We start from the raw sequence: 49369 nt of genomic DNA on the forward strand, positions 1-49369 counted from the left end.
TGCATCTCGCCATAGAGCTTGACGCTGCGGATGACGTTGCCGCGATAGACCTTGAGGCTGCAGCCATAGTCCTTGAGACGCACGCCGGTGACGCGCGCGATCAGCGAGTTGGCGATGCGCGAAGGCAGCCTGCGCATCAAAAGCCCTTCCTGGCGATCCTTGCGCCAGCCGACCACCAGGTCGAGGTCCTCGGTCAGCAGCCGGTAGACCATGCGCGGGATGTCGAAGGGGTCATTCTGCAGGTCGCCGTCGATCGTGGCGATGACGTCGCCGCGCGCCGCGTCCATGCCGGCCTGCATCGCCGCCGTCTGCTTGTAGTTGCGCATCAGCTCGACCGGGTGCACATGCGGGCCGTAATGCGCCGCCAGGCGCCTGATCTCGCTCACCGTCGCGTCGGTGCTGCCGTCGTCGACCAGCACGACCTCCCACGGCCGGTCGTAATGTTCCATCGCCTGGTGTATCCGCGCCAGCAGCGGCTCGACGTTTTCGGCCTCGTTGTACATGGGAACGACGATCGACAGCGTGTGCTCCGGCATGACCGCGCCCTCGGGCAGTCCCGAAGCAGGGATGGGCAATAGGTTCATGGCGATGACTTCCTTGCAGAGCCGACGGCTCCCGGCACGGTCGATTTCGAGGGAAACAGCCAGGCGATCGCGCCCGTCGCGATGGCCGAGCAGAAGATGAACAGATGCAGTGCCAGCGCTGCCTGCAGGCCACTCTTGATGGCAATGCCGGAATAGAGCAGCGCAGCCGCCGCTCCCGCCTCATAGGTGCCGAAACCGGCGACGCCTTGGACTGGCAGAATGGCTGCGGCCTCGGCGCCGACGGCCCCGGGAAAGGCGGTCTGGAGAGACGTGCCCAGCAGCATGGCCAACAGCCAACCCTGCACGGCAAGCTTCAGCGCCCAGTTGGCGACCGTCCACCACCAGCCGTAGCGCGACCGTCCAGTCGCCTCGGTGAAAATGTCGCGCAGCATGCCGAACTTCGCAACGATCCTGCCGCGCGCCGCCCAGTCATGCGGCGCGCGCGCCCATCGCGGCAGATACCAGGCGGCCGCGATCAGCGCCGCGATCCCCGCCGCCCTCAGCGCGGGATAGAGGCCCGGCCACACCAGGCAGGCGAGCACGCCAACGACGAAGGCGTCCTGCAGCCTGAACCACAGCAGCGAGGCGCTGGCGCGCATGAGCGGTATGCCGAAGACCTGCCGCAACAGCAGCGGAAAGGCGGTCTCGCCGCCGCGGAAGGGCACGACATTGATCATCGCATTGTGGATCAGGATGACGCGCAGGCAGGCGCCGAAACGGCCGTTCACCTCGTCGCGGAACTCGTCGCAGACGCGCAGCGCCCGCAGCACATAGGTGACGAACAGCGCCAGCGCGACAGCCGCGAATGCGCCGGGTGTGATACTGGCGAAGGCATCGCCGACCATCTTCCAGCGCGAGTCGCTGGCGAGCCAGGCCAGCAGCGCCAGCGTCACGACAATCGAGACTATTCTTTTCAACCAATTCTCCGCCGCTTGCGCGGGCCTATTGTGCTCGGCGGCGCCGGACCCATTGTTTTGCTGCACCCGTACCCCGCACTGCTCGTTTGTTGAGTGCGCGGGCAGATCCGCGGAAGCAGCCATGAGCCTCGACGTTTTCGGCCGCGTTGAAGTGTGGCGGTCTTATAGATCACCAGACTGCGCGAATCCACCAACTTGGTCGTCGACGGATATGGGTCATGCCGACGGGGCGTCGGCAGTATAGGCATGCACCGCAAATCCTTGATTTTGCAGTCTGTCACGAGAGCTCGCCACATCCGCAACCGGCCTTCCGGAAAGGTTGACATCGTTCTTCGCGCGACGATTAATAGCGTGCAGGTAGTATCGGCAGTGCCTTGCAATCCCCGGGCTCTTCCAGGAAATATTCGGCCAACCCCGCACCATTGAGAAGCGAATACCGAAATGCGATCGCTGGCCATGACAACCAAAAGGGGATCTGGGGCGCAACCTCGTCGCCTTGCCGCATCCCTTGCGCCCCTCCTGGCCATCTGCTGTCAGATTGCGCTTCTCGGAACCGCGAATGCGGCAGCCAAGGACAAAGCGCCTACGGAGGCAGATGCCTCGGCCACTGTTCCGTCCGCCTATGAGCTGCAAGTTCTTTACCAGGACCGCACCTGGATCTGGAAGAACGGCGCGGCCTACTTCGCCAAGGACAACAGGCGTCTTCAGGCCTGGACGTCCGGACAGGACCAGGCTTCCATCGCCGAAGGCAGGTGGCTGGTCACCAAAACCGGCAAGATGTGCATGGAGGTCGCCTGGCGGTCCAAGACTTATACCGCCAAGGTGGGCCGCACCTGCTACAGCCACCGCATCAACGGCGGCAACATCGAGCAACGCAAGGACCCGGATGGGGATTGGTACAGCTTCAAGCACTCTCCGGAAGATGCGGCCGACGAGTACAAGAAATTCGAGTCAGGCGACACCAAGGGCGCGCAGTTCGAAGAGACCCGCAAACTGGTCGATTCCAAGAGCTAGCCCCGGCAGGAACAAGGCATTGGATCAAGCAGGCTCGCTGAGCCTAAAGCCCTCACTCCAGCCCAGCGAGCCCACGCCCCGACAAGCTACAAACAGGGGCGACAACCAGCCTTGCGGGCTGGTATTTCCGACCGGCGCATTTCACGTGCCATGCGGCCCACAAGGCCGTGGCAAGCACCGGGAAAAACCATTGCAGTGACATCATTGGACTGCCTCCAGCCCGAAGAAGGGCGCGGCCGTCCTGACGATCGTGTCGATGTCGGAAAGTTCCGGCACAAAGCCCAGATGTACGCGTGCGTTGACCGGGTCGGCATAGAGCTCGGCCGGATCGCCGGGGCGTCTGGTCCTGTAGACGGCCGGAACCGATTTCGAGGTCATGCGGCTGACCGCCTGCAGGATCTCCTTGATCGACACGCCCCGGCCGGTGCCGAGATTGACCGACAGGTTTTCGCCGCCGGCCTCGAGATGCATCAGCGCCTTGAGATGGGCGCGGGCGAGATCGCTGACATGGATGTAGTCGCGCACGCAGGTGCCGTCCGACGTGTCGTAGTCTGTGCCGAAGACCTCGATCTCGTCGATCATCCCGGATGCGGCCATCAGCACCCTGGGAACGAGATGGGTCTCGGGCGTGTGCCACTCGCCGAGTTCGCCGTCGGGGTCTGCGCCGCAGGCGTTGAAATAGCGCAGGATCGCGTATTTCATCCCGTAGGCCGCCGCGTAATCGCCGATGATCTGCTCGCCCATCAGCTTGGTCCGGCCGTAGGGGCTGATCGGATTTTGCGACGATGTCTCGCGCACCGGCAATGCTTCGGGCACGCCATAGGTTGCGCAGCTGCTCGAGAAGATGACGTCCGCAATGGAGCCCGCGCGCGCCGCATCGAGCACGGCGATGGTGCCGGCCACATTGGTCGAATAATATTCGGCCGGCTCGCGGACCGACTCGCCGACATAGGCGAGCGCCGCGAAGTGGATGATCGCCTTCGGCCGGTAGGTCGCGATCGCCTCGCGCAGTGCCTCCCCGTCGCGGATATCGCCGACGACGAGCGGGCCCCAGGCGACGGATTTCTCATTGCCGCGGCTGAGATCGTCGTAGACAACGGGCAGGTAGCCGGCAGCCGATAGCAGCTTGCAAGTATGGCTGCCGATGAAGCCGGCCCCACCGGTCACCAATATGGGGCGGCGTGTCATGACATTGCGGCCTCTTTGACCGGCCGGCTGCCGTAGAGCAGGGCGTCGAAATACTCCACCGTGTGCGCCAGGCCCTGGCTCAGGCTGACCTGCGGCTCCCAGCCGAGATGCTGCCTGGCGAAGGAAATGTCGGGCTTGCGCTGCCTGGGATCGTCGACCGGCAGTGGCCGGTGCACGATCCTCGAGCGGGAATTCGTGTAGTCGATGACCAGCCTGGCCAGCTCCATGACGGTGAATTCGACCGGATTGCCGAGATTGACCGGATGCGCGGGCGCACTGGGGGCATTCATCAGCCGGATGAAGCCTTCGATCAGATCGTCCGCATAGCAGAACGATCGCGTCTGCAGGCCGCTCCCGTAGACGGTCAGGTCCTCGCCGCGCAATGCCTGGACGATGAAGTTCGACACCACGCGGCCGTCGTCGGGCTGCATGCGGCGGCCATAGGTGTTGAAGATGCGCGCGACGCGCACATCGATGCCGTAGGTTCGCGAATAGTCGAAGAACAGGGTCTCGGCCGAGCGCTTGCCTTCGTCGTAGCAGGATCGCGGGCCGTGCGTGTTGACGTTGCCGAAATAGCCCTCGGGCTGCGGATGCACCAGCGGGTCGCCATAGACCTCGGAGGTGGAAGCCTGGAATATCTTGGCGTTGTGTCGCCGGGCGAGCTCCAGGAGGTTCAGCGAGCCGAGCACGCTCGTCTTGAACGTGTGGATCGGGTCTGCCTGGTAATGGGGCGGCGAAGCCGGGCAGGCGAGGTTGTAGATTTCGTCGACCGGGAGGTCGAGCGGCAGCGTATCGATGATGTCATGCTCGATGCACAGGAAGCCCGGATCGCGCTGCAGCACGTTGAGATTGTATCGCTTGCCGGTGTGGAAATTGTCCACCGCGATGACCTCGTAGCCATCGCGCAGCAGCCGCTCGCACAGATGCGAGCCCAGAAATCCTGCGCCTCCGGCGACCAGGGCGCGGCCGCGATTGAAACTGCCGCCCCGTCGGCCGGTTCCCATACTGGGCTTCAGAACCTTGATTACCTTACTCATGGCATCCCCCTTACGCGCCGCAAACGCTACCCCCGAGGCCGGGACAAAGCTTCGCCCGGCCACGTCCCAAGAACGTGGCGAAAACCTCCGCTCGCGCGGAATCGCCATCAGTGATGTGCGTAAATAGTCTGAGGTTGCGGAGATCGTGCCGTACGGCTTATTGGCTGCCGCTCAGCATTCAATACCCCTGAATCGCGACCACGCGTCTGGTTGCCACCATCGCGGATTGCTCGCCCAAATTGCACACCCAACGCATATAAAAATATACCTGTGGACAAACTAGTCAACTAAATTAGAGATTCATTAACCGTATTCGTTGGTGAGTGGTTAATCATGGGCAGCGCGAGCGTCTCTCCCTCGCTGCAAGCATCGCATGGGCAGGAACCTGGAAGGCGGAAGTGGTTCGTGCCCATTTGCCAGGCTTGCAAAAGAGCGCCCGAAATTCGCAGGGGGAAGTCAAGGTTTGGCGACTCCCGCGCCTGGAAGAGTTTCCAGACACACGCCCGGCGGCCCGCGATCTGCTTGGGTAATGATAAAATTTTAAATATTCTCGGCCGGGGTCTGGCTCTGGACCCTCATGAAGCAATGCGATTGCTGCCCGAAACCGCTCGGGCTGCAAATATGCGCGGCGGCTCCGAGGTAGGGGTTCATGCGCACTTTGCTGATCGGGCGAGCGACGGGTCTGTTTTGAATTTTAGGATATGGCTTCACGCTGACCAGAGCTGCGCTTCCGGTCTGGGATGAGTTGAACGAAAACAATCCGCCCGACATAAAGTATTGGCATCCCGATGTCGCCAGAAGACTGCCCAGAACGAGCGCCCTGTACACAAATCCATTTATGCTATTGAAATTCGACATGCTTTGGCGGCGTTTGTGCTGCCCGTGGACTTTGCGCATCAAATATCCCCTCATCAAAATCGCATGCGGGGCCATACCCGAATCACAGGGCAGGCGCTGATACACCCCATTATGCCGAGGCGCCTTATTTTAGCGATAGCTGTTTAGCCGCAATGCAACGTTTGCGCGACTTTTTTGCGCGACCCGGCCGCCACAAAAACAGGCATGGCCCGCCGTTGGTGGACCATGCCTGACGTCTCCTGGTGACGGCGATCTTCACCGCCAGCGGGGTTCATTCCCCGCCCATTTCCTTCTTGAACGTCTCGAAATCGACCTGCATGCCGTTGAAGACAGTGCTCCAGTGGCGGGTCAGCGCGGCCATGGCCACGGCTTCCTGGATTTCCTCGTCGGTGGCGCCGGCGCGCTTGGCGTCCTGCGTGTCCGACCAGATGCAGTAGCTGCACGGGATCTGCGCTGCCACGGCGAGTGAGATCAGCGACTTGACCTTCGGTGGCAGCGCCGCCTTGTCGCTGAGCTGGATGGCCTTGACCTCCGCCCATGCGCCGGGCAGACCGGCTTTCGGGAACTGCTTCACGAAGCTTGGCACGCCGCCCATGGTCGACTGGATGTCCTTGATGGCAGCGTCATAGTCGTCGGCCTGGGCAGGCACCTGGGCGAGCGCAAGGGCGCACGCTGCAGCGGCGAGCAAGGATGCACGGCGGATGAAGGAATGCGCGGATGAAGGAATGCGATAGGCAGACATGGTTTTCTCCTCTGGTGTTTGTTAGCCTTACGATGTAAGGTAATGCGGAAAATTAACCTTACAGTGTAAGTTGTCAAGCGACGCCATGGACTCTTCGATCAAGAAAAAGCGACCACGCGGGCGGCTGTCCCGCGAGATGATCGAGGATGCGGCTTTCGAGGTGATCGAGAGGGAGGGCCTTGCCGGCTTTTCGATGCGCAAGCTGGCGGCCGAACTCGGCTGCGAGGCGATGAGCATCTATCATCACTTCCCCTCGCAGGCGCATCTGCACGAAGCCCTGGTCGACCGGCTGATCGGCTCGCTCGAAATGCCCGACGCCGGTCTGCCCTGGCGGCAACGGATGCACATCGCCATGCACGACTTCCGCCGCATCGGCAGCGAGCACCCGGCCTTCGCGCCGTTCCTCGTCACCTACCGCATGAATTCGCCGACTTGCCTTGCCTGGCTGAGTGGCATCCTCGGCCTGTTCGAGGCCGGAGGCTTCGGTCCCGAACTGAGCGCTCGGCTGTTCCGCACCATCGGCTATTATCTGATGGGCGCGATCCTCGACGAGACCGCCGGCTATGCCAAGGGCCCGTCGGCGGTCACCACCGTCAGCGACGAGCAGCTTGCGCGGGATTTCCCGAATGTTGCTGCCGCCGGCCACTATTTCGGCGCCGCCGAATTCGACCGGACATTCGATCTCGGTCTCGATATGCTGCTCGACGGGATGGAGCGCGCCCTTGGCGGCGCCAATTCGAGGTAGCCGGGCGCATGCGCTTTCTGTTTGTTCTGATCCTGCTCGCCGGAGCCGCCATCGGCGTCGCCTATCCCTGGGCGATGAGCAACTTCTCCGGTCATGAGATCGGCACCTGGCGGGTCTATGAGAAGGGCCGGTTCAGGCCGGTGACAGTGCCGCTAGTCGTCAGCGACGCGCCGGTCAGGGTGCTGGTCGACCTGACCGCCAAGGCCGAGCGCATCGTCTCGCAGCAGCGCACCGTGCTGACGCTGACGGCAGCAACCGGCGGCCGCACGGCGCTCGCCTCGACTTTGCAGTTCAACCATTCCGACAACCCGCGCCAGCCCAGCCCGCAATCGCCGGACAAGATCTTTCGCGACGAGGCGGGCGTGATCGAGACGGTCAGCCCCGGCGCCTATCTGTTCACCGTCGGCCTTGGCGATGCCGAGAACATTCCGATGCGCGCGGTCGACCTCGTGCTGCGCGCCGGCACCGGCGAGATCGACCAAAGGGCGCGGCCGGTCGGCTTCTCGCTGATGGCGGCCGGCCTGATCGGGTTGATACTGGCGATGGTCTTTGGCCGTGGTGGCGGCCGGCCGGAAAACCCGAACTCGCAGCCACCGCCGCCGCGCTGGGGCAGGGGCTCGAAGTGAACTACCGCCATGCCTATCACGCCGGCAACTTCGCCGATGTCGTCAAGCATGTCGTGCTGACGCGGCTGCTTGAGTATCTCAAGCAGAAGGACAAGGCGTTCCGCGTCATCGACACCCATGCCGGCATCGGCCGCTACGATTTGTCGTCGGCCGAAGCTCAGAAAACCGGCGAATGGCAGGGCGGCATCGGCCGGCTGGTCGACGGTGCACTCGGCGCCCCGGCGGCCGCCCTTCTGGCGCCCTATCTGGAAGTGGTTCGCGCGCTCAACCCCGACGGCGGCTTGAAGAAATATCCGGGCTCGCCGCTGATCGCCAGGCATCTGCTGCGCAAGCAGGACCGGCTGACGGCGATCGAACTGCATCCCGACGATGCGAACCGGCTCAAAGCGGTCTTTGCCGGCGACTTCCAGGCGAGGGTAATCGAACTCGACGGCTGGCTGGCGCTCGGCGCGCAACTGCCGCCGAAGGAAAAGCGCGGCCTGGTGCTGATCGACCCGCCATTCGAAGAGGCGGGCGAATTCGACCGTCTGGTCGACGGGCTGGTCAAGGCCCACAAGCGCTGGCCGGGCGGCATCTATGCGTTGTGGTACCCGATCAAGGAGCGCAAGGCGGTCATCGCCTTCAGGAAGGCGCTCAAGCAGACGGGCATCCCCAAGCTGCTCGACATTGAATTCGAGATCAGGCCGGCCTCGTCGGAGCCCAGTCTCGACGGCAGCGGCATGGTGGTGGTCAACCCACCCTTCACGCTTGAGGGCGAGTTGCGCCTCCTGCTGCCGGCCCTGCACAGATTGCTCGCGGTCGGGCGCCCGGCGGACTGGTCGCTGCGGTGGCTGGCGGGGGAGGCGGGGTAAAGGCGACAGCAGCATCCGCCTTGCGAACCCACCTCCGGCGGATGGCGAGTTCGAAGCTGGAAACCATCATCATCGCAACCGCTTGACCGCTGACCGGCGATTCCGCACAGTGCGCGCAATCGACCTTGAGAGGCTGTCATGACTCGCTTCGCCAAATCCGCCCTTGCCGCACTGATTTCGCTTTGCACGCCGCTCGCCACCTCGCTCGGCTTCACCCAGGCGGTACATGCCGCCGATCTTTCCGTCTATTCCGACGAGGATAGCGGTGTGTGCGGGCAGGCCTGGGTGTTGAACAAGATCACCAGCCGCTTTTCCTACCAGGTGCACCACGTGCCGCATTTGCCGGATGTCGCCATCACCGATTTCCGCCGCATCCACCAGCACCGCTATCTGCCGGCCAGCGAACAATGGCCGATCGGCCGCCGTTATTGCGGCGCCACGGTCGCCCTGTCGGACGGCCGCGACCGCACCATCTGGTACCTGATCGAGGAAGGGCAAGGCTTTGCCTCGATGGGCGACAATGTCGAATTCTGCGTCGCGGGCTTCGACCGCTGGATGGTCTACAACGGCCGCTGCCGCGTCCTGCGCTGAACGCAGCTTTCCGTTCCAGGACATTTTCGCGCCTGCGGCCAGAAATAGGTCGCAGCGCTTCGGTGTTGCATGTTGCCGGCAGCAGCCCTGTCGCGAAGATCCTGATTTTTCCTTCTATCGCCGGCAGGCAAATCGGCTAGTCTGAACGCCCGAGAGCAACAATCACTTTCGGGAATTTTCATGGATCTTGCGACCCTCTCTGCCTTTGTGGCCGCCTTCTTCGTGTTCGCCGCCAGCCCCGGCCCCGACAATATGACGATCGTCGCCCGCACGATCTCCGGCGGCGCTGCATCGGGCATTGCCTATGGCGCCGGAACGGTGGTCGGCATCCTCCTCTTTCTGATGCTCGCCGCCTTCGGCCTGTCGGTCATCGCCGCCAAGATGGCGGTCGTCATGACAGTGCTTCGCTATGGTGGAGCGGCCTATCTGATCTGGATGGGCGTCAGGCTGTGGACTGCGGTCCCCGTGGTGCCGGAACTGCAGCCCGTTTCGGGCGGGCGCGGGTTGTTGACGATCTTTGCCACGGGCATCGCTCTCAACCTCGGCAATCCCAAGATGCCGCTGTTCTACGTTGCGCTGCTGCCCAACGTTGTCGGCGCGTCGCTCACATCCGGTCATCTCGGCATGCTGATGGTGGTGATCCTGGCTGTCGAGGCGGTGGTGATCGGCGCTGGCGTCGCCGTGGTCGCCACGCGCTGAGAGCATGATCCCGAGTTGGGCAACATCTCATGATCTTTGCGGCTGGCAATCCTAGGGCGTGACTTCCCCATCTTACCGCGGCGCGGTTCTGTGCTGTCCGGACAGGTAAGCGCAGATCAGCTCAACGAGCTGCTTCTGCAATTCCGGCGCCTCCAGCATGCCGCGTCGCGCCGCATTGTGGATCACGCCCTCGACCGCGGAGGAAAGCACGCGCGCCACGGTCTCGGTGTCTTTCGTGCGTCTGCGATACTGCGCCACGGCAGCCGCGTAGTGTTCGAGATAGCGCGACTGGAACGCGGCATGCGCGGCCCTTGAGCCGCGATCGCCGGGCGCTTCGTCGAGCAGCACCTGGTGCAGCGTCGGATGGATGCTGTGCGCCGCGATCATGCCGCGCGTGAGTTCGCGCGCGAATTGCCGGAGCGGTTTCTCGTCGGCTGCCGCATCGCTGATAACCGCGAGGACCTGATCGAAGTGCTGGCGCCGGATCGCCTCGACCAGCGAGAGCTTGTCGGGGAAATACTGGTAGAGCGAGCCGATGCTGGCGCCCGCCGTCTCGGCCACTTTGTTGGTGGTGAATCCGGCCCATCCGAGATCGCTCAGAACGCGAGCACCCGCCTCGATGATCGCCTCGACGGTTGCCCTGGAACGCGCCTGGCTCGGCTCCTTGCGCATGCGCGAGCGCGGCTTTGCAATGCGAGTAGACATGCCTGCTCCATCTTCGCCAGAATATAAACAACATACTCACATTTCCAAACAAGGGATACCGACCATGAGCGCCCTGGCCTTGCTTCGCAGCCTCTTCATCTATCAGGCCTGGGCCAATAATGAGTCGCTGGAGAAACTCGCGAGCCTCGACTCACATGCACACGGCAAGGAGCGCCTCGTCGCGATCCGTCTCCTCAATCACAGCCACGTCGTGTCAAAAATATTCGCGGCGCATCTCACCGGCGCACGTCACGGCTACGCCGCCGACAACACCGAGGATACGCCGTCGCTTGATCGGTTGCGCGCCGATGTCGCGGCATCGGATCGCTGGTATCTGGATTATCTGGAAACCGTCTCGCCGGACCATCTGTCCGAGCCCGTGCCGTTCGTCTTCACCGACGGCGACAAGGGATTGATGTCGCGCCAGGAGATGCTGACCCATGTCATCGTCCATGGCGGCTACCATCGCGGTGAAATCGGGCGCATGCTCTCGCAGATTTCCGTCACGCCGCCATGGGATACGTTCGCCGTTCATCTCCACCAGACCGAGCCTTCGCGCCGGCTGCAGGCGTTGCGTGAGTCGCTAAGCGACTGATCTTGCAAGAGTTTGCGGTCTGGCGATGTCGGCACAAACGAGACTCTGACGTCAGCACTATGATCTCCAGAAAAAGCGAGCTAAAAGCTCACTTCCTGTCAAATGCCGCAAGATGATGCGACGGCGCGCCTGTCGTGTTGCTATCGTCTTCACCCTCCTTCGTCGCACGGGACAAGACGAAGCGAGCGATCCGAAAACTCTTCATGATCTTCGCAACGCGCAGTCGATGTCCGCGGTCGAACCCGCGCGAAAAATCCTGAGCGCGTCGACAAGATCGACCAAGATAGAGCGCGAAGAATTTCCGTCACAGAACTTCGTTGCGAGATCAAAGATGCCTGGCGAAATTCTTCGACGATCAGCACGATCGCATTGTGGTCGTAACCGAAATTTAATCTGATAAAATCACTGTAATGCTTCGCTGGCTAGACACGCGCGAGTCAGATAAGCATGACACGCCGGGTCACTAACGGCCATCGGCAACAACGCAAGGGGCATCGCATGGCTAAGCAGTCATCCAAAGCGCCGGCATCCAAGGCACCGGCAAAGAAAGCACCAGTAAAAGCAGCCGCGGCGAAGGCCGCGACTGCAGTGAAGAAAGCAGCACCCGCTGCCAAGCCGAAGGCGGCAGCGCCCAAGGCAAAGGCAGCACCGGCTAAGAAGCCGGCTGCAAAGGCCGCGGCGAAACCCGCAGTGAAGAAGGCAGCACCGGCCAAGGCCAAGGCTGCACCGGCGAAGAAGGCAGCACCTGCCAAGAAGCCGGCTGCAAAGGCTGCGGCGAAACCTGCGGCGAAGAAAGCAGCACCGGCCAAGGCTCCGGTCAAGGCAGCTGCGGCGAAGTCTTCGGCACCGGTGAAGAAGGCCGCGCCTGCCAAGAAGGCGCCTGCGAAGGCCGCGAAGAAGTAATCGCGTTTCTTCGCGCGCCGGGGACAGTACCGGGACATGAGGGCGGGTGCCTTGGATGCGCCGCGCTCTCCGCACCGGTGTTGAGGCGCACTAAAAGAGGGGCGGACGTAGATATCTTTCGCAGCTCCCAGGACTTCGCCACACGGCGAAGTCCGGTGGGGCTTTTTTGTTGCCGTGAAAGATGGGCAAGAAGCCCGGTCTACCTCGCCATGGCGAGAGCCTTTTCAAGCACGGGATCGCGGCCGGCGGCATAGTCGGCAAACGCGAGATCTAGCCCGCGACCTTCACCACTAACACTTCCGTGTGGACGCCCAGGTGCTCTTGCTCGCCGAAGGCAGCGCCGATGCCTGGCGGCAGGATTTCTTCGTCCTGGCTGTTGCGTGGGCGAGGGTGCCCGGTCAACAGTGCCGGTCCGCAAACAGGGAACCGATCATGCCGAAGCTGCTCTACGCGTCCACGTCCCCCTATAGCTCCAAGGTGCGCATGGCGGCACTCTATGCCGACATCGCCGTCGATCTCGTGCCTGTAAAGACCGAGGACAAGCCGGCCGAGCTGATATCAGCCAATCCGCTCGGCAAGATCCCGGTGCTGGTGCTCGACGACGGCCGCTCGATCCATGACAGCCGGGCGATTACCCAGCATCTCAACCGCCTGTCGAAGAACGCGCTGTTCCCGCGCAACCCGGACAAACGGCTCGAGGCCGAGGTGCTGGAGGCCATGGCCGACGGCATCTGCGATTGTGCGCTGTCGATGGTCTATGAGCGGCGCACGCGGCCGGAGGAGATGGTCTACCAGCCCTGGCTCGATCGCCAGTGGGCAAAGATCACCGCGGCGCTCGACCTGCTCAACGCCAACCCGCCAAAACTGCCGAAGAAGATCACAGCCGGCCAGATGGCGCTGCGCGCCTGCCTCGGCTATCTCGCGCTGCGCTTTGCCGGCAAATGGGAAAAGGGCCGCGGCCGGCTGACCCGCTGGGCGGCGCGTTTTGACGAGAAATTCCCGGAACTGAAGCCGGCGGTTCCGGGCTGAGGGCGACGGAAGGCGCCGCTGACGTTGGCAATTGGCGAAAGCAGAAGCGACGGCCAATCTCCCCCACGAGGGGGGATCGGCAGCTCCGCCGCGCTCCACTTCCATATTGAACCGCCGCCGGACTCGTGCTTGGCTGTCGCCCTGCAAATCGCACAGGGGCGGTGAGCATGCCGAAATCAGCCAGCGACAGCACAGTAGACCCCATGCTTGACCGTCTGCGCGCCGCTCTTGCCGGACGCGACTTTACCGAGCAGAAGATGTTCGGCGGCACCTGCTTTCTCGTCAACGGCAACATGCTCGTCGGAACCTCGAAGCGCGGACTGCTGGTCCGCGTCGGCAAGGCCGCGCATGAAGCGGCGGTCGCGCGCCCGCATGCGCGGGTCATGGAGATGGGCGGACGCTCGATGGAGGGCTACGTCCATGTCGCGCCGGAAGGCACCGCGACAAAAGCCGATCTTGGCGGCTGGGTCGATCTCGCGCTGGCATTCGTCGGCACGCTTCCACCAAAATCGAAACCGGCCAAGGTCGCAAAGAAGCGCGCCTGACCGGGTGGCGCAGCGCATTCTGAGTTCAGTCGAGTCAAAGTTGCCGAGCTGGGGCGCACGGCGAGGGGAGGGTGCGATGGTCTACCTTACAGGAAATTGCATGTGTGGGGCCGTTGCCTGGACCTACTCCGGAGACTTGACGCGCAATCTGGTCTGTCACTGCGCCGATTGCCAGCGCGCCACGTCGTCCCCCGTCACAGCCTTCCTGGGCATGAAGCCGGAGCATCTGAACTGGACCGGCGAGATCGTGCACTATGAGAGCAGCTCCGGAACGTTTCGGGGATTTTGCCCATCCTGCGGCACAAGGCTCTATTTCCGCTCCCGGAAATGGCCTTCGGAGATTCACGTCCACGCCGCCACGAAGACCGATCCGGGCGAATACCAACCGGACGCGCAAGTCTTCATGCGCTCGCGGGTGAAATGGCTCGACCAGCTGCAGTCGCTTCCCGCGCATCAGGGCTTTCAGCAAGCTCCGTCGGATTCTGCTGATACGCCCTGAGGCCGGAGCGAACGCGCGCCTGCCTAATGGACAAGTTTGTTGCCCGCTCGTACAAAGTTCTCGAAACCGTCAAGCTCTTGGGCTAGAAAGGTTTTTAAGAATGGCGGCGTGAAACCTTTGCAATGAACATAACCGACGACGACAGCCCAAATGGCGGGCACAACGCCATGTTCACGCCGCCCGGAGATGGCGCCGGCGTCGAGCGGGCAGGGCGCCCGCGCAAGGCGCTGCTGTCGTCCTCTATGGTCGGCTCGACCAATCGCGGTCGCGTGCTGCAGGCGCTGTTCGATCTCGGTCCGACCAGCCGCGCCGATCTGGCGCGTCTCGCCGGCGTCAACCGCACCACCATCTCCGGCATCGTGCAGCCGCTGATCGACGACCAGGTGCTGATCGAGAGCGATCCGATCCCAGCCAATCCCGGCGGCGGCAAGCCGGCGCGGCCGCTGTGGTTCTCGCCCAAGGCGCGTCCGATCTGCGGCGTGCTGTTGATGCCGGACGCGGTTCATGCCTGCGTCTCGACGCTCGACGGCAAGATCGAGGCGGAGCGCAAGATGGCGCTGCCCGATGGTCGGGGGCCGGTCGGGCCGATCATCGAGACCATCGCCGAATGCGTCGGCGACACGCTGGCCAAGGCGCGACGAACGCCCTTCGGCATCGGCGTCGGCGTCGGCGGCATGGTCGACACCGATCGCGGATCGATCGTCACCGTCAATCTCGCGCCGGCGCTTGACCGCTATCCGCTCGCCGAGGAGCTCGGTCGCCGCTTCGGCCTGCCGGTCAAGCTCGACCACCATCCCCGCGCCCTGCTGCTCGGCGACCGTTGGTTCGGCGCCGGGCGCGGCGTCAGGCAATTCGCCGTCGTCTACACCGGCGAGGTGCTGGGCGGCGCGCTCTATTTCGACGGCCATCTCTATCGCGGCACGGCAGGGGCAGGAGGCGAACTCGGCCACACCTTCGTACAGCTCGACGGCGAGCTCTGCCGCTGCGGCCGGCGCGGCTGCTGGGACACGATCGCGACGCTGAGTTGGCTGCGGCGCGAGGCAGCCGGTGCAGGTCTGCCCGAGCCCGAGCTGATCGATTCCGGCCGCCTCGCCGACATGGCCGCGCGCCAGGTGCCGGGCGCTGAAAAACTGCTCGATCGCTACGCCCGCAACGTCGCCGTCGGCATCGCCAATCTGCAGCAGACCGTGGCACCCAACATCTTCATCCTGCACGGCGATGTCGTGCTCGGCGGCGACCGCCTGCTCGAAGCGATCGCCAGCCACGTCCGCGCCATGGTGCCGGCGCGGCCGGGCGGCCAGATCGAATTCATCGCTGGCGACGCGGGCGATGGCGCGGCGCTGCTCGGTGCAGCGGGGCTGGTGATTTCGGAATTGCTGCAGCTGCCTATTTAGGGCGACAGCGCCGACGCTGCTTCCCTTCTCCCACAAGGGGAGGAGGGAAAACCCGCGCCCCGCCTACCGCCCCACCAGCCCCGGAAAACTCTGAAACCAGGGCCGCATGCGCTCGAAGCGCGCCGCCATGGCGAGCACGCTTTCGTCGGCATGCCGCCGCCCGATGATCTGCATGCCGACCGGCAGGCCCTCTGCCGTCAGCCCGGCCGGCACCGAGATCGCCGGATGGCCGGTGTAGTTGATCGGGTAGGTCATGCACCAGCCGATCAGCGGATCGACCGCCTCGCCATTGATCGAGGTCGGGCCGATCGTGTTGCCGTCTGTCGCGTTCTTCACCGGTGGAACCGCGAGCGTCGGCGAGACGATCAGGTCATGCGTCTCGAACACGTCCTCCAGCCCGTCGCTGACACCGGTGCGCAGAAGGTCGTCGAGCGCGTGCTCGACCGCCGACACCTTGTAGGCGCCCTCCAGCATGGCGAGGAATTGCGGCGTCAGCGCCGCGGCGTGTTCGCCCACCAGGTCGATGCCTTCCTGCTTCCAGTAGACGGCGATCGCCGCATAGTGGATCGAGATCGTGCGCACCCAGAGTGCCGCCAGTTCCTTGTGGTCGGCCTTGAAGTCGAGCTCGACCTCATCGACCGCGACGCCGTTCCGCCGCATCGCCTCGACCGCGTCGGCAATGACGGCTGCGACCTGGCGGTCGACCGGAAAATTGCCGAGGCGCGGGCTGTAGGCGACGCGCAGCTTTCGCGCCGGCGCCTGCACGGCGCCGACATAGTCGACGCCGTCATCGGGCAGGCTGAGCGGGTCGCGGCTGTGCGGACCGGCCATCACCTTGGCCATCAGCGCGGCATCGGCCACCGTGCGCGTCAGCGGTCCGATATGGACCAGCGGATGCCCCCACAGGAAGCCGTCGGGACGCGTTACCGAAGGGATGCGGCCGAAGGACGGCTTGAAGCCGACGCAGCCGCTGAACGAGGCGGGGATGCGCACCGACCCGCCGCCGTCCGTGCCTTGCGCCAGCGCCGCCATGCCGTCTGCCACCGCCGCCGCACTGCCGCCCGACGAGCCGCCGGAATTGTAGCCGATCGCAAACGGCGTGCTGGTCGGACCGAAGCGCAGATTGTCGGTGATGCCCTTGTGGCCGAACTCCGGCGTGTTGGTCTTGCCGAGCACGATGGCGCCGGCACCGAGCAGTCGCTCGACCGCCACCGCACTGGTCTTCGGCACCCGGTTCTTGACCGCAAGCGAGGCCATCGATGTCGGCACGCCGGCAACGTCGTCGAGATCCTTGATGCCGACGGGCACGCCATGCAGCGGACCGAGCGGGCCGCCGGCCATCACCGCCTTTTCGGCGACGCGCGCGGCGTCCATCACCTCGTCGCCGAGCACCAGCGTGTAGGCGTTGACCACCGGGTTGCGCGCTTCGATGCGGCGCAGATACACCTCGGTCACTTCGACAGGCGACAGGTCGCGGCGGCGGATGCGCTCGGCCAGTTCCGTGGCCGGCAGGAAGCAAAGCTGCGTTTCTGCAGAAGTCATGAAGCCATTTCCGTCTATTTGATGAACACTGGATTTGCCGAGCCGCCGGTGCCCTTGCTGACCTTGGCGGGGCTCGCGCAATAAAAACCTTCGTAGCGGCGGTCGGCGTCGCAGTCGGCGGCTAAAGCGTCGAGCGACGCCATCTCGGTGAAGACGACGCCAAGGTTGCGCATCAGCGCCGCGTGCAGCACCAGCATCAGGCCGGTTTCGGGTTCGTAAGTGGTCTCGTTGGCCAGCGTGTCGGTGACCAGGCTGGGGATCTGCATCTCGTCGAACCAACGCACCAGGTCGAGGCTGAAGGTCAGGCCGGGCTCCCAATAGTTTTCACCAACTGTCTGACTGCCCGCCGCCAGTGCGCCGACCCAGCCGGTGCGGACAAGCAGGATGCTGCGCGGCAGGATGTCGACGCCTTGCGCCCGCGCGCACTCCATCAGGTCCAGATGCGTGAACGTCTCGGCGCGCGCCAGCGCCGGCTTGCCGCGGAAGCGGGCAATGTCGAGCAGCACGCCGCGGCCGACGATGCCGCGTTCGGCGATCGGCATGATACCGGCCCTGGTCATGCCGCCATTGGTGCTCGATGCCGGGAAGCCGTTCCACAGCGTGTCGTCGAACCACATATGGCCGAGCGCGTCGCAATGCGTGCCGGCTTGCGCGAAGCCGGTGACATAGTCGTCGGCGAATTCCAGTCCGCCGGGCAGCGGGTGCCAGTGGCCGTTCTCGAAGCCGGCCTTGTCGGCGACCATAAAATGCTTGGCTGGCCAGCGGCCGGGAAACACCGCATCGCCCTCATGGGTGGCAATCGGCACGCCGAGCGTGAAGGTGCGGCCGTGCCGCACGCTCGCCAGGCCGCGCTTGACCTCGTCGGCGGTGAGATAGTTGAGCGCGCCGATCTCGTCGTCTGCGCCCCAGTGTCCCCAGCGGTTGGGAGCGTCGGCGAGCAGCCGGCGCAGCGTCATCGTGTCGGTCGCGCTCATGCGCCGGCCTCGGCGATGGCTGAGCGGGGCGTCATCGCCTCCCTGGCGCCGGTGATGTAGGCGACGACGTCTTCCATATTGGTGGCGGCGCTGGCGAGGTCGGTAACCTTGCGGCCGCGGCGCATCACCACCACGCGGTTGCACACCTGCCAGAGGTGATCGAGATTGTGGGTGACCATGACGATGGTCAGCCCCTGGGCGCCGAGCCGCCTGATCAGGTCGAGCACCTCGCGCGATTCGCGCACGCCAAGTGCGGCGGTCGGCTCGTCGAGCAGCAGCAATTTGTGGCCCCAGAAGGCGCCGCGCGCGATCGCCACCAGCTGGCGCTGGCCGCCGGACATGCGGTCGACCGGCTTGCTGCGCACGCCGGGAATGTCGATGTTGAGTTCCTCGAGGCCGCGCACGGCGGTGTCGCCCATCGATTTGCGGCGGATCCAGCGCAGCAGCGCCGGGCCGCGGCCAAGCGCCAGCTCGCGGCCGAGGAAGAAATTCTCGGCCGCGGTGAAGGTGCCGATCAGCGACAGGTCCTGATAGACCGTCTCGATGCCGAGCCGTTGCGCCTCGGCCGGTGGCGACAGTTTCTGCGGCCACCCTTCGAGGATCACCTCGCCGGAGGTCGGATCATGCGCACCGGCCAGGATCTTGATCAGCGTCGACTTGCCGGCGCCATTGTCGCCGACCAGGCCGATGATGTCGCCCCTGGCGATATCGAGCGAGACATTGTCGAGCGCCTGGATGCCGCCGAAGCTGCGGCAGATGTGGCGGAGCGAAAGCAGCGTTGCCTGTGCCATCTCGCTCACCCCCGTCCGTAGCGGCGGCCGATGCCGCCGAGCGCTACCGCGACGACCAGCAGCGAGCCGGTGAACAGGAACTGGGTGAAGATCGGCGCACCGATCATGGCCAGCCCATTGTTGCCGACGGCGACCGTCAGCACGCCGATCAGCGTGCCCAGAATGTGGAACTGGCCTTCCCTGAGTGCTGCCGAGCCGAGGAAGGCGGCCGAGAACGAGGTCAGCATGAAGCTGTCGCCCGCCGTCACCTGTCCGGAGCCGAGATTGGAGGCCATCAGCACGCCGCCGATGGCGGCACAGGTGCTGGCGATGGCGAAGGCGACGATGCGGCTGCGGTCGACGGCGACGCCGGCGCGCCGCGCCGATTCCGGGCTCACCCCGATCGCCTTGATGTGCTGGCCCTGCACCGTTCGGTTGAGGATCACCCACAGCAGCGCCAGCACCACGGCCATGATGATGACCAGATGCGGCACGCCGGCGATGCGGCCGATGGCGATGTTGGTGAATTCCCGGCTCTGCGTGAGCTGCAGCGGGATGCCGCCTGAATAGGCGTAATTCAACCCGACGACGATGGTGCCGGTGCCGAGGGTTGCGATGAAGGCATTCACGCCGATCTTGGAAACGACGATGCCGTTGACGATGCCGATCAGCGTGCCGAGGCCGACGACAAGCATGATGGCGAGCGGGATCGACAGGCCGCTGTAGCTCAAGAGCCCGACCACGAGCAGCCCGCAGAAGCTCGCGACATAGCCGATGCTGAGGTCGAAATCGCCGGCCACCAGCGGCACGGTGAGGCCGGCCGCGACGATGGTGCCGATCGCCATGTCGTTGATGATGTTGCGGAAATTTCCGATGGTGGCAAAGGTGCCCGGCTGCAGGACCGAGAAGATCAACAGCATCGAGCCGAGCACGATGATGGTGCCGTAGGTGCCGAGCAGGCGCATCAGTCCCGCGCGCCGATCACCGGCGACGACCGGACGGGACTTCACCTCTGCCGACGGCAATGGGCGAGGGGCCTCCGCCATGGCGGAGGTTTCAGGCAGGGAGTGATCGGCGGGCATGGCGGCTCTCATGAAGGGGCTCCGGTGCGGCCGGGCAAGGCGGCCGCGCCGTCATTCTGCAGAGCTTACTGCGGATTGTCCTTCATGAACTGGTCGACATTGTCCTTGGTGACGAGCGTGTAGCCCGGCACGAAGGATTTCGGCAGCCACTTGTCGCCGGCTGCAAGAATGTCGGGGATCTGCTCGACAAGCATCTTGCCGGCCGAGGTCAAATCGACGCCGAGCGTGGCGGTCATCGTGCCGTCCTTGACCGCCTGCACGGCGGGCGCGGTGGCGTTGAAGGAATAGACCTTCACGTCGCTGCGGCCGTTCTGCTTCAGCGCCGCAATGGCACCCATGGCGTTGTCGTCATAGCAATTGAAGATCGCGAACGGCCCCTTGGCATCGGCATTGGCGGCGAGCCAGGCGCTGGTCGCGGCCTGCGAGGATTCGGCGGCACCCGGAATGCTGATTTCGTGCGAGGTCGCCTGGAGCCCCGGCTTGGCCTTGACCGCCGCGTCGAAGGCATCGGCGCGCTCGCGGCACGGGATGCCGGGGTGATAGGTGAGGTCGAGCAGGGTGCCGGTGTCGCCGACATCCTTCAGCATCAGGTCGATCAGCGGTGGTGCGGCGCCCGTGCTGGCCGAAAGCGCAATGCCGTCGGCCATGCCGCCGCCGGCCGAAAGCACCGGGATCTTCGCATCCGCCGCCGCCTGCAGACCGGCGGCCAGGCCAGTCGAATCGAAGACGGTGACGATGATGGCGTTCACCTTCTTGGTCGCCAGCTGCTTGATGCTGGTGATCGCCTGCGAGGGATCGCCATTGGCGTTGAGCGTTTCCACCGTCCAGCCCTTGGACTGGGCCTCCTTGCTCATCGTGTCGACCATCTGGTTGGTGTCGACGTCGGAGGTCGAGAAGGTGACGATGCCGATCGTCAGCTTGTCGTCGGCGTGGGCAGCCGGCGCGAGGCATGCCGCGACGAGTGCCGCGGCCGAAATTTTCTGAAAGCGGTTCACGTTCCTATCCCCTGTTTGACCGAGTGTTCCGGCTCGCCTCCCGCGCGCGTCGGCCCTTGATCTCAGGGCTTTCCACCGGTCGTCACAGCTAAGACTGTTTGTTCGTGCGAGCCACGTACTAACTATAGGCACAAGGCGAGAAGCGGTGCAACGGGTAATTTGGGGCTTCCCCTTCTCCACAAGGGGAGAAGGAAGAGACGGCATCGCGCCAGGCACAAAAAAAGCCGGGCGCGAGGCCCGGCTTTTTCGTGTCGTGGCTTGACGACAATCAGAACTTCATACCGACGCCGAAGGTGACGCGGTTGTCCTTGACCTTGACGTTGCCAAGAGAGCCGAAGTCCTTGTCGCCGTAGTCGGTGTAGCGGTACTCGACGCGGCCGAACACGTTGTCGGTGATCTTGATGTCGGTGCCGACGCCGGCGGTCCAGCCGAACATCGCATTGCTGTCGTCGGTGCCGGTGACGCTATCCGTGATCTTCTGGTTCCTGCCGGCGAGACCGCCGGTGCCGTAGAGCAGGATCTCCGGGGTCACGGAATAGCCGAGGCGGGCACGCAGCGAGCCTTCGAAGCCGCCCTTGGCCTCGATGCCGTCGCTGTCGCCCTTGACGCCGTTGTAGCCGAGATCGGCTTCAGCGCCGTAGACGAAGTTCTCCTGCTGCCACTGATAGCCGCCGAAGACACCGCCGACGAAGCCCTTGGTGCCGACATTGACGCCGACGTCACCGGCGTCGGCATGGCCGCTGAAGCCATAGCCGGCGCTGATACCGGCATAGGGGCCGGCCCAGGAAGCGACCGGAAGTTCGGCAACCGGGGCGGCCGGTGCCGGCGGCTCTTCCGAGACCACGTCCGCCGCATAGGCGGTTCCACCGAGGGCGAAGAGCCCGAGCACAACAGCCAGCGGCCGTGCGAATTTGAGATTGGCTTGCATTGTTCTTTACTCCTTAAGCCACAGGACACAGGCTTGTTTTTCACGATCGCCATCGACCCGTCCGGGGGGTGAAACGGATCTGGCGTTCGTATGTTCCAAATGTCGTGTCGAAATGCGGCTGAAGCGAACCTGAACTTGGGTCATTCCCCGGCGCGAATGAGGCTGAACCTTGACGTTGCATCTTCGCAACAGCGAGATGTCAGCACGTTTGCCATGCTGCACCGCACTCGGCTTGGTGCAAGGAGTCCAGCGCCCTATATTGCGGTCCGGTTGGCCGAGTCTCGGCCGGAGCCGAAATGCCGATCGGGCCGCTTTGCCACAATCCTGCCCCAGGTGGAAACGGCACTTAACCCGTGGGCGCGTCATAATTTGCCGGCGGCCGGAATCGAGGCCGCGATTGAGGATTGACAGGATGAGCGAAGCCGCCGGAACGGCGCTGGTGACAGGCGGGGGAAAACGGATCGGCAAGGCGATCGTCGAGGATCTCGCCAGGCACGGTTTCGCCATCGCCATCCACGCCAACCGCTCGCTGGCCGCAGCCGAGGCGCTTGCCGGGCGGATCCGGGACGACGGCGGCCGCGCCGCCGTGGTCGGCGCCGATCTCACCGACATGGACGCGGTCGGCGACCTCGTGGGACGCGCCGAGGCAGCGCTCGGCCCGGTCACGCTCCTGGTCAACAACGCCTCCCTGTTCGTCGACGATAGCATCGAGGATTTCGACTGGGCCGTTTGGGACCGCCACTTCGCCATCCACGTGAAGGCCCCGGCGCTTCTGGCGCAGAACTTCGCCCGCGCGCTGCCGCAGGGGGAGGAGGGGCTGATCGTCAACATCATCGACCAGCGCGTCTGGCGACCGACGCCGCGATACTTTTCCTATGCACTATCGAAGTCGACGCTGTGGAGGCAGAGCGAGATGATGGCGCAGGCGCTGGGGCCACGCATCCGCGTCAACGCCATCGGCCCCGGACCGACGCTGAAGAACGCGCGCCAGGAAGACAGCGATTTTGCCGCGCAGGTCGACGGGCTGATCCTGAAGCGTGGCCCTGAATTGCCCGAATTCGGTGCCACCATCCGCTATCTCTGGGCGGCGCGCTCGATCACCGGCCAGATGATCGCGCTCGATGGCGGCCAGCATCTTGCATGGCAGACGCCCGATGTGACAGGCATGGTGGAATGAGTCCCGCAGACCACAAACACAAGCGAAACGGTGCCGCCGACGATCTGCCGCCCGACATCGACCTCGAGGACGAGGCCGCGGAAGAAATCGTCGAGCCGGAAGCCCTTTCGGCCGCACCCGACGTCGGCTTCACGGCAATAGACTGGACGCCGCATGCCGGCGATGCCGATGGCATGGTCGGCGCCGAGGTCATCCAGACCTTGGTCAAGCGGCTGCCCAATGCGCCCGGCGTCTACCGCATGATGAATGCGGCCGGCGACGTGCTCTATGTCGGCAAGGCGCGCAGCCTGAAGAAGCGGGTGACCAACTACGCGCAGGGGCGGTTCCACACCAGCCGCATCGGCCGCATGGTGCGCGAGACGGCGACGATGGAGTTCGTCGTCACCCGCACCGAGATCGAGGCGCTGCTTCTCGAAGCCAATCTGATCAAGCGTTTGCGGCCGCGCTTCAATGTGCTGATGCGCGACGACAAGTCGTTTCCCTATATCCTGCTGACCGGCGACCATGTCTCGCCCGGCATCTACAAGCATCGCGGCGCGCGCTCGCGCAAAGGCGACTATTTCGGCCCCTTCGCCTCGGCCGGCGCCGTCGGGCGCACCATCAATTCGCTGCAGCGCGCCTTCCTGCTCAGAAGCTGCACCAACTCCTTCTACGAGAACCGCACAAGGCCTTGCCTGCTCTACCAGATCAAGCGTTGCGCCGGCCCGTGCACCGGCGAGATCTCGCATGGCGACTATGCCGATCTGGTCAGCGAGGCGAAGGATTTTCTGTCCGGCCGCAGCCAGAAGGTGAAGACGGAAATCTCCGCCGCCATGCAGCAGGCCTCTCAAGATCTCGATTTCGAGCGCGCCGCCATCTATCGCGACCGGCTCGCCGCACTCTCGCATGTGCAGAGCCACCAGGGCATCAACCCGCAGACGGTCGAGGAGGCCGACGTTTTCGCCATCCATCAGGAAGGCGGCCAGGTCTGCATCCAGGTGTTCTTCTTCCGCACCGGCCAGAACTGGGGCAACCGCGCCTATTTCCCCAAGGCCGATCCGGCGTTGGAAGCGGCTGAGGTACTGGGCTCGTTCTTGGCGCAGTTCTATGACGACAAGCCGACGCCGCGCGCCATCCTGCTATCGCATGGCGTCGAGGAGCAGGAGCTCTTGGCGGAAGCGCTCTCCACCCGCGCCGGCCGCAAGGTGTCAATCTCGGTACCGCAGCGCGGCGAGAAGAAGGACCTGACCGACAACGCGCTGCAGAATGCGCGCGAGGCGCTTGGCCGCAGGCTGGCCGAAACCTCGACTCAAGGCAGGCTGCTCACCGGTTTTGCCGAGACCTTCGGCATGGCCAAGCCGCCGGTGCGCATCGAGGTCTACGACAATTCGCACATCATGGGCACCAACGCCGTCGGCGCCATGGTCGTCGCCGGGCCGGAAGGGTTCGTGAAGAACCAGTACAGGAAATTCAACATCCGCTCGACCGAGATCACGCCGGGCGACGATTTCGGCATGATGCGCGAGGTGATGGAGCGGCGCTTTTCGCGGCTGTTGAAGGAGCATGGCAATGCGCCGCCAAGCACCGAGGCCGAGGGCGAGACGGAAGACGACATTGAGGGCAATGGTGGCTTCCCGGCCTGGCCCGACGTCATCCTGATCGACGGCGGCCAGGGCCAGATGAGTGTGGTGCGCAAGATCCTGTCCGATCTTGGCATCGAGGAGCGCGTGGTGGCCATCGGCATCGCCAAGGGCCAGGACCGCGACGCCGGCCGCGAGCGCTTCTTCGTCAAGGGCAGGGACTCGTTTTCATTGCCGGTGCGCGACCCCGTGCTCTATTTCGTCCAGCGCCTGCGCGACGAGGTCCACCGCTTCGCCATCGGCTCGCACCGTGCGCGGCGCAAGAAGGAGATGGTCAAGAGCCCGCTCGATGAGATCAGCGGCATCGGCCCCGGCCGCAAGCGCGCGCTGCTCCTGCATTTCGGCACCGCCAAGGCGGTCAGCCGCGCGGCGGTGGAGGATCTCGTCAAGGTCGACGGCATTTCCGAGCAGGTGGCCAAGCTGGTCTACAATCATTTCCACGAGAGTTGACGAGGTGTATCGCTATTCAGGTGATGTCGGCCTGACCTGAGTTTCGATACGCCCCAGGTCTTTTCGACTGGCCAATCGAAATTGTTCTGTTGACCCCCCACATTCGCTTCTGATTTGAGTACGCAGGCAGAAAGAGTCCCAAAAATATGGCCCAGCGCGCGTTCAACCTGCCCAACATGCTCACCTACGCCCGCATCCTCGCGGTGCCGCTGGTCGTGCTGTGCTTTTTCCTTGAGGGCCATCTGAAGTCGAGCGACTTCGCCCGCTGGTTGGCTCTGGCCATTTTCCTGCTCGCTTCGATCACCGATTACTTCGACGGCTATTTTGCACGCGCCTGGCAGCAGACCTCCAACATCGGCAAGATGCTCGACCCGATCGCCGACAAATTGCTGGTCGCCACCTGCCTGCTGCTCTTGGCCGCCGACACCGACCGCCATGCCGGCATCGCAGGCTGGTCGCTATGGGCGGCGATCATCATCCTGTGCCGCGAGATCCTGGTCTCGGGCCTGCGCGAATATCTGGCGGCGCTGAAGGTCTCGGTGCCGGTAACCCAACTCGCCAAATGGAAGACCACCATCCAGATGGTCGCCATCGCCTTCCTGCTCGCGGGCCCGGCCGGCGACAAGATTTTCCCGCTGACCACCCAGACCGGCCTGGTGCTGCTGTGGATCGCCGCGCTCGTTACGCTCTACACCGGCTATGACTATTTCCGCGCCGGCTTGAAGCACATCATGGACGAGTGAGATGTCAACCAAGCTCATCTATTTCGCCTGGGTGCGCGAACGGATCGGCAAGCCGGAAGAGGATGTCGAATTGCCCGCCGGCATCGAGACGGTCGCCGACCTTCTGCGCTGGCTGAAGTCGCGCGGCGAGGAATACGAGCACGCGTTGCAGTACCCCGACGTGATCCGCGTCGCCATCAACCAGGAACATGTCGAGCACCGCGAGAAGATCGCCGGCGCGCGCGAGATCGCGCTGTTCCCGCCGATGACCGGGGGCTGAAACCATGTCCGGCGCGGTGGTGCCTGTCGTGCGCATCCAGGCGCAGGATTTCGACGTCGCCGCCGAGATCGCCAGGCTGACCGAAGGCCGCGCCGACATCGGGGCGGTGGTGACGTTCTCCGGTCTCTGCCGCGACGAGCAGGGCAGGCTGTCGGCCCTCGAGCTCGAACATTATCCTGGGATGGCCGATGCCGCGATCACTCGCATCGCTGGCGAGGCAATCGAACGCTGGCCGCTGCAGGGCCTCACCGTCATCCATCGCCACGGCAAGGTCGCTCCCGGCGAAAACATCGTACTGGTGGTGACGGCTTCCGCGCATCGCCACGCGGCATTCGAGGCGGCGAACTTTTTGATGGACTACCTGAAATCGCGCGCGCCTTTCTGGAAGAAGGAACACCATGCCGACGGCTCTGCGGGCGGCTGGGTCGACGCCAAGGAGATCGACGACAAGGCTGCCAGCCGCTGGAAGCGGGCTGCGCGGAAACGAACTTGAGCCTTCGCGTCACCGCAGAGGTTACCAAATGGTTCGCCCCTTTGCGCGGAAGAGGTGGTCAGTTCAGCCTTTATGAGTCCCGATCCAGTTATCGAGCGAAATCCGGCCCGGTCCCCACGCCATGATGCCGAGTGCCATCGCCGCCCAGGTGATGTGTAGTGGCCAGCCGTCCGGCACGGTGAGTTCTATGACCAGCGTCATCAGCAGCAGCCCGAATGCCGTCAGCCGTGTCGCCAGGCCGAGAACAAGGAGAATTGGCAACAGGATTTCCGCCGACCCTGACGCAAACGCCACGAGCCCGGGTGCGGGAAAATCGTAAGGCCCGCCCGGCAGATGCAGCTTGAACTCCGAACTGAAAAGCAGCACCGCGACATCGTTCAGCTGCAGGAAACCGTCCCATTTGTTGATGCCTGACCGCCAGAACGGAACGGCGAGTGCGCAGCGCAGCACAAGCTGCGTCAGCGACGGCGTGGCAATCGTGCGCAAGGTGGCGTTCACCCTCCCGACGAGGGCGGTGACACCTCGCCGTCCGGCGTCGCCGGCAGCGTTCCGCCCTTGGTTCGTCATGATCACTCTCCCTGGTGTGCAGCTGTGAAGGCACCTGCCTGCAGCGCGCCGGCAATGTTCGCGGAGAGGTCGAATTCGAGACTTTCCGCAAATGCTGCCGCCGCCGCCGCGCCGAGCGCCTCACCCGAGATCAGATGCGCGATAAACACTGCGCCACCGGGCGGCAGGTGGCGAACGAAGACCTCGAGGCCGGGCCGCGTGACCAGCGCATCTTCAGGATCGACCGCCTCGATCCGCCCGACGGGAGCGTCTCTCCGGTTTGCTGCGATGATGGTGACTGCCGGGAAACGGGAGCGCACGATTCGCGTTGCCGGGTGCGGCTCAAAGACGGTATCGGCCAGTCGTTCGGGCGGGATCGATGCCAGTGTTGCCGAAGCCAACGGCTCCGCGTCGGCAGCATGATAAGCGTCGAGCCAGGCCCGCTCGATCCGTGCGACATCGGCGAGCCACGGCATCGGCTGTGCGTATTCGTAGCGCCCGATGAAATCGGGAAAGTCGCGGCCGTATTCGAATAGGAGTGGCGAGGTGGGCGGAGTCTCGCGGATATGGAAGCGAGCCATGGCGCGAAAGAAGTCCGGGCCAGTGATGCGCAGCGTCGCTGGAAAGTTGGCGGCCAGCGCATCGATCAGGCTGACCGTGACGTTGTTGCGATAGACGGCATATCGCTTGACCGCAACCTTCCCGTTCGGCCCCGAAACGGCGTCGGGCGGGGCACGGTCAGGATCGAGCAGGCCGGCGGTGAATGCCGCGGCATACTCAAACCTGCGGCCGAGATAGCCCGACTGGAGCTCATCCTGCGGCATGGGCTTTTCCGAGCATTTGGCTGGCATGGCGGTCGAGGATCGCCTGGGCGGCGTCGGCCTCCGCCTTGAGTACTGGCCAGTCGGGAATATTGCTGTCCCATTCGATGAGCGTCGGGAGCGGCCCGCAACTGCCGATGATAATATCGAAGAGCTTCCAGACCGCGTCGGCGACCGGGCCGTCATGGCTGTCAATGAGCAGCAGATCGCCCTCGTCATCCTCTTGCTTGGCATGGCCGGCCAGGTGGATTTCGCCGACATGTTCGAGCGGAAAATCCGCGAGGTAGGAAAGGGCTGAATAGCGGTGATTGGTGGCCGAAACGAAAACGTTGTTGACGTCGAGTAGCAGGCCGCAACCGGTACGCTGCACCAGCGCACGGATGAAATCCGTCTCGCTCATCGTTGATTCCAGGAAAAGGACGTAGGTCGAGGGGTTCTCGAGCAGGATCGGGCGGCCGATCGCCCCTTGCACTTCGTCGATGTGATCCGCCACGCGTGAAACCGTTGCCGGTGTGTAGGGCAGGGGAAGCAGGTCGTTGTAGTAGGTGCTGTCGTGGGTCGACCAAGCTAGATGCTCGGAAACGAGCGCCGGCTCATAGCGCTCGACGAGCGCCTTGAAACGACCGAGGTGCACTTTGTCGAGCGGCTGCGGTCCGCCGATCGACATGCACACCCCGTGCAGTGAAACAGGATAGTCGCGGCGGATCTTGGTCAGCGCGTCGTGCGGCGGGCCGCCGGCGCCCATATAGTTTTCGGCATGGACCTCGAAGAAACCGCCGTTTGCCTGGTCGGCGAGGATCGCGGGTAGATGTTCGTGCTTGAAGCTGGTGCCGGCAAGACCGAGGACCGGTAGCGCCGGAAAGCGTGAGGTTTTCGACATGCGGGATGCCAGGTGGGTGGCCAGTCCGTTCATCTTTCCCCCGCTTTCCGGGCAGGTTGCGTTGCTTATGACGGGATGTCGCGGGTCAGTTCCGTGGACGAGCCTTTGCGGCCGTCCGGCAGATCCATCGTCGTGCAGGTGCCGCCGTCGACAAACTTCCAGGCGTTACCCTGATAATCGACAGTCGACGTGCCTTGGCATGTGGTTCCCGCACCTGCCTTGCAGTCGTTCTGTCCCTTCAGGGCGACGCCAAAGCACTTCTCCTTGCCGGCATCCATCGCCGCCTTGGCCTGTGCCTCTGTCAGCGGCGCGGCTGTCGCAAAGGAAGCAAGAGCCGTGGCAACGGCGCTGGCCAGTAAGGCCGCGCTCACGGTTGATCTCGTTGACATGATTTCACCTCCGATTGGGTTGTTGAGCACGCCGTTCCTCAAGCGCGCATTGGTTAGTTCGGCCAGGAGGTTGGCTGCGTTACCTCTGCTTGGGAACACGACTTCGTGATCGCCCTGAAGCTTGGCCCCTGCCAGACCTTGCCGCTCACGCCAAGGAGACCGACGGTGAGGCTGCAAGCCGCTGGAAGTAGCCGCCGATTGAACGATGCAGTGCCACGGAACCACCGCAATCCTGCGAGACTTTCAGGCCGGTTAGGAGCAGGATCATGCTGGACAGGATCGCCGAATTCTTCATCTTCGGTTTCGTGCCGCTGGTGGTCGGCATGCTGGCCGTGCCGGAAATGTCCAATGCCGCCGAAAAGACCCTGAAGGGCGAGGTGATGTATCGCGAGCGCATCGCGCTGCCGCCCAATGCCGTGCTGTCCGTCCAGCTTGCCGACGTGTCGCTGGCCGATGCGCCGGCGGCGATCATCGGCGAGCGCAAGGTGGCGCCGGCCGGCCAGGTGCCGATCAAGTTCGAGATCAGCTTTGATCCCCAGGTGATCCGCCCGAACATGACCTATGCGCTGCAGGCGCGCATCACCATCGACGACAGGCTGATGTTCATCTCCGATACGCGCCATCAAGTCGATCCGCTGAGCGATGCGCCGCAGACGATCATGCTGAAGATGGTGGCGCCGGACGCGGCGGCAGCGCTGCTCGGCCAGAGCTGGCTGGTCGAATATATCGACGGCATTGGCGTGATTGCGGAGCCGCAGGCGACGTTCAGGATCAGCGAGGCCGGCAAGGCTGGCGGCAGCGGCCCTTGCAACGTCTATTTCGCCACCGCGAAGGTCGATGGTTCGACGATCGCCATCAGCGAGATCGGCTCGACCTTCAAGGCTTGCGCGCCTGAAGTCATGGCCGAGGAGAAGGCGCTGTTCGAGGCGCTGGCCAGGGCGGCGTCCTACCATGTCGATGCCGGCAAGCTCACCATCACCGACAAGGACGGCAAGGACATCCTGCGCTTCAACGCCGCGAGCTGACCGTCGGACGATCTTTGCGCTGCCGAGGCAGCACCTCCTCTGAGCGAATGCTGGGGCTGGTGAAAAAAAGGCCGGCGAAACGCCGGCCTTTTGACTGCAACCTGGTCCGTCGGCTCAGCCGACGATCTCGGTGTCCGAGAACCAGTACTTGATCTCCTGCGTGGCGGTCTCCGGCGCGTCCGAGCCGTGCACGGAATTCTCGCCGATCGACAGCGCGTGCACCTTGCGGATGGTGCCTTCGGCGGCGTTGGCCGGGTTGGTGGCGCCCATCACTTCGCGGTTCTTGGCAATCGCGTTTTCGCCTTCCAGCACCTGAACGATAGTCGGCGCCGAGGACATGAACTCCACCAGCTCGCCGAAAAACGGACGCTCCTTGTGCACGGCATAAAAGCCTTCCGCCTCGCGGCGGCTCATCCACACCCGGCGCGAAGCGATGACGCGCAGGCCGGTATCTTCCAGCATCTGGGTGATGGCGCCGGTGAGGTTGCGCCGCGTCGCGTCAGGCTTGATCATGGAGAAGGTGCGTTCGATCGCCATTGGGTCGTCCTTGCTTTTCGAGAATGGGAATTGGAGTGGCGGGCTCTATACAAGCCGCTTCGGTCCTTGCCAAGGGGAGGCGGCTTCTGGCCAAGGCCGGAAGTTTGCAGGATAATTAGACGGCTGCACGGGCCCCGGGCGCCAAGTCCTGGAGCATCGCGGCAGCGGAGCCGAAGGCGATGAACTGGCCTTACCTCAAACGCGGCGACATCACCGGCATCCTCTTTGTGGCCGTTCTTTTCACCGTCATCACCCTGGTCCTGCTGTTCCTGCCCCAGTTGAAGCAGGATTTCGGCTTTGGCCCGGAATGGCAATGCGCGCCTATGGAGGAGGGCGATCCAATCTGCGTCAGGCTGGTCCTAGAGGATGAAGCGAGGTAGCCGGCGCTACCGCCTGATCACCAGCGGTGGCCGCCGCTGCTCCCAGCCCTCGCGCTGCAGCGTCGGTACGTCGTGCTCCTCGCTCGGATAGCCGACGCAGAAATAGCCGATCAGCGTCCATTCCGGCGGCGTGTCGAGGATCTCGGTCATCTCGGCTGGATCGAGGATCGAGACCCAGCCGACGCCGATGCCTTCCGCGCGCGCCGCCAGCCACAGCGTGTGCACCGCCATCACCGCCGAATAGTCGATGGTGGCGGGCATGGTCAGACGTCCGAGACCGTGGCCTTGCCCCGTTGTGCGGTCGGCGAAGACCGCGAACTGGCAGGGCGCCTCGGCAAGCCCGGCGAGCTTCAGGCGCGCGTAGAGCGCGGCGCGCTCGCCCGAAAAGCATGCGAGCGCCTCGGCATTGCAGCGCTCGAAGCAGCGTTTCACGGCGTCGCGTCGCTCCGGGTTTTCGACGACGACAAAGCGCCAGGGCTGGCTGAGCCCGACGGACGGCGCGATGCTGGCAAGCTCCAGAAGCCGCTCCAGCGTGCCTTCGGCAAGCGGCGTCGGCTTGAACCGCCGCACATCCCGGCGCCAGCGCAGCAGCGTCTCCAGCCCGGTGCGAAAGTCGTCGGGAAAATCTGGGCCTGACGTCATCGCGCCGCGTTGCCTTTGCTGTAGCCGCCCGGCCACGCCGGATTTGCTCTTCTGTGCCCCGATCAGGGTGGCGATGAGGCGCGCGAAGCGACGCTCGCGTGTCCGCTTTGTCGCATTTCGGAGTCGGCTACGCCGCCGCGACCGTGCGGCCCAGGCCTTGATGCAGATCGAGACAGCGTTCGAACCATTGCGCCACGACGTCGCTGTCCTCCAGCAGCCGGTAGGGCGAGGCGATGCGTGCCCATTGCAGCGCGCCGAAGACGATGTAGTCGGTAAAGAGCGGTGAAGCTCCCCCGATGAATGGCTGGTATCCGAGCATCGAGCGCAATGGCTCCAGCGAGGCGCGGAAGCCGGCAAGGCCTGCGTCGCGGGCAGCCATCACCTCTTCCAGCCGCTTGCCCAGGCGCTGTTCGCGGCTGGCGCGGAAATAGGCCGCGTTGTCGTTGTCCTGCATGGCATGCAGGTCCATCAGCGCCGCCGTCGTGATGTAGGGATGGATCGTCAGTTGCGACCAGCGCTCGATGAAGCGCGCCATCGCCTTGCCGCCTTCGCCGCCAAACAGTGTTGGGCGGTCCGGATAGGCCTCGTCGAGATAGAGCGCGATGCTGAAGGAATCGGCGACCACCTTATCGCCGTCGCGGATCACCGGCACGGTCTTCGACACGCCGCCTTCGACAGCAGGCACTTCGAGGAAGCGCGTCGGCATGCTGGAACTGGTGAGCCCCTTGTGGGCGAGCGCCATCGCGATCTTCCAGCAATGTGGGCTGAACGGGCGGGCGGTGTCGCGTCCGACGAGCTCATAGAACAGAATGGTCATTGGCGCGAATCTTCCAAGGGTTTAGGTAGGCCGAATTCGATGCAAGCGAGGCCGGAAAGATGAAACAGCATTTCATGATGTTCGCGGCCTACAATCAATGGGCCAATGGACGCATCTACGAGGCCGCCGCCGATCTCGTCGACGAAGAATTCGAAAGGGATGTCGGCGCCTTCTTCGGCTCGATGGCGGGCACGCTCAACCATCTGCTGGCCGTCGACCGTGTCTGGATGAAGCGCTTCACCGGCGAGGGCGATGCGCCTTCGAGGACCGACACGATCCTTCACCGTGCTCTGCCTGTCCTTGGGATGGCGCGCGAGGCGGAAGACAAGAGGATCGTCGACTGGGTCGGTGGCATGAGCGACAAGGCGCTCGCCGGCCGCTTCTCCTACATGACGCTTACCGACATGCGCACCGTCTCGCAGCGGCTGGCGCCGGCGCTGGATCATTTCTTCAACCATCAGACCCATCACCGCGGCCAGGCTCATATGATCCTGACCGTGCTCGGCCGGCCCTCCGTGCCGCTCGACCTGATGCTGTTCCAGCGCAGCGAGGAAGGCCGCGCTTACGCCTGATTTCGGGATCGGGTATGTGGCATATTAGGAACTTCTAAATTTTTAGAATAAAGCATGCTTTGTTTTAGCGCATTAATGAAATATTCAAAGACCAGGATTCGTCGAAACAGAAAGAGCGATGAAACTGGAATGCATCTCCAAGCGTAGCCCCTGATGCATGAGCAATACAATGGATTTTTTCCAGGAAATTGCAGTGCGGAAACTGGAAGGGCAACAAGGGAGAGTGTCATGTCTAGTATCATTCGGAAAATCGCCAGAACATTTCTAAGCGGAACGATTATCGTTATTCTTGCGGCTCCTGCAAGTGCGGCCGAGGTTGGCCTAGGTGGCCTTGGCGGCGTTTCCATCGGCGGCAATTCAGCCAACGGCAATGTGGGCGGCGCCAATGGGGCCAACGCGGATGCCTCCTTCGGCGGCAGCAGCACCAGCGCCAGCGCTTCGCTCGGCGGCTCGGGTGCCGCCAATGCCGACGCCACCATTGGTGGCGGCGGTGCCGCGGCTACGGCGTCCCTGGGCGGGACCAACGGCGTAGGGACCAATGCGTCCCTGGGCACCGGCAATGGGGTCAATGGAGCGCTGGGAACGACGCTCGGCGGCACGAGCGCCAATGTCGGTGTCGGCACCGGGGTTGGAACACCAGGCATTCCTGGCACTCCCGGCACTCCGGCAACTCCCGGCGCGCTCGGCCTGCCGGGCGTGGTCGCCCAGATGTCGACCAGTCAGCTGACGCGGTTGAAGAAGCGTTGCGTCGACGTGCTGAGCAGCGAAGGCACCTATGACCGCGAGCTGCGGCAGCTTTGCCTGCTGATCGCGCGCCGGTAGCTCGCCTGCCACGCGTTGACGACAACCTTCGGCAGTCGGAAGGCCCGCCAGATGGCGGGCCGGCCAATGAATATTAGCGCATCGAACATTAGTGTCTCTGCGGGGAAAAGTTTAACCATGTTCGGATTGCAACTCCGATCTTAGGACTTCATTTGCCTTCCCTCTTCAGGATAATATGACGTAGCGGGAGCAATGGAATGAGGATCGATTTGTCCCCGACAAGCTGGGGCAGGGTTGTCGTGGTGACGGTCGTCGGCACGGCGATCTGCATTGGCGCTGCCTTCTTCGTCGATTCCTTCAATTTCCCCCATCTGTCGCCCGAAGCGCTGTGGCACGCGCAATTGACCGACCTGTTCCTGCCGCTGGTGCTGGCGGGTTCGTTCTTCTTCTTCCTGATGTACAAGATGCGCCAGCTGGCCATCGCCCAGAAGGAACTGAGCATCGTCGCGGCCACCGACAGCCTGACGGCGGTGTTCAACCGCGGCGCCTTCTCGATGCTCGTCGAAGCCTATCTCGATCAGGCCCGCAGCCAGGCGGTCGTCAATGCCGGCGCGTTCCTGATCGTCGACGCCGATCATTTCAAGACCATCAACGATCGTCTCGGCCACGATTGCGGGGATCAGGCGCTGAAGCTGATCGCCAGGACGATCCAGGACCAGCTGCGCGGCGCCGACATTGTCGGCCGCATTGGCGGCGAGGAATTCGCAGTCTTTCTTCCCGGCGCCGACTCGTCTCAGTCCTGGCTGGTCGCCGAGGGCATAAGGCGGCGGATCCGCGAGGTGGAATTCGCCCCTGGCGGGCGGCCTTGCCCGCTTTCGGTAAGCATAGGCGGCATCGCCTTCAGCGGCCCAACCACCTATGCCGACATGTTCCGGGTGGCCGACGAGCACCTCTACAAGGCCAAGTCGAACGGCCGCGACCAGGTCAGCTTCGAAACGACCGGGCTGCGCGGCCCGGCGGTCGGCGACGCCGCGACAGTCCATTGAACAACAATCCTCTGGCAGCGTTCCGGCTGACGCCGGCAGGAAAGCGTCCCGATTCAGGCGGCGTAGCCGCCAAAACCGCGCGCGACCGGCTTGACCGAGACGGCGGGCTGGGCGGCCGGCCAGAGGACACCGGCGGTCACCGCAAAGGTGATCAGCGCATCGCGCGCCGCCTCGGTGGAGATATCGCCGGCACGTGCCGCTTCGCAGGCCTTCACCGCTGCGCCATAGCTCAGGCGGCGCCGCGACGGCGGGAATTCGGTCAGGAATTCGTGCATGTCGAACAGCGACGCAATCATGCGCTTGTGGCCGGCGCCAACGGTGACGGCGACCGGGGTGAAGAACATCCTGTCGTGCATTCTGGCCTCTCGGGTTGGGCGAAAAGGCGGCGGCCGCCGCTCTTCCGGTTGGGGTCGAGCGCCAGAGAACGCGGCTGGCGGCAACAGGTTCCACGGTGAGGGATTTTTTGAGGGCAGTAAGGCAGTAAGGCGCCGATCGATGCGTCAGCGTTCCCCTGGTGCGCGTGCTAGCCGACTGGTGCCCGCCCTTTCCCGGCTACGACCTCTATTGTCCAAGCCGCAGGCAGTCCTGGCCGGCCGTTTCGGTGCTGGTCGAGGCGCTGCTACAGGTGTGAGAAGGGATAGTTCCTGGGCCTATGGAGCGAAAGCGGTCGTCGTCATGTGGCCCGGAGCGAGTGGCGGCCCCTCAAAATGCGCCGACAGCAGCAGGAAAAGGATGGCGATGCCGGCGATAAGGGCGGCAACGACATTGACGAACAGCCTCCCGGCCAGTTGCCCCAATCTCTGCCGCCAACTCATGGCGGATGGTACGAAACGCATCCCTGCCTCCCTTTGGCGGATGGCAATGCAGCTTTCAGGCGTCCGCTACGCGCCGAGGTCACGGCGCGAGCGGTGCCAACCGGTCTCAGTCCCAGCCTCTGTGCAAGCCACAACTCCAGACCCTCTTGATGACCAGGCGGTCGTGATGCCAGCGCTTGTGCACTCTCACGCCGCAGTCGCGGTGATGGCGCCAGTAACGCCGGTCGTCAAAGGGCATTGATCGAGGAGCTGTTTGTCGCGACGGCGGCGGTCGGATCAGTCAGTCTCGTCGGGGGCGTGGAGGACCAGATAGTCGGTGGAAACGGCATTGGGCCCGGTCCCTCGGGTGACGCGAACCGTGGCAACCCTCTGCCCCGGCGTCGCCGAGTCGACCGGCCGGCACTGGCCGATCATGTCGGTGCCTTGCAGCCTGCCGGGCAGGGCTTCGATGCATTCGGCGATGTCCGGATAGACGACGGGCTGTGTTTGTGCCGGACGGCAGAAAACCATGTCCGGGCTGCATGAAAGCAGGATCATTGCCGCCGCCACAGGATCCATCGTCGTGCTCCGCCTGAACGCGGATCAACGCAAGGCGCGGTCTTTGGTTGCCGGCACGGGGACAGACGGCGGCTGGCGGCGGCCTATTTCCACATGCCGCGCATGCGCGCGCCGAGGTCGACGCGCACCTGCGGCTGGCGGCGCGGATCGTCCTTGGCCTGGACGCTCGCCCACGCCGTCTGTTCGAAGGCAGAAAGGATCGAGGCCGGGATGAAGCGCGTGCGCGAGGCATAGACGTGGCGGTCGCCGCGCGCCGCCTGGCCGTGGACGAAGAAGCGCTGCGGCATGACCAGGTGCAGGCTGTCTCTGGCCCGCGTCATCGCCACATAGAGCAGCCGGCGCTCCTCCTCGATATCCTCCTTGGTACCGACGCCGAGATCGGCCGGAATGCAGCCGTCGACGGAATTGAGCACGAAGACGTTCTTCCACTCCTGGCCCTTGGCCGAATGGATGGTCGACAGGATCAGGTAATCCTCGTCGCGATGCGGTGGCCCGGCCTGGTCGCTGGTCGCGTCCGGCGGATCGAGCGTCAGCTCGGTGAGGAAGCGCTCGCGCGATGCGTATCCGGATGCGATCTGCTCGAGCTGCAGAAGGTCGGCCCGCCGCGTCGTCGCGTCCTCGTGGATGCGCTCCAGATGCGGCTCGTACCAGAGCCGGACCTGCTCGAGCTCGGCCGGCCATTTCGCGCCGGCCCGCAAGCCGGAATAGAGCGCGATGAAGGCCGGCCAGTCTTCCGCCGCGCGCTGCGGCGGCCGGTAGCGGGCAAGCCCCATCGCCTCGTCGAGCGACGTCGCCATGGTCTCGACGATCTGCGAGGCGGCCGAGGGGCCGATGCCGGGTAGAAGCTGCAGCACGCGAAACCCGGCGACGCGGTCGCGCGGGTTCTCGGCAAAGCGCAGCATCGCCAGCATGTCCTTGACATGGGCGGCGTCGAGGAATTTCAGCCCGCCGAACTTGACGAAGGGGATGTTGCGGCGCGTCAGCTCGATCTCCAGCGGCCCGCTGTGATGCGAGGCGCGAAACAGCACCGCTTGCGATTTCAGCACCGTGCCGGCCTCGCGTTCGGCCAGGATCGCCTGGCAGACATAATTGGCCTGCTCGGCCTCGTCGCGCACGCTGACCAGTTTCGGTTTCTGCGAGGATTTGCGCTCGGTCCACAGGTTCTTGGTGAAGCGCTCCGATGCTTGAGAGATCACCGCATTGGCGGCGGCGAGGATGGTCTCGGTCGAGCGGTAGTTGCGCTCCAGCGTGACGATCGCGGCTGCTTGAGCGAACTGTCTTGGGAAATCGAGGATGTTGCGCACTTCGGCGGCACGGAAGGAATAGATCGACTGCGCGTCGTCGCCGACCACCGTCAGCCCCGATCCGTCCGGCTTCAGCGCCGTCAGGATCGAGGCCTGCAGGCGGTTGGTGTCCTGGTATTCGTCGACCAGCACATGGTCGAAGCGCGCACTGAGATGCGCCGCGATCTCCGGCTCGGCCGCCATCTGCGCCCAGTAGAGCAGCAGGTCGTCGTAATCGAGAACGTTCTGCGCCTGCTTGGCCTCGACATAGGCGGAAAACAGCGCCTTCAGCTGCTCTGCCCACCCCGCGCACCACGGAAACGCCGAACCCAGCACCTCGCCGAGCGGTGCCTGCGCATTGACGGCGCGCGAATAGATGGCGAGGCAGGTGCCTTTGGTCGGAAAACGGCTTTCCGTCTTGGAGAACCCGAGCTCGTGGCGGGCGAGGTTCATCAGGTCGGCGGCATCCTCGCGGTCGTGGATGGTGAAGGCCGGGTCGAGGCCGATCTCCAGCGCATAGTCGCGCAAGAGCCGCGCACCGATGCCGTGGAAAGTGCCTGCCCAGGTCAGCGCGTCGGTGATGACCGAGGCATCGCGGCCCAGCACCTCGCCGGCGATGCGCTCGACCCGCTTGGCCATCTCGGCGGCGGCGCGGCGTGAAAACGTCATCAGCAGGATGCGGCGCGGGTCGGCGCCTTTGACGATCAGATGCGCGACGCGATGCGCCAGCGTGTTGGTCTTGCCGGATCCGGCCCCCGCGATCACCAGCAGCGGCGCGGCAACCATGCCGTCGCCATGCTCGACCGCCAGCCGCTGCTGGTCGTTCAGCTTCGCGAGATAGGCAGGCTGGAAGGTCGAATCACGGGCAGCGAGGTTCATTGCCCATCAAGCATCGTTTCCGCTTTGTTCGCAACGGGTCGGCCGAGGTCGGTCGCCATAATCAAATGAGCTAGTGCCAGCTTCTCTCCTGCTATGTTATTCTCTAGTTTAAAGGCGAGAAATTCTTGTTATGAGTTGAAAGTTATCGACCTATTTTTGGTTGGCAAAAAGATAATAAGTATATTTCTCGTTATGTGAAAATCATGGGCAATCAAAATGCACGCCAAGTCATGGCGGTGGTGTCGTTAGTTTTGACCTCGGACCCAGGTCTGTCCCAAGACCTGCTGCATGACAGGCAGGTTTCAGAAGAAGCGGTGAGAATGGTCAGCGCCCAGTCGTATTCCGACATCCTGAGTCGAGCTTGCCTCAATGGGTGGCGGTACTCTCGAAGTGCAATCGAAAGTGGCTTTGAACGGCACTTTCAGGAAATGAAACTGGTGATGGTCGGTGAGGGTCACGTGATCAAGATTGACGTGACAGCGGACAAATCTCCGATGGTCCAGCTAGAATTCGATGCCAAACGGCGACTCAGTCTGCCGCGCCAATTTGGCTGTTTTCGACCCTATTGGCTCGACGACTGAAGTTTGAGGTACCGGCCCGCGACTGGTGCTCTACCGCCTCGGCTCCACGCCCATCGCTGCCGACTGGCGCCGCAGCGCACGGCGCTCGTCGCCAGGCATCGGCAACGGATCGAAATCATCCGGCACGTCGGCGATGATCTTTTTGGTGAAGCGATAGGTCGCATAGGCGAACAGGCCAACAATCAGCAGACGGATCATGATCAAATCCTCCTTCGGCGGACCAACCGGGGAGAGAGCATTTTGTTCCGCCCTCCCTGCGGCCCGGCTTGCCGTGCAACCAAACCGGCACCGCATCGTTTGCCCCTGATGAAAGGGGGCGAACGAGAGGAGGTTGTCATGAAGAAGCTTCCGATGCTGCTGGCCCTGGCGGCAGGGCTCGCGCTCGCTGCTTGCGACAACAACATCCCGCCGACCAAGGCGCCCGTGGACCAGAACCCGCAGGCCGACAAGAACCCGGTGCCGAAGTCGACGACGGGTGGCGATCAGCCCGGCACGCCGCCGGCGCAGTAACGATGATGCCTCTCAGGGCAAGGGCGTGTGGCCCGATCAGGACATCGGGCGGGAAATCACGCTGGCCACAGAAGAAGGCCGGCGCTGCTTGGGAGGAAGCTGAAAGCGCCGGCCAAGCGGGAAATCAGGCCCGCCGCACAAGGAAGATAGCTGAGTCTTGCCGTTGCGTCATTGTACGAATGCGTACGGCCGTCGGGCTGTTGCAAACGTGCATCGCGTAAATGGATTACTCGAGGAAACGTCTCGAAATTCAGTGGCTGGCTTGGACTATGCGAGTTGCAAACCTGAACATACGCCAGCAGGCAATCGAATTGATGTATTTGCTTTGATGTTCGTTCGGCGGTTCTGGTGAGCCGCCCTCACTGCTGGCGTTCGCCGCTCATCTCGATGTCGAGCTGGCGCTGCGTCAGCGCTGCCTCGGCCATCACCCATTGCTTGAACAGCACCACCTTGCGTGCCGCCAGCGCCGTGTCGGGGCTGACGAAATACCAGCCGGCGGTGTTGGGATGGTGAACCGCAAACGGCGCCACCAGCCGCTCGGCGCGGATGTCGCTCGCCATATAGGCGCGGTTAGCCACGGCAAAACCCATGCCGGCATTGGCCGCCTCGTAGGACATCATGCAGGAATCGAAATAGATGCTTTTCGTCTCGCCGAGCACGAAGCTGGCGCCGGCAAAGCCCAGCCACGACTGCCAGTTCTGGGTGCAGGTGTCGGAATGCAGCAGCGTGAAATGCTGCAGATCTTCCGGCGTCACCTTGGACAAGGGCTTGTCGCCGAGAATTTCGTGGAACAGCTTGCGGCTGCATACCGGCGTCAAATCTTCCTTGAACAGAAGATCTGCCTTCAGGTCCGGGAAGTGGCCGTCGCCATAGCGGATTTCGAGATCGAAATCGGACGCCGCCAACTCATGCGTGGCATAGGAGGTCGAGACCCGCATCTCGATATCGGGATATTGCTGCTGGAACGACGGCAGGCGCGGAAACAGCCAGCGTGCCGCGAAGGTCGGCAGCACCGAAATCTTCAGCACATGCGCCTGCGACTGCCCGGTCGCCTCCATGCTTGCCGCCACGATCCGCTCCAGCGCTTCGCGCACGCGCGACACATAGGTCTCGCCCTCAGGCGTCAGCGACACGGCATTGCCGCCGCGCTGGAAGATCTTGAAGCGCAGCTGGTCCTCGAGGCTCTTGACGCGCTGGCTGACCGCCGAGGCGGTGATGAACTGCTCTTCGCCGGCGCGCGTGAAATTCCGGTGCCTCGCGGCGCTTTCCACGATTTTCAGCGAATTGAGGTTGACCTGACTGAGCAGACGCACGGTTTCGACCTTAAGCTGGGCTTAGGGTAGCACCAGCATTCCTAATTTTACAGGGGGTGCTAATTTAATTGACTGTCGTTCAAGTGTTGTCCCCAATCCTGGAGAAGTACAATGAACGCACATACCATCCCGGAATTGCGCTATGCGATGAGCCGTGAAGCCATCATCGGCCACGAGACGGCCTGGAAAGTGTCTAGTTTCGGCGTCGCGCAGTATCGTCACGGCTATGACACGGCGCTGCTTGCCGCCATCGAGGTGGCCGCGCTGAAGCTCAAGGCCAGCCACGCCGTGCACAAGCACCTCGACCTCACCTTCATCACCGGCGCCGACCGCTTCATTCCCGAAATCAAGGAATTGCTGCACGACAAGCTGCGCCTGGAGCGGCTTTCCGATATGATGGGCACCAAGCTCGAACCCTATCCGCTGTCGATCGTCGGCTCGACCGTTACCTTCATGAATCCCAGGGATGGCGCCGTCGATTGGCATTGCGACGGCGTTCCGGTCACCGAGCTCATTCCGCTGTCGATCAGCGATCCGCTGGTCGGCGGCCATCTCGAAATCTATTGCGACGATTCAGAGACCGGCCGCGCCATCCTGGAATCCGGCCGCGAGATTCCGCGCAACCGCGTCATGCGCATCGACCACAAGATGAACTACGCCACGCTTGGCCAGTTTCTCGGCGTGCTCCACCGCACAGCACCCATCCAGCTCGGCGAGCGCGTCACGCTGGTGCTCAACCAGCGCTCGGTGTCCAAGCCCTATGTCGACGACAACCGCATGTTCTACCTCGCTGCCGACAACGACCAGGATCGCGAATGGGTCAACGAGTTGGCCGAGGATGTGTGGACCAACCAGCTGCCGGCCTATCGCCGCCACGAGGAGGAGCGCCCCGTGCCACAGCCGGTCGACGCGGCTGTGCCGGGCGGAGCAAGGGAATCATGGTAAGCAGGCCATGGGCGGGAACCGGTTTTTGCTGAGCTGACCTTCGATTTCGGAACCGATCATGGTCAAACAGGAGCATATACTCCCGTCCCGGTCCGCCCTGGGCGGGTCGGGTTCGAGATCCGCGCTGGTCTTTGCCGCCGGCGCGGTCGCGCTGTGGGCGACCAACGCGCTGGTCGGCAAATCCCTGCTCGCAAGCCATTCGGTGTCACAGGTGCAGTTCCTGCAATTTGTTGGCGCCGCCCTGGTCTTTGCCTTGATCCGGGTGATCGGCCGGGATGGCGGCAGGCGACGGATGCCGCAAGATGGCGGGGCGGGGGTGAGTGCTGCTCTGGTGCCGTTCGCCGTCGGCATCATCGGCCTGGTCGGCACCATGGTCTTGCAATATGTCGCCTTCGCCTCGATGCCGGTCATCGAGGCCAATCTCGTCGCCTACACCTGGCCGCTGATGGTCGCGGCGGCGATCATCGTCCTCGACAGGCCGCGCCGTCCGGCGCTGCTCGGCATCACAGCTGCGCTCGGCTTCGTCGGCGTTGCGCTGGTGATTTCGGGCGGTCGCGAACAGTCGTGGTTCCAGGGCAATCTCGCCGGTTATCTCGCCGCCTTCGGGTCGGCGCTGTGCATGGCTTTCTATTCGATCGTCGTCGGCCGCCTTGCCACGTCGCCGGACCGCCTGCTGCTGCCTTCGGCGCTGGTCGGCGTGGGGCTGACATTCCTGTGGTGCGTCCACGACGGTGTCGCCTGGGACACCGGCCCATACCTGCTTGCCGGGCTCTATCTCGGCGCCGGTCCGATGGGCCTCGGCTACTATTTCTGGTCGCGGGCGCTGAAGCTCGACCAGGGCGGCAAGGTCGCGGTCGTCGCCTATCTCACGCCGATCGCCTCGACCCTTCTGCTGACGTTTTCGGGTGAAAGGCTGACGATCACGGCCATCGCCGGCGCCGTCCTCGTCATCGGCAGTTGCATTGCGGTTGGCATCGAAGGCTCGGAGGCCGAAAACCATGCTTGACGAGGATGAACGCCGCGCTAGACAGGAAGCGCACTGGCTGGTCAGGGAGTTCGGCGCCGAAGCGCCGCTCTATGCCGCAATGAAGGCAGAAAAGGCGATTGAGCAGAAAGATTTCGGTCGTTGCGCCCGCTGGAAGCGTATTCTCGAGATTTTGTCCGATTCCGTACACTCAAAGTCGACCGCCTCCAAGTATTAGATTTTCTAATTTGCACCGCCGTAGGCGGTCATGAAAATATCCAGCTGTATCGATTCTGCATGGGTTACTGATTTTTAACGGTCCGTTGGGGAACGGGGTGAAATCGATACATCGAAAGATGTATCCAACAGAGCTGGCGACTTGATCGCCAGCAGAGGAAAAAAAATTGAACAATATCGATGACAGGACAGCAATCGAACTCACTGCCGACATTGTCTCGGCCTATGTCGGCAACAATCCGCTTCCGGCCGCCGGCCTGCCGGACCTGATCGCCAGCGTCAGCGCCTCGGTGCGAAAGCTGGCTGGCGCCAGCGCCGTCAAGGAGAGCGCGGCGCTGACGCCGGCCGTCAATCCGAAGCGGTCGGTATTTCCGGACTACATCGTCTGCCTCGAGGATGGAAAGAAGTTCAAGTCGCTGAAGCGACACCTGAGCACCGACCACGGGCTGACGCCGGACGAATACCGCGCCAAATGGGGCCTTGCGCCCGACTATCCGATGGTCGCGCCCAGCTATTCCGCCACCCGCTCGGCGCTGGCGAAGTCTTCCGGTCTCGGCCGCAAGCCTGCCACGGCCGCGCCGGCCAAGGCGGCGAAGCGCAAGGCCAAGAGCTGATCGCGGACTGCACGATATGTCGCCCAAAGTGCGCAGCAGTTTGGGCGACATGCAAAAAACAAAGACTTGAAGCGCGTCGCGTGAATCCGTTTCAGAGCGACGCGCTTTGACGTGCTCTAACGTTGCCCTATCAGTTTCTGGGTTCCGGCGGCGACTGAGCGCCCTTGCGTTTCGGATCTTGCGCGTTCGCCAGATTGTCGGCTTCGACCGCCGTCATCTCGAGCAAATAGACCAGCATGTGGTAGTGCGTCCGCGAGAGCATCTTCGCCAATTTCCGGGTTATAGCGGCGACATATCTGAGCGCGCGCAGATCGTTCGCTGCCTCGTCCATGGTGGGCTCCTGACCAGGTAAAATTCTTCTTGGCGCCCAAGTCGAATCGAGGCGCAATGACAAGGTCACAGCATCGGCGCAAAAATTGAAATCAATTCTTCGAAAAAATATCGTGGCCGGATCAAAAGTTTTTCTGGTCTTTGCGCATCCAAGGCGCACGCGCCGCGCTAGTATATGTTGAGGATGAACTTCAAGTTGTCTGCTGCATCGATTTTTTGCTCGGCAACGAAGGTCGGCCGATTGAGGTGAAGCAGTCTGGCCGTCAGACGTCGGCAACGAGGCCTATTCGACCAACCCAGCCGCAAGCTCTTGCGAAGCGCCGCCCTCCCGTGCAAAAGCGCGGCCATGCTTGTTATCAACGACCTTTCGCTCCGCATGGCCGGACGCCTGCTTCTCGACCATGCCTCGCTGACCTTGCCGGCGGGCACCAAGGCCGGCCTCGTCGGCCGCAACGGCACCGGCAAGACGACGCTGTTCAAGGCCATCACCGGCGATTTCCCCTCCGAGACCGGTTCGATCAGCCTGCCGAAGAGCACCCGCATCGGCCAGGTGGCGCAGGAAGCGCCGGGCACGGAGGAACCGCTGATCGAGATCGTGCTCAAGGCCGATGTCGAGCGCCAGGCACTGCTCGAAGAGGAGAAGACGGCGACCGATCCGCACCGCATCGCCGACATCCACATGCGGTTGGCCGATATCGACGCGCATTCAGCCGAATCTCGCGCGGCCACCATCCTGGCCGGCCTCGGCTTCGACGATGCCGCGCAGCGCCGCCCGGCCTCGTCCTTCTCCGGCGGCTGGCGCATGCGCGTGGCGCTCGCAGCCGTGCTGTTTTCCGAGCCCGATCTGTTGCTGCTCGACGAGCCAACCAACTACCTCGACCTTGAAGGCACGCTGTGGCTGGAGAACTACGTCTCCAAATATCCGCACACCGTGCTTTTGATTTCCCACGACCGCGACCTGCTCAACCGCGCCGTCAACTCGATTGTCCATCTCGACCAGAAGAAGCTGACCTTCTGGCGCGGCGGCTACGACCAGTTCGAGCGCCAATACACCGAGCAGCGCGAATTGCAGGAGAAGGGCCGCGTCAAGCAGGAAGCTGCGCGCAAGCACATGGAGTCCTTCGTCGAGCGCTTTCGTGCCAAGGCTTCCAAGGCCAGGCAGGCGCAGTCGCGCATCAAGGCGCTGGAGAAGATGAAGCCGATCGCGGCAATCGTGAACGACACGGTGCGGCCGTTCTCCTTCCCCGAGCCGGTCAAGACTGTGGCTTCGCCGATCATCGCGCTGAACGGCGTCAATGTCGGCTACACCGAGGGCCAGCCGATCCTGAAGAAGATGACGCTGCGCATCGACGCCGACGACCGCATCGCGCTGCTCGGCGCCAACGGCAACGGCAAGTCGACCTTCGCCAAGCTTTTGTCCGGCCGCCTGAAGCAGGAGACCGGCAGCATGACGGTGGCGCCTGGGCTGAAAGTGGCGATCTTCGCCCAGCACCAGCTCGACGATCTCAGGCCGGAGGAGAACGCCTATGAGCATGTCCGCCGGCTGATGCCGGAGGCGCCGGAATCGAAGGTGCGCGGCCGCGTTGCTCAGTTCGGTCTCACCACCGAAAAGATGAACACCGCCGCTAAGGACCTGTCGGGCGGCGAAAAGGCGCGGCTCCTGATGGGCCTGTCGGCCTTCGAGGGGCCGAACCTGTTCATCCTCGACGAGCCGACCAACCACCTCGACATCGACAGCCGCGAATCGCTGATCCATGCGCTGAACGAGTTTCCCGGCGCCGTCATCCTGATCTCGCACGACCGGCATCTTTTGGAAGCGACGGCCGACCGGCTGTGGCTGGTCAAGGACGGCGCGGTCAACCCGTATGACGGCGACCTCGAGGACTACAAGACTTTGGTCACCGGCGTGTCGGGCGACCGCCGCGAGCGGCGCGAAGCAGACAAGGCATCCAAGGCCGACCGCCGCCGCGAGGCGGCCCAGCGCCGCGCCGCCTTTGAGCCGCTGGCCAAGGAAATCCGCGCCACCGAAGCGCTGATGGACCGCATCCGCAAGCGCATGGACCTGATCGAGGACGAACTCGCCAATCCGGCGATCTACGAGAAGGATCCCTCGACCGCGACCAGGTTCGCCAAGGAACGCTCCCAGCTCGCCCAGACACTGGCCGGTCACGAGGAAAAATGGCTGACCATGTCGGCGGAGTATGAGGAAGGCACCGCGGAGTAGGGGAGAGCAATTCTTCCCTTCTCCCACAGGGGAGATAGAGAGGCGCTGCTGGCCCTACACGCCGCCCTCGCAACCCGCTAGACAGCCCCCATGAACCAGCACGCCAAGCTCCGCATCGGCCATTCGGCCTGTCCGCATGATTGTCCGTCGACCTGCGCGCTCGAGGTCGAACTGCTCGACGAAAAGCGCATCGGCCGCGTCCATGGGGCCAAGGCCAACAGCTACACATCAGGCGTGATCTGCGCCAAGGTTGCGCGCTATGCCGACCGCGTCCACCATCCCGACCGCCTGCTGAAGCCGCTGGTGCGCGCCGGCGGCAAGGGCGAGGGCGCCTGGAAGGAATCCAGCTGGGAAGCCGCGCTCGATCTCGTCGCGGAGAAGTTCATCGCGGCTGAGGAAAAGTACGGCTCGCAGACGGTCTGGCCCTATTACTATGCCGGCACGATGGGGCTGGTGCAGCGCGACGGCATCGACCGGCTGCGCCATGCCAAGAGATACTCGGGCTTCTTCGGCTCGATCTGCACCAATCTCGCCTGGACCGGCTGGATGATGGGGGCAGGCGCCTTGCGTGGTCCAGACCCGCGCGAGATGGCGAAGTCGGACTGCGTTGTGATCTGGGGCACCAATGCCGTGGTCACCCAGGTCAACGTCATGACCCACGCCATCAAGGCGCGCAAGGAACGCGGGGCGAAGATCGTCGTCATCGACGTCTACGAGAACGCGACGATGAAGCAGGCCGATCTTGGCCTGGTGCTGAAGCCCGGCACCGATGGCGCGCTGGCCTGCGCGGTCATGCATGTGCTGTTCCGGGATGGCATGGCCGACCGCGCCTATCTGGAAAAATACACCGACGATCCGCGTGGGCTGGAAGAGCATCTAAAGGAGCGCACGCCGGAATGGGCGGCTTCGATCACCGGTCTGACCGTGGCCGAGATCGAGGTCTTCGCCCGTCTCGTCGGCACGACCAGGAAGACTTACTTTCGCCTCGGCTACGGCTTTGCGCGCCAGCGCAACGGCGCGGTCAATATGCATGCCGCTTCCTGCATCGCCGCCGTCACCGGCTGCTGGCAGTATGAGGGCGGCGGCGCCTTCCATTCCAATTCCGGCATCTTCAAGCTGAACCAGGATGTGCTCGAAGGCACCGCGATGCGCGACCCCAACGTCCGCCATCTCGACCATTCGCGCGTCGGCCCCGTGCTGACCGGAGCGGCAGACGCGCTCTATGGCGGTCCGCCGGTGACGGCGCTGCTGATCCAGAACACAAATCCGGTGAATGTCGCGCCCGAGCAGCGGCTGGTGAAGCAAGGCTTCCTGCGCGGGGATCTCTTCACTTGCGTGCACGAACAGTTCATGACCGATACGGCAAAACTTGCCGATGTCGTGCTGCCGGCAACGATGTTTCTGGAGCATGACGACGTCTACAAGGGCGGCGGCAACCAGCACATCACGCTCGGCCCGAAGCTGATCGATCCGCCGGAAGGGCCTCGCACCAACCACTTCGTCATCGAGGAACTTGGCAAACGCCTCGGCGTCGCCGACCGGCCGGGCTTCGGCCTCACAGAAAGGCAGCATATCGACATCATTCTCGGCAAGCGTGGTCTGGGCAGCTTCGACAGCCTGAAGGCGCAAAAGTGGGTCGACCTGCAGCCGGACTTCGAGGCCGCGCATTTCATCAATGGTTTTGGCCATCCGGATGGAAAATTCCGCTTCCACGCCGACTGGACCGGGCAGGCCGCTCCCAACCGGCCGCCGAAGAGCATGGGCCTGTTTGGGCCGGTGGAACGGCTGCCGGAATTCCCTGATCATGTCGACCTGATCGAGGTGACGGATGAAGCGCATCCGTTCCGGCTGACGACATCGCCGGCGCGCAACTTCCTCAACTCGACCTTCGCCGAGACGCCGGTGTCGAAGGCCAAGGAGGGCAGGCCGGAACTGCTGCTGCACCCTGATGACGCGGCCGCTCTCGGACTAGCTGATGGCGACCGCGTCGAGGTCGGCAACCAGCGTGGCGAGTTGGTGCTGCACGCCAAACTCTTCGACGGCATCAAGCGTGGCGTTGTGATCGCAGAAGGCATCTGGCCGAACAGCGCGCATGAGCGCGGCGAGGGCATCAATGTGTTGACCGGCGCCGATGCTCCGGCGCCCTATGGCGGTGCGGCGCTGCACGACAACAAGGTCTGGCTACGCAAGGCGGAAGAGCTGGGCGCCTAGCGGTGGCTTCCAGATTTGGCATCTGGCCCAAGTGCCTGCCGTCGCGGCTGCCAGCTCCCGCGTCTATAGAGGCTTCCCTCGGCTGAGACGAGGGAGGATGCCATGACCGGGATTTCGCTTCTGGGAATACCGCATGACGAGAATTCGTCCTATCTGCGCGGTGCGGCGGCAGCGCCGGCACTGATCAGACGCGAATTGCACAGCGACGCCCACAGCTCGTGGAGCGAAACGGGCTTCGATTTGACGGATTGCTTCGTCGACCATGGCGACATCGACTTCGCAGGCGCCGGCGACCCGTGGGAGCAAATCGAAAGCGAGGTCGGCCGCGCGCTGGATGCCGGCAATCCCCTGATCAGCCTCGGCGGCGACCATGCCATCGCCTGGCCAATTCTTCGCGCCGTGCGTCGCCACCACCCCAGCCTGACGATCGTCCAGATCGACGCCCACCCTGACATCTATCCTGCCTATCAGGACAATTTGCGCTCGCACACCTCGTCCTTCGCCCGCATCATGGAGGAGCGGTTGGCCGACCGGCTGATCCAGATCGGCCTGCGCACCCTCAATGACGACCTTCGCGACCAGGTCAGGCGGTTCGGCGTCGAGGTGGTCGAGGCGCGCCATTTCAACGAGGGCTTGCGGCTCGACCTCAAAACGCCCGTCTACCTCTCGGTGGACCTCGACGGCCTCGATCCGGCCTTTGCGCCCGGCGTCTCGCACCGCGAGCCCGGCGGGCTGTCGACCCGGCAGGTGATCAGCCTCATCCAGGGCATCGACCAACGAATCGTCGCCGCCGATGTCGTCGAATACAATTCAAACCAGGATGTCTCCAACCTGACGGCGCTGGTCGCCGCCAAGCTGGTGAAGGAGATCGCCGGCATGATGCTGAAGACCAACAGCGCGACTGCGGGCTGAATCAATTTGGCAAGGCGGCGTG

At 63.8% G+C, this 49369-nt stretch carries 58 protein-coding genes and 1 pseudogene (1 of these 59 only partly in view); 32 read left to right on the plus strand and 27 right to left on the minus strand.

Going from position 1 to position 49369, the window contains the following annotated elements; genetic code table 11:
• Together ACSQ3Z_RS36170 and ACSQ3Z_RS36175 are read right to left on the minus strand one after the other, a co-directional pair.
• Positions 1-584: the 5' portion of a glycosyltransferase family 2 protein gene (locus ACSQ3Z_RS36170; protein ID WP_436175844.1), read on the minus strand. It extends 466 nt beyond the left edge of the window; 584 of the gene's 1050 nt are visible here — the first part of the coding sequence; its start codon is at positions 582-584; its stop codon lies off the left edge, out of view.
• Entirely contained in the window at positions 581-1501 is a 921-nt protein-coding gene (locus ACSQ3Z_RS36175; RefSeq protein ID WP_436175845.1) for a lysylphosphatidylglycerol synthase domain-containing protein, read from the minus strand. Before ACSQ3Z_RS36175 ends, ACSQ3Z_RS36170 begins: the two co-directional genes overlap by 4 nt.
• Positions 1502-1957: 456 nt before the next feature.
• Here ACSQ3Z_RS36175 and ACSQ3Z_RS36180 point away from each other — a divergent pair, with 456 nt between their 5' ends.
• Entirely contained in the window at positions 1958-2515 is a 558-nt protein-coding gene (locus tag ACSQ3Z_RS36180) for a DUF995 domain-containing protein (RefSeq protein WP_436175846.1), read from the plus strand.
• Positions 2516-2716: 201 nt separating this feature from the next.
• Here the strand turns inward: ACSQ3Z_RS36180 and galE are convergent, their stop codons facing one another.
• The 4 genes from galE to ACSQ3Z_RS36200 all read right to left on the minus strand — a co-directional run bounded on the left by galE (position 2717) and on the right by ACSQ3Z_RS36200 (position 6340).
• Positions 2717-3703 carry a UDP-glucose 4-epimerase GalE gene (gene galE, locus ACSQ3Z_RS36185; protein ID WP_436175847.1) on the minus strand — a complete coding sequence of 329 codons (987 nt, stop codon included), beginning with the start codon at positions 3701-3703 and terminating at the stop codon, positions 2717-2719.
• Entirely contained in the window at positions 3700-4740 is a 1041-nt protein-coding gene (locus ACSQ3Z_RS36190; protein WP_436175848.1) for a UDP-glucuronic acid decarboxylase family protein, read from the minus strand. Before ACSQ3Z_RS36190 ends, galE begins: the two co-directional genes overlap by 4 nt.
• A 540-nt stretch (positions 4741-5280) precedes the next feature.
• Positions 5281-5637 (minus strand): hypothetical protein, encoded by a 357-nt coding sequence (locus ACSQ3Z_RS36195; RefSeq protein WP_436175849.1) that lies wholly within the window; start codon positions 5635-5637, stop codon positions 5281-5283.
• 232 nt (positions 5638-5869) lie between these two features.
• A complete protein-coding gene (locus ACSQ3Z_RS36200) occupies positions 5870-6340 on the minus strand; it encodes a carboxymuconolactone decarboxylase family protein (protein ID WP_436175850.1) in 471 nt (156 codons plus the stop codon).
• Between the two features lie 85 nt (positions 6341-6425).
• Between ACSQ3Z_RS36200 and ACSQ3Z_RS36205 the strand changes: the two genes are divergently transcribed.
• The 5 genes from ACSQ3Z_RS36205 to ACSQ3Z_RS36225 all read left to right on the plus strand — a co-directional run bounded on the left by ACSQ3Z_RS36205 (position 6426) and on the right by ACSQ3Z_RS36225 (position 9852).
• A complete protein-coding gene (locus ACSQ3Z_RS36205) occupies positions 6426-7085 on the plus strand; it encodes a TetR/AcrR family transcriptional regulator (RefSeq protein ID WP_436175851.1) in 660 nt (219 codons plus the stop codon).
• Between the two features lie 8 nt (positions 7086-7093).
• Positions 7094-7711, plus strand: a complete 618-nt coding sequence (locus tag ACSQ3Z_RS36210; protein WP_436175852.1) for a hypothetical protein — start codon at positions 7094-7096, stop codon at positions 7709-7711.
• Positions 7708-8562, plus strand: coding sequence for a 23S rRNA (adenine(2030)-N(6))-methyltransferase RlmJ (locus tag ACSQ3Z_RS36215; protein ID WP_436175853.1), 855 nt, complete (start codon positions 7708-7710; stop codon positions 8560-8562). The genes ACSQ3Z_RS36210 and ACSQ3Z_RS36215 overlap by 4 nt, the downstream gene beginning before the upstream one ends.
• Before the next feature lie 138 nt (positions 8563-8700).
• Positions 8701-9153: a hypothetical protein gene (locus ACSQ3Z_RS36220; RefSeq protein ID WP_436175854.1), complete on the plus strand. Its 453-nt coding sequence runs from the start codon at positions 8701-8703 to the stop codon at positions 9151-9153.
• A gap of 180 nt (positions 9154-9333) precedes the next feature.
• Positions 9334-9852, plus strand: coding sequence for a LysE family translocator (locus ACSQ3Z_RS36225; protein WP_436175855.1), 519 nt, complete (start codon positions 9334-9336; stop codon positions 9850-9852).
• 72 nt (positions 9853-9924) lie between these two features.
• On the opposite strand, the gene ACSQ3Z_RS36230 is transcribed toward ACSQ3Z_RS36225, so the two are convergent.
• Positions 9925-10524: a TetR/AcrR family transcriptional regulator gene (locus ACSQ3Z_RS36230; protein WP_436175900.1), complete on the minus strand. Its 600-nt coding sequence runs from the start codon at positions 10522-10524 to the stop codon at positions 9925-9927.
• A gap of 97 nt (positions 10525-10621) precedes the next feature.
• Between ACSQ3Z_RS36230 and ACSQ3Z_RS36235 the strand changes: the two genes are divergently transcribed.
• From ACSQ3Z_RS36235 to ACSQ3Z_RS36260, 6 genes are all read left to right on the plus strand, one after another.
• Positions 10622-11152, plus strand: coding sequence for a DinB family protein (locus tag ACSQ3Z_RS36235; RefSeq protein ID WP_436175856.1), 531 nt, complete (start codon positions 10622-10624; stop codon positions 11150-11152).
• Positions 11153-11650: 498 nt separating this feature from the next.
• Positions 11651-12055 carry a hypothetical protein gene (locus tag ACSQ3Z_RS36240; RefSeq protein ID WP_050900727.1) on the plus strand — a complete coding sequence of 135 codons (405 nt, stop codon included), beginning with the start codon at positions 11651-11653 and terminating at the stop codon, positions 12053-12055.
• A 432-nt stretch (positions 12056-12487) separates the two neighbouring features.
• The gene (locus ACSQ3Z_RS36245; protein WP_436175857.1) at positions 12488-13084 is read left to right on the plus strand and encodes a glutathione S-transferase family protein; all 597 of its coding nucleotides are present in this window, start codon (positions 12488-12490) and stop codon (positions 13082-13084) included.
• Between the two features lie 167 nt (positions 13085-13251).
• Positions 13252-13629, plus strand: coding sequence for a TfoX/Sxy family protein (locus ACSQ3Z_RS36250; protein WP_436175858.1), 378 nt, complete (start codon positions 13252-13254; stop codon positions 13627-13629).
• 76 nt (positions 13630-13705) lie between these two features.
• Entirely contained in the window at positions 13706-14128 is a 423-nt protein-coding gene (locus ACSQ3Z_RS36255) for a GFA family protein (RefSeq protein ID WP_436175859.1), read from the plus strand.
• 122 nt (positions 14129-14250) lie between these two features.
• Positions 14251-15522 (plus strand): ROK family protein, encoded by a 1272-nt coding sequence (locus tag ACSQ3Z_RS36260; protein ID WP_436175860.1) that lies wholly within the window; start codon positions 14251-14253, stop codon positions 15520-15522.
• 63 nt (positions 15523-15585) lie between these two features.
• Here ACSQ3Z_RS36260 and ACSQ3Z_RS36265 read toward each other — a convergent pair whose 3' ends face one another.
• The 6 genes from ACSQ3Z_RS36265 to ACSQ3Z_RS36290 all read right to left on the minus strand — a co-directional run bounded on the left by ACSQ3Z_RS36265 (position 15586) and on the right by ACSQ3Z_RS36290 (position 21813).
• Entirely contained in the window at positions 15586-17064 is a 1479-nt protein-coding gene (locus ACSQ3Z_RS36265) for an amidase (RefSeq protein WP_436175861.1), read from the minus strand.
• 14 nt (positions 17065-17078) lie between these two features.
• A complete protein-coding gene (locus tag ACSQ3Z_RS36270) occupies positions 17079-18038 on the minus strand; it encodes a cyclase family protein (protein WP_436175862.1) in 960 nt (319 codons plus the stop codon).
• A complete protein-coding gene (locus ACSQ3Z_RS36275; RefSeq protein WP_436175863.1) occupies positions 18035-18829 on the minus strand; it encodes an ATP-binding cassette domain-containing protein in 795 nt (264 codons plus the stop codon). The genes ACSQ3Z_RS36270 and ACSQ3Z_RS36275 overlap by 4 nt, the downstream gene beginning before the upstream one ends.
• Before the next feature lie 5 nt (positions 18830-18834).
• Positions 18835-19890 carry an ABC transporter permease gene (locus ACSQ3Z_RS36280; protein ID WP_436175864.1) on the minus strand — a complete coding sequence of 352 codons (1056 nt, stop codon included), beginning with the start codon at positions 19888-19890 and terminating at the stop codon, positions 18835-18837.
• A gap of 65 nt (positions 19891-19955) precedes the next feature.
• Positions 19956-20885 (minus strand): sugar ABC transporter substrate-binding protein, encoded by a 930-nt coding sequence (locus ACSQ3Z_RS36285; protein ID WP_436175865.1) that lies wholly within the window; start codon positions 20883-20885, stop codon positions 19956-19958.
• A 268-nt stretch (positions 20886-21153) separates the two neighbouring features.
• The gene (locus tag ACSQ3Z_RS36290) at positions 21154-21813 is read right to left on the minus strand and encodes an outer membrane protein (RefSeq protein WP_436175866.1); all 660 of its coding nucleotides are present in this window, start codon (positions 21811-21813) and stop codon (positions 21154-21156) included.
• Positions 21814-22225: 412 nt separating this feature from the next.
• Between ACSQ3Z_RS36290 and ACSQ3Z_RS36295 the strand changes: the two genes are divergently transcribed.
• The 5 genes from ACSQ3Z_RS36295 to ACSQ3Z_RS36315 all read left to right on the plus strand — a co-directional run bounded on the left by ACSQ3Z_RS36295 (position 22226) and on the right by ACSQ3Z_RS36315 (position 26554).
• On the plus strand, positions 22226-22990 hold the full coding sequence (locus ACSQ3Z_RS36295) for an SDR family oxidoreductase (protein WP_436175867.1): 765 nt from the start codon (positions 22226-22228) through the stop codon (positions 22988-22990).
• Positions 22987-25059, plus strand: coding sequence for an excinuclease ABC subunit UvrC (gene uvrC / locus ACSQ3Z_RS36300; protein WP_436175868.1), 2073 nt, complete (start codon positions 22987-22989; stop codon positions 25057-25059). Before ACSQ3Z_RS36295 ends, uvrC begins: the two co-directional genes overlap by 4 nt.
• A gap of 146 nt (positions 25060-25205) precedes the next feature.
• Positions 25206-25802: a CDP-diacylglycerol--glycerol-3-phosphate 3-phosphatidyltransferase gene (gene pgsA / locus ACSQ3Z_RS36305; protein ID WP_436175869.1), complete on the plus strand. Its 597-nt coding sequence runs from the start codon at positions 25206-25208 to the stop codon at positions 25800-25802.
• Position 25803: 1 nt separating this feature from the next.
• Positions 25804-26061: a molybdopterin converting factor subunit 1 gene (gene moaD / locus ACSQ3Z_RS36310; RefSeq protein ID WP_436175870.1), complete on the plus strand. Its 258-nt coding sequence runs from the start codon at positions 25804-25806 to the stop codon at positions 26059-26061.
• A gap of 4 nt (positions 26062-26065) precedes the next feature.
• Positions 26066-26554, plus strand: coding sequence for a molybdenum cofactor biosynthesis protein MoaE (locus ACSQ3Z_RS36315; RefSeq protein ID WP_436175871.1), 489 nt, complete (start codon positions 26066-26068; stop codon positions 26552-26554).
• Between the two features lie 63 nt (positions 26555-26617).
• Here the strand turns inward: ACSQ3Z_RS36315 and ACSQ3Z_RS36320 are convergent, their stop codons facing one another.
• From ACSQ3Z_RS36320 to ACSQ3Z_RS36335, 4 genes are read right to left on the minus strand one after another with little or no spacing between them, the layout of a single operon-like run.
• The gene (locus tag ACSQ3Z_RS36320) at positions 26618-27121 is read right to left on the minus strand and encodes a DoxX family protein (protein WP_436175872.1); all 504 of its coding nucleotides are present in this window, start codon (positions 27119-27121) and stop codon (positions 26618-26620) included.
• 2 nt (positions 27122-27123) lie between these two features.
• The gene (locus tag ACSQ3Z_RS36325) at positions 27124-27924 is read right to left on the minus strand and encodes an HvfC/BufC N-terminal domain-containing protein (RefSeq protein ID WP_436175873.1); all 801 of its coding nucleotides are present in this window, start codon (positions 27922-27924) and stop codon (positions 27124-27126) included.
• The gene (bufB, locus tag ACSQ3Z_RS36330; protein WP_436175874.1) at positions 27911-28834 is read right to left on the minus strand and encodes an MNIO family bufferin maturase; all 924 of its coding nucleotides are present in this window, start codon (positions 28832-28834) and stop codon (positions 27911-27913) included. The genes ACSQ3Z_RS36325 and bufB overlap by 14 nt, the downstream gene beginning before the upstream one ends.
• A 32-nt stretch (positions 28835-28866) precedes the next feature.
• The gene (locus ACSQ3Z_RS36335; protein ID WP_436175875.1) at positions 28867-29190 is read right to left on the minus strand and encodes a BufA1 family periplasmic bufferin-type metallophore; all 324 of its coding nucleotides are present in this window, start codon (positions 29188-29190) and stop codon (positions 28867-28869) included.
• A gap of 266 nt (positions 29191-29456) precedes the next feature.
• Here ACSQ3Z_RS36335 and ACSQ3Z_RS36340 point away from each other — a divergent pair, with 266 nt between their 5' ends.
• Complete coding sequence (locus tag ACSQ3Z_RS36340) at positions 29457-30215, plus strand: YbaY family lipoprotein (protein ID WP_436175876.1); 759 nt, start codon at positions 29457-29459, stop codon at positions 30213-30215.
• Positions 30216-30329: 114 nt separating this feature from the next.
• On the opposite strand, the gene ndk is transcribed toward ACSQ3Z_RS36340, so the two are convergent.
• Positions 30330-30752: a nucleoside-diphosphate kinase gene (gene ndk / locus ACSQ3Z_RS36345; protein WP_436175877.1), complete on the minus strand. Its 423-nt coding sequence runs from the start codon at positions 30750-30752 to the stop codon at positions 30330-30332.
• 179 nt (positions 30753-30931) lie between these two features.
• On the opposite strand from ndk, the gene ACSQ3Z_RS36350 reads away from it, so the two are divergent.
• Positions 30932-31132, plus strand: coding sequence for a hypothetical protein (locus ACSQ3Z_RS36350; protein ID WP_436175878.1), 201 nt, complete (start codon positions 30932-30934; stop codon positions 31130-31132).
• A gap of 6 nt (positions 31133-31138) precedes the next feature.
• On the opposite strand, the gene bluB is transcribed toward ACSQ3Z_RS36350, so the two are convergent.
• Together bluB and ACSQ3Z_RS36360 are read right to left on the minus strand one after the other, a co-directional pair.
• A complete protein-coding gene (gene bluB, locus ACSQ3Z_RS36355) occupies positions 31139-31774 on the minus strand; it encodes a 5,6-dimethylbenzimidazole synthase (RefSeq protein WP_436175879.1) in 636 nt (211 codons plus the stop codon).
• 127 nt (positions 31775-31901) lie between these two features.
• On the minus strand, positions 31902-32591 hold the full coding sequence (locus tag ACSQ3Z_RS36360) for a glutathione S-transferase family protein (protein WP_436175880.1): 690 nt from the start codon (positions 32589-32591) through the stop codon (positions 31902-31904).
• 59 nt (positions 32592-32650) lie between these two features.
• On the opposite strand from ACSQ3Z_RS36360, the gene ACSQ3Z_RS36365 reads away from it, so the two are divergent.
• From ACSQ3Z_RS36365 to ACSQ3Z_RS36375, 3 genes are all read left to right on the plus strand, one after another.
• Positions 32651-33163 (plus strand): DinB family protein, encoded by a 513-nt coding sequence (locus ACSQ3Z_RS36365; RefSeq protein ID WP_436175881.1) that lies wholly within the window; start codon positions 32651-32653, stop codon positions 33161-33163.
• A 228-nt stretch (positions 33164-33391) separates the two neighbouring features.
• Entirely contained in the window at positions 33392-33985 is a 594-nt protein-coding gene (locus ACSQ3Z_RS36370) for a hypothetical protein (protein WP_436175882.1), read from the plus strand.
• A 197-nt stretch (positions 33986-34182) separates the two neighbouring features.
• The gene (locus ACSQ3Z_RS36375; RefSeq protein WP_436175883.1) at positions 34183-34971 is read left to right on the plus strand and encodes a GGDEF domain-containing protein; all 789 of its coding nucleotides are present in this window, start codon (positions 34183-34185) and stop codon (positions 34969-34971) included.
• Between the two features lie 53 nt (positions 34972-35024).
• On the opposite strand, the gene ACSQ3Z_RS36380 is transcribed toward ACSQ3Z_RS36375, so the two are convergent.
• On the minus strand, positions 35025-35327 hold the full coding sequence (locus ACSQ3Z_RS36380; RefSeq protein ID WP_006201573.1) for a DUF982 domain-containing protein: 303 nt from the start codon (positions 35325-35327) through the stop codon (positions 35025-35027).
• Between the two features lie 155 nt (positions 35328-35482).
• Here ACSQ3Z_RS36380 and ACSQ3Z_RS36385 point away from each other — a divergent pair.
• Positions 35483-35602: pseudogene (locus ACSQ3Z_RS36385) on the plus strand (LysR family transcriptional regulator); the annotation flags it as partial.
• Between the two features lie 19 nt (positions 35603-35621).
• Here ACSQ3Z_RS36385 and ACSQ3Z_RS36390 read toward each other — a convergent pair.
• The 3 genes from ACSQ3Z_RS36390 to ACSQ3Z_RS36400 form a co-directional block, all read right to left on the minus strand.
• Positions 35622-35807, minus strand: a complete 186-nt coding sequence (locus ACSQ3Z_RS36390) for a hypothetical protein (RefSeq protein ID WP_436175884.1) — start codon at positions 35805-35807, stop codon at positions 35622-35624.
• A gap of 255 nt (positions 35808-36062) precedes the next feature.
• Positions 36063-36344, minus strand: a complete 282-nt coding sequence (locus ACSQ3Z_RS36395) for a hypothetical protein (RefSeq protein WP_436175885.1) — start codon at positions 36342-36344, stop codon at positions 36063-36065.
• A gap of 83 nt (positions 36345-36427) precedes the next feature.
• Positions 36428-38506, minus strand: coding sequence for an ATP-dependent helicase (locus ACSQ3Z_RS36400; RefSeq protein ID WP_436175886.1), 2079 nt, complete (start codon positions 38504-38506; stop codon positions 36428-36430).
• A 203-nt stretch (positions 38507-38709) separates the two neighbouring features.
• Between ACSQ3Z_RS36400 and ACSQ3Z_RS36405 the strand changes: the two genes are divergently transcribed.
• A complete protein-coding gene (locus tag ACSQ3Z_RS36405; RefSeq protein ID WP_436175887.1) occupies positions 38710-39087 on the plus strand; it encodes a hypothetical protein in 378 nt (125 codons plus the stop codon).
• A 30-nt stretch (positions 39088-39117) separates the two neighbouring features.
• Here the strand turns inward: ACSQ3Z_RS36405 and ACSQ3Z_RS36410 are convergent, their stop codons facing one another.
• Positions 39118-39285, minus strand: a complete 168-nt coding sequence (locus ACSQ3Z_RS36410) for a hypothetical protein (protein WP_436175888.1) — start codon at positions 39283-39285, stop codon at positions 39118-39120.
• A 138-nt stretch (positions 39286-39423) separates the two neighbouring features.
• On the opposite strand from ACSQ3Z_RS36410, the gene ACSQ3Z_RS36415 reads away from it, so the two are divergent.
• A complete protein-coding gene (locus tag ACSQ3Z_RS36415) occupies positions 39424-39597 on the plus strand; it encodes a hypothetical protein (protein ID WP_436175889.1) in 174 nt (57 codons plus the stop codon).
• A gap of 359 nt (positions 39598-39956) precedes the next feature.
• On the opposite strand, the gene ACSQ3Z_RS36420 is transcribed toward ACSQ3Z_RS36415, so the two are convergent.
• A complete protein-coding gene (locus ACSQ3Z_RS36420) occupies positions 39957-40910 on the minus strand; it encodes a LysR substrate-binding domain-containing protein (RefSeq protein WP_436175890.1) in 954 nt (317 codons plus the stop codon).
• A gap of 111 nt (positions 40911-41021) precedes the next feature.
• Between ACSQ3Z_RS36420 and ACSQ3Z_RS36425 the strand changes: the two genes are divergently transcribed.
• The 4 genes from ACSQ3Z_RS36425 (at position 41022) to ACSQ3Z_RS36440 (ending at position 43670) form a co-directional block, all read left to right on the plus strand.
• Positions 41022-41855 (plus strand): hypothetical protein, encoded by an 834-nt coding sequence (locus tag ACSQ3Z_RS36425; RefSeq protein ID WP_436175891.1) that lies wholly within the window; start codon positions 41022-41024, stop codon positions 41853-41855.
• A gap of 58 nt (positions 41856-41913) precedes the next feature.
• Positions 41914-42861: a DMT family transporter gene (locus ACSQ3Z_RS36430; protein WP_436175892.1), complete on the plus strand. Its 948-nt coding sequence runs from the start codon at positions 41914-41916 to the stop codon at positions 42859-42861.
• Positions 42854-43057, plus strand: a complete 204-nt coding sequence (locus ACSQ3Z_RS36435) for a hypothetical protein (RefSeq protein WP_006201563.1) — start codon at positions 42854-42856, stop codon at positions 43055-43057. The genes ACSQ3Z_RS36430 and ACSQ3Z_RS36435 overlap by 8 nt, the downstream gene beginning before the upstream one ends.
• A 166-nt stretch (positions 43058-43223) precedes the next feature.
• On the plus strand, positions 43224-43670 hold the full coding sequence (locus tag ACSQ3Z_RS36440; RefSeq protein ID WP_436175893.1) for a MucR family transcriptional regulator: 447 nt from the start codon (positions 43224-43226) through the stop codon (positions 43668-43670).
• Between the two features lie 130 nt (positions 43671-43800).
• Here the strand turns inward: ACSQ3Z_RS36440 and ACSQ3Z_RS36445 are convergent, their stop codons facing one another.
• The gene (locus ACSQ3Z_RS36445; RefSeq protein ID WP_436175894.1) at positions 43801-44001 is read right to left on the minus strand and encodes a hypothetical protein; all 201 of its coding nucleotides are present in this window, start codon (positions 43999-44001) and stop codon (positions 43801-43803) included.
• A gap of 345 nt (positions 44002-44346) precedes the next feature.
• Between ACSQ3Z_RS36445 and abc-f the strand changes: the two genes are divergently transcribed.
• The 3 genes from abc-f to ACSQ3Z_RS36460 all read left to right on the plus strand — a co-directional run bounded on the left by abc-f (position 44347) and on the right by ACSQ3Z_RS36460 (position 49347).
• Positions 44347-46224, plus strand: coding sequence for a ribosomal protection-like ABC-F family protein (gene abc-f, locus ACSQ3Z_RS36450; RefSeq protein ID WP_436175895.1), 1878 nt, complete (start codon positions 44347-44349; stop codon positions 46222-46224).
• Between the two features lie 90 nt (positions 46225-46314).
• Positions 46315-48435, plus strand: a complete 2121-nt coding sequence (locus ACSQ3Z_RS36455) for a molybdopterin-containing oxidoreductase family protein (protein WP_436175896.1) — start codon at positions 46315-46317, stop codon at positions 48433-48435.
• A gap of 102 nt (positions 48436-48537) precedes the next feature.
• A complete protein-coding gene (locus tag ACSQ3Z_RS36460; protein WP_436175897.1) occupies positions 48538-49347 on the plus strand; it encodes an agmatinase family protein in 810 nt (269 codons plus the stop codon).
• Positions 49348-49369: the final 22 nt, after the last annotated feature.

The organism is Mesorhizobium sp. LjNodule214 (genome assembly GCF_964252735.1).
GTDB lineage: Bacteria > Pseudomonadota > Alphaproteobacteria > Rhizobiales > Rhizobiaceae > Mesorhizobium.

Coding starts and splice junctions, on each gene's coding strand:
- ACSQ3Z_RS36180 (WP_436175846.1), top strand. CDS start 1,958: ATGACAACCAAAAGGGGATCTGGGGCGCAACCTCGTCGCCTTGCCGCA.
- galE (WP_436175847.1), bottom strand. CDS start 3,703: ATGACACGCCGCCCCATATTGGTGACCGGTGGGGCCGGCTTCATCGGC.
- ACSQ3Z_RS36190 (WP_436175848.1), bottom strand. CDS start 4,740: ATGAGTAAGGTAATCAAGGTTCTGAAGCCCAGTATGGGAACCGGCCGA.
- ACSQ3Z_RS36195 (WP_436175849.1), bottom strand. CDS start 5,637: ATGCGCAAAGTCCACGGGCAGCACAAACGCCGCCAAAGCATGTCGAAT.
- ACSQ3Z_RS36200 (WP_436175850.1), bottom strand. CDS start 6,340: ATGTCTGCCTATCGCATTCCTTCATCCGCGCATTCCTTCATCCGCCGT.
- ACSQ3Z_RS36205 (WP_436175851.1), top strand. CDS start 6,426: ATGGACTCTTCGATCAAGAAAAAGCGACCACGCGGGCGGCTGTCCCGC.
- ACSQ3Z_RS36210 (WP_436175852.1), top strand. CDS start 7,094: ATGCGCTTTCTGTTTGTTCTGATCCTGCTCGCCGGAGCCGCCATCGGC.
- ACSQ3Z_RS36220 (WP_436175854.1), top strand. CDS start 8,701: ATGACTCGCTTCGCCAAATCCGCCCTTGCCGCACTGATTTCGCTTTGC.
- ACSQ3Z_RS36225 (WP_436175855.1), top strand. CDS start 9,334: ATGGATCTTGCGACCCTCTCTGCCTTTGTGGCCGCCTTCTTCGTGTTC.
- ACSQ3Z_RS36230 (WP_436175900.1), bottom strand. CDS start 10,524: ATGCGCAAGGAGCCGAGCCAGGCGCGTTCCAGGGCAACCGTCGAGGCG.
- ACSQ3Z_RS36235 (WP_436175856.1), top strand. CDS start 10,622: ATGAGCGCCCTGGCCTTGCTTCGCAGCCTCTTCATCTATCAGGCCTGG.
- ACSQ3Z_RS36240 (WP_050900727.1), top strand. CDS start 11,651: ATGGCTAAGCAGTCATCCAAAGCGCCGGCATCCAAGGCACCGGCAAAG.
- ACSQ3Z_RS36245 (WP_436175857.1), top strand. CDS start 12,488: ATGCCGAAGCTGCTCTACGCGTCCACGTCCCCCTATAGCTCCAAGGTG.
- ACSQ3Z_RS36250 (WP_436175858.1), top strand. CDS start 13,252: ATGCCGAAATCAGCCAGCGACAGCACAGTAGACCCCATGCTTGACCGT.
- ACSQ3Z_RS36255 (WP_436175859.1), top strand. CDS start 13,706: ATGGTCTACCTTACAGGAAATTGCATGTGTGGGGCCGTTGCCTGGACC.
- ACSQ3Z_RS36260 (WP_436175860.1), top strand. CDS start 14,251: ATGAACATAACCGACGACGACAGCCCAAATGGCGGGCACAACGCCATG.
- ACSQ3Z_RS36265 (WP_436175861.1), bottom strand. CDS start 17,064: ATGACTTCTGCAGAAACGCAGCTTTGCTTCCTGCCGGCCACGGAACTG.
- ACSQ3Z_RS36270 (WP_436175862.1), bottom strand. CDS start 18,038: ATGAGCGCGACCGACACGATGACGCTGCGCCGGCTGCTCGCCGACGCT.
- ACSQ3Z_RS36275 (WP_436175863.1), bottom strand. CDS start 18,829: ATGGCACAGGCAACGCTGCTTTCGCTCCGCCACATCTGCCGCAGCTTC.
- ACSQ3Z_RS36280 (WP_436175864.1), bottom strand. CDS start 19,890: ATGCCCGCCGATCACTCCCTGCCTGAAACCTCCGCCATGGCGGAGGCC.
- ACSQ3Z_RS36290 (WP_436175866.1), bottom strand. CDS start 21,813: ATGCAAGCCAATCTCAAATTCGCACGGCCGCTGGCTGTTGTGCTCGGG.
- ACSQ3Z_RS36295 (WP_436175867.1), top strand. CDS start 22,226: ATGAGCGAAGCCGCCGGAACGGCGCTGGTGACAGGCGGGGGAAAACGG.
- uvrC (WP_436175868.1), top strand. CDS start 22,987: ATGAGTCCCGCAGACCACAAACACAAGCGAAACGGTGCCGCCGACGAT.
- pgsA (WP_436175869.1), top strand. CDS start 25,206: ATGGCCCAGCGCGCGTTCAACCTGCCCAACATGCTCACCTACGCCCGC.
- moaD (WP_436175870.1), top strand. CDS start 25,804: ATGTCAACCAAGCTCATCTATTTCGCCTGGGTGCGCGAACGGATCGGC.
- ACSQ3Z_RS36315 (WP_436175871.1), top strand. CDS start 26,066: ATGTCCGGCGCGGTGGTGCCTGTCGTGCGCATCCAGGCGCAGGATTTC.
- ACSQ3Z_RS36320 (WP_436175872.1), bottom strand. CDS start 27,121: ATGACGAACCAAGGGCGGAACGCTGCCGGCGACGCCGGACGGCGAGGT.
- ACSQ3Z_RS36325 (WP_436175873.1), bottom strand. CDS start 27,924: ATGCCGCAGGATGAGCTCCAGTCGGGCTATCTCGGCCGCAGGTTTGAG.
- bufB (WP_436175874.1), bottom strand. CDS start 28,834: ATGAACGGACTGGCCACCCACCTGGCATCCCGCATGTCGAAAACCTCA.
- ACSQ3Z_RS36335 (WP_436175875.1), bottom strand. CDS start 29,190: ATGTCAACGAGATCAACCGTGAGCGCGGCCTTACTGGCCAGCGCCGTT.
- ACSQ3Z_RS36340 (WP_436175876.1), top strand. CDS start 29,457: ATGCTGGACAGGATCGCCGAATTCTTCATCTTCGGTTTCGTGCCGCTG.
- ndk (WP_436175877.1), bottom strand. CDS start 30,752: ATGGCGATCGAACGCACCTTCTCCATGATCAAGCCTGACGCGACGCGG.
- ACSQ3Z_RS36350 (WP_436175878.1), top strand. CDS start 30,932: ATGAACTGGCCTTACCTCAAACGCGGCGACATCACCGGCATCCTCTTT.
- bluB (WP_436175879.1), bottom strand. CDS start 31,774: ATGACGTCAGGCCCAGATTTTCCCGACGACTTTCGCACCGGGCTGGAG.
- ACSQ3Z_RS36360 (WP_436175880.1), bottom strand. CDS start 32,591: ATGACCATTCTGTTCTATGAGCTCGTCGGACGCGACACCGCCCGCCCG.
- ACSQ3Z_RS36365 (WP_436175881.1), top strand. CDS start 32,651: ATGAAACAGCATTTCATGATGTTCGCGGCCTACAATCAATGGGCCAAT.
- ACSQ3Z_RS36370 (WP_436175882.1), top strand. CDS start 33,392: ATGTCTAGTATCATTCGGAAAATCGCCAGAACATTTCTAAGCGGAACG.
- ACSQ3Z_RS36375 (WP_436175883.1), top strand. CDS start 34,183: ATGAGGATCGATTTGTCCCCGACAAGCTGGGGCAGGGTTGTCGTGGTG.
- ACSQ3Z_RS36380 (WP_006201573.1), bottom strand. CDS start 35,327: ATGCACGACAGGATGTTCTTCACCCCGGTCGCCGTCACCGTTGGCGCC.
- ACSQ3Z_RS36390 (WP_436175884.1), bottom strand. CDS start 35,807: ATGCGTTTCGTACCATCCGCCATGAGTTGGCGGCAGAGATTGGGGCAA.
- ACSQ3Z_RS36395 (WP_436175885.1), bottom strand. CDS start 36,344: ATGGATCCTGTGGCGGCGGCAATGATCCTGCTTTCATGCAGCCCGGAC.
- ACSQ3Z_RS36400 (WP_436175886.1), bottom strand. CDS start 38,506: ATGAACCTCGCTGCCCGTGATTCGACCTTCCAGCCTGCCTATCTCGCG.
- ACSQ3Z_RS36405 (WP_436175887.1), top strand. CDS start 38,710: ATGGGCAATCAAAATGCACGCCAAGTCATGGCGGTGGTGTCGTTAGTT.
- ACSQ3Z_RS36410 (WP_436175888.1), bottom strand. CDS start 39,285: ATGATCCGTCTGCTGATTGTTGGCCTGTTCGCCTATGCGACCTATCGC.
- ACSQ3Z_RS36415 (WP_436175889.1), top strand. CDS start 39,424: ATGAAGAAGCTTCCGATGCTGCTGGCCCTGGCGGCAGGGCTCGCGCTC.
- ACSQ3Z_RS36425 (WP_436175891.1), top strand. CDS start 41,022: ATGAACGCACATACCATCCCGGAATTGCGCTATGCGATGAGCCGTGAA.
- ACSQ3Z_RS36430 (WP_436175892.1), top strand. CDS start 41,914: ATGGTCAAACAGGAGCATATACTCCCGTCCCGGTCCGCCCTGGGCGGG.
- ACSQ3Z_RS36435 (WP_006201563.1), top strand. CDS start 42,854: ATGCTTGACGAGGATGAACGCCGCGCTAGACAGGAAGCGCACTGGCTG.
- ACSQ3Z_RS36445 (WP_436175894.1), bottom strand. CDS start 44,001: ATGGACGAGGCAGCGAACGATCTGCGCGCGCTCAGATATGTCGCCGCT.
- abc-f (WP_436175895.1), top strand. CDS start 44,347: ATGCTTGTTATCAACGACCTTTCGCTCCGCATGGCCGGACGCCTGCTT.
- ACSQ3Z_RS36455 (WP_436175896.1), top strand. CDS start 46,315: ATGAACCAGCACGCCAAGCTCCGCATCGGCCATTCGGCCTGTCCGCAT.
- ACSQ3Z_RS36460 (WP_436175897.1), top strand. CDS start 48,538: ATGACCGGGATTTCGCTTCTGGGAATACCGCATGACGAGAATTCGTCC.